The sequence below is a fragment of the Aeromonas diversa CDC 2478-85 genome, from assembly GCF_000819805.1.
Taxonomy (GTDB): Bacteria; Pseudomonadota; Gammaproteobacteria; order Enterobacterales; family Aeromonadaceae; genus Aeromonas; species Aeromonas diversa.
Genome location: NZ_CDCE01000021.1, coordinates 55,868 through 113,538, shown reverse-complemented (window position 1 = coordinate 113,538; position 57,671 = coordinate 55,868). Strand labels below are relative to the sequence as shown.

Below are 57,671 nucleotides of genomic sequence, written 5' to 3'. Positions count from 1 at the left end.
ATCCATATAAATCAGAGTAAGCATGTGCCATTAGCTCGTTAGTTTTTTTTGTCACGGCATACAGCGATACTGGATGGTCTGTATGTTGGCTAACCTTAAACGGCATGATTTCGTTCAATCCATACACTGAGCTGGATGACGCATATATCAAATGTTTGACGCCTATGAGTCGACATGCCTCTATAATAGATAAAAAACCGGATACATTGCTATCTATATATAAAAATGGGTTATCAATTGAGTGCCTTACACCTGCTTGTGCAGCAAGATGAATTACACGCTCCGGCCTAAACTCAGAGAATATTCTTACTATCTCCATATGAGATGAAACATCAACCTTAATAAAGGTAAAGTTATTATAAATTTTTAGCTTGTCAAGCCGAGCCGATTTCAAGTTAACATCATAATAATCATTTAAATTGTCAATGCCAACTATCTGATGCCCAGCTTCGCACAGACATTCACATACTTTAGAACCGATGAATCCCGCCACCCCGGTAATAATATACTTCATCAATACACCTTAAAATGTATGCTGCCATCACTAGACATATAACGAGTCAGCTGATAGCTCAAAAAACAAACAGCATTCATGCCGTGCTTATTTATATAAGCTTAGCAGTTTTATAGAAAAAAACATAATAAAGGAGAGGTAGTAACCTAATTTACTTTTAACAACATTCAGTGTCATGACAAAATACTTTAATGTCAAAAAATTTCTAGCCTCAACTCACTCATTCGTAAACCAATATATTCATTACTCTGTCATTTTAACATACACAAAATTCAAAGATACATAACAGCATAGATGAAATTATATGACAATAAATGATGTATTCCATTAAGTGGTTTCGTTATAACGAAACCACTTAAACATTGAATAAAGGAAAACCAATTAACGATGGAGGCAATCTTCATGAGATACAGATATTTGCACCAAATATCAACCATGCCTATTATTGGGAAAACACCAGTTGGTGAACGCATCGGAAGGCAGTGTTCTCTCAAAATAATCTATATCACTAGGCGAGTCAATTTCTCCCCATATACCTTCATATGGAATGCAATGGATGTCAATTATTTTACATAACCGATCCAATGTGGCGGTCATGTGCATTTGAGACCGTTCCTCCACCGCCATCATACTGCGTATAACTTGGACATTTCTCCATGCCTGGGGAGTGAACTTCAACAACCCCATATATTGACCATCAATATCGGCTAGGTTATGCGGTTTATTACCAATTTCAAGTAACTTACCTTTTTTGTCGATAATAAATGTTTCAGCATCAGACAATGGGTCTACAAAGCGGCCTGACCATTGTGACAGCCACCTGTCATCATAAGTAATTGAAATAATACCATCGCTGTCAAGCAAAGATGTTATTGCATCAGAGTGATAAAAAATATCCGAGTAGCTAACAATAACATCATCTGAATCAAGCCATGATGCAGCACATTCGAGAGATGACACCATGTTGGTTTCATACCACCGATCATTATGGAACTCGACAAGATCAAACGAATTCAACATCTCATGCTTGTAACCACTAACAATGCCGATCTCACTAATCCCTGCACTACGAAAAGCCGATATTTGATAATCAAGCAATAGCTTTCCTCTCAGCATATTGAGACATTTTGGCCTATCAGAAGTTAAATCTCCCATCCGACTTCCTCGTCCTGCAGCTAGAATCAACCCTTTAGTCATCACTCACTCCAAATAATCGATTCAAGACAAAATCAATATCTTCTTTAAGAAAGTTAACTTCACGCTCGGGATGCCACATAATTCCCATTATTGGATGGACTTTGTGGGAAATAGCCTCGACACAACCATCGTCGGTATTTGCCAAACCAACGTAACCAGGTGGAATACAATCTAGAGCATATTGATGGTAGCTATTCACACACCTAGAGATTTCACCTTGTATGATATGCTTGCAACCTGAGTGGGCGGCCACTGCTTTTAGAGATACCCCCTCCGCGACCCCTAACATTTGCATCCCACGGCATATACCTAATAATGGGACGGATCTTTCTTTAGCCAGCTTTATTATATTTAGCTCGAGAGTATCTCTCTCTGGCTTCTCACCAGGAGTATTGCCTCCACTTAAGACTAATAAATGAGGCTTTATTGACTCAACAATCAGTTCTAACTGATAATTCGATATTCCCGTAGTCAGCAAAAGCGGGGTGAAACCAAGCCTTAAAATCCAGTCAGAGAGTCGCTGATCAAGTGAATTTCGACATTCATCTCTAGTTAAGATGTCATCCAATCTACATGTAACAAGTGCAAACTTCAATTGAAGCTCCTCAGCAAATAACTTCAACCCGTTTCCCTGCACAATCAATCTCGAGACATTTAGCCATAGACCACATTGTAAAACGTCTCTCCCCAGCACCGATAATGGCAGGTATACCTAACTCACCTGCTCGTATTGCCATATGAGAGTTAACCCCCCCCCACGCGGTGATCAACCCCGATATGTTATATGAAAAAATCCAATCGAAACCAGGATCCGCGTTTGGGATGCACACAACTCTCCCGTTTAGTCTTTCTTTATCAAGGGTTGGTGCGACCTCAGATATGATATTTTTTTGTGTTATGAAATTTGGAAGTATATCAGGCCACTCGAAACTATATATTTGTTCTACTTCACTGATTAATGGAGGCAGAGATAAACTGCAGGTATCTTTATATCTTTTTTTCCCTCTAGTGATAGCATCAGCTAGTATTTCTAATGGGTCGCATGCAGCAACGTGCAACTCCTGAAGTGCACGAATGTCACAAAATGCTATGTCTTCGCGGCTAAATCCATATTTCATAGCTAATTCATTAGCTAAAGATAATGCATCAGATAAATTTTTCGTAAAATGGAATTTAGACAGTTCTCTAAGCTCGATACCGGCCTGTAAAAAATCGAACAACTCGACCACATTAGGTTTCAATTCATGCTCAGTCAACAGACACCGCAGCGCTCGCATCTGATGTATGGTGAGGCTGAAATGGCGATTTAACTCAATACAATCTTTCCCTTCCGAGTTCCAATCAAAATATAAATCAGGGTCTTCATCATAACGCTTAGATAGAATGTCATAAGTTCCTGGTCTAAGATGACCATATTTTTTTAAAAAATATCCTTTATCAAAATTTTCTCGATCCAATGACAAAGAACTGGTGATAGTCTGTAAACTAGACATGAACGAATCATAATCACCGCTTGTTAATATACCAACATTAACGAGTGATTTTAATATCTGCACAGACATGAAACCTGCCCTGGCAAGCCCCGCAAACGGGAGTGTTCCATATCGCTTTGCATCCTCTAGTAGCCAATAAATCTTCCCCGCGAGATCCAGATTGGAACTCATGATCTCTTCATGGCGTTCCATTAGCGTTTTTAATTTCTTCTCATCCGAGCGCCAAATACCTGTAGACGGGTCAATAACTCTATTAGTTAACCTCTTCAAAGAATCGGATATACTTATTACATCTTCATCAGAGAACCCCTCAGCCTTCAATACTTGTAACCTCTCATTCAGGTCAGGGGTGTAACAAGAAAATACGATCTCAAACTCCACCTTATCATGAAGAGCAGGCTGTGATTGAAGACGTTTTATATAAAAATCAACCAAGCGCCCAGCCAACTCATCATCTAAATCAGCAGGGATGAATGAGTTGAACGATAACCTTACATCTATATAAGGCAAGCCAAATAAATGAGGCATTAATGGAAAGCTTCGTAAATTTCTGTAACCGTAATTATGACGCTGATATGCCCATATTGAATCAGTAACTAGCTCACGATAAAGACTCAATGCCAGGGGCTTGGGCCGAATACCAATTATTTCAGCAGGATTCCAATCAGGCATTACACCAAAAACTGTTCTCTCACCCATTAAGAAAGGATGATGACAAAATCCCTTTTCTAAACGGTCTTCGATAAGTTTCAGTAGATGGCTCTGTCGTTCTTTGTTCTGAGGTGCCTCTCTTAAGACTAACGGTCTGACCTGTAGAAGCCACAGGCTTTCATCTGCCGTCACCGCGAACTCACAGTCAAGCGGCTGTGAAAAAAGCATTTCTAGTTCGAGGAGCAACTTTCGAACTGAAGAAATTTCTTTAGGAATAGTGATGCAATCAGGCATTACGGCTGCTCCTTGCCAGCAACGCCCACCCTGCCCGGATGTTACAAAACTAGTATCCTCACCCTCATCCCAATTAATTAGATGATATGGGGAACAAGTCGTAGGGTCATGTGTGAAGGCAACACCACTACGGATAACTTGATTTAACATTGGCTGGATTAAAATCTGTTCATTACCATTGCCATGATAAGAATCAATAACTGATGTTATCGCTTCTGGTAACTCTTCAGGCCTGACATTCAGCAGAGAAAGGTATGCACCAGCATTAGAAGAGACAGACGTATCTTCGCTACTACAGCTGGAACGTACAATAAAACGACTAACCTTAGGCAATTCATCATTTATCTTATTAAGACAATATGCAGAATCCGCCATCCACTCGTATGACATAATAACTGATATTGGAGCTATCTTGGCTGAACGAACTAGTGGCATTAACGATTTCAAGGTGTCAGCTTTACTGGAGAAAGTGGCTCTCATATTTATCTCTTGTTCTTTGCAACCCAAGCACGAGTCAAATATGTTGCTTCAATAACATCTAGTTCAGATATTTTATCTTCGACATACTTAAGAAAATCTTCAAACAATTGACTCCCAAGTTGAGCCTGAAGATCATTGACTGACCGCCATGCCCCCATATACCTTTCCTTGCTCATACGAATGCAGTGTCGCCCTTCGAGGTATAAAACATCATCGAAATATGGACTCTCGGATAATCTATCTGCGAGTGTATCTGTAATACCAGAACGACCAGATGAGACTCTTTCTATATCATGCTTGAGCTTACAAAGCTGATTTTCAATATCAACAAGAACTGGATTTTTCTCAATAAGACGAGGATTCCACAAGGCAACAAATAGACCGCCATCCCGCAGTACACGATTAAATTCTTTCGTTGCCTTTTCAAAATCAGCCCAATGGAACGAAGAAGCCATAGTCAAAAGGTCTAAACTGTTACTTTCCAAATTTGTTTTTTCTGCACTGCCAACAGCCCATTTAATCTCAGCCAAGCTATCTGCATTTGAAGGATATGCCTGACCAGCAGCTCGCATATCATCGTTTGGTTCAATCGCGTATGCAGAGCGTACACCTTGTCCACAAACCATCCGAGTCCATATCCCGGTACCGGCACCTACATCAGCAAAGTCAATGTTCTCTACCCTTTTTCCCGTGTAAGAAAGAATTGCCTTCAAAACAGAAAGGCTATAATCAGGCCGATATTTAGAATAGTTATCAGCCAAGCCTGTAAAATCGCCCTTCTTTATATTGATACTCATAATGTTATATCCTCATATTTTATTTCAGAATCAAGAATGTATTCTATTATAGTGTCGAAGTATTTATCCACTGTATCACCGGATTGAAAGCTCAAAGTAAGGTTCGGCGATTGAGGCTCTTCAACAGCGACATCAATCCCAGCCACATAGCGCGTATCGCCCGCTTCATAACTAGAGTAAATTCCTTTAGGGTCTCTTCGCTTTAGTTCTTCAATAGGGACCTTCAAATATATTTCTATGTAATTAGGTAAATGCAACCGATTCCATTTATGCACCTTATGGAAAAGAGAGATTGTTGCTATAACAACGGTAATACCCTGCTCAGACAAAAGCTTGCACAACGCACAGTATCTTAGTGCCAATTCGAGTCTTTTCTGAGCACTATGATGACTTCCATTACTATCACTTTGAGCAAATATCGCTCTTAGCTCATCCCCGTCAAGCATGATAACGGCATGTTCTCTGGATTTTAGAAAACTGACGACGCGTCTTGCCAAGGTTGTTTTTCCAGCGCCAGAGAGACCGGTAAGCCAGATGACCTTTCCCTTTTTTGTCAAAGCTCAAGCCCCCATAATGCTTCTATATGAGGAAATCGTTTATAGAATTTATCTAAATGAGGTGAAATTAACTTTTTTATCGTGTCCTTGGCAACTTGTGGCAACTCATCAATCTGCTCCTTTCTGGCTTCTTGATCTTTCTCAAAGAGTCGCTCGGCCCATGCAGATAAGCCCTCCATGATCAGAACCTCATAATTACTCGCAAAAAATTCTTGCACCTCACGGGGTAACGCCATGAGTTGATACGTGTTAATTGATATACACATTTCATCTAGGTGCAATATGTCTGATATTCTAGAGTTAGAAACGTCGATAGAGCAAAGCCGAATGAAATTTTGAGACGCATTGATTGCAGCTGGATGAGAAGGATCAGGTAGTTGATCATATAGCGTTATATAGATTGGCAATCTATGTTTGTTATCAAAATCGAGCCATAGCGCTTCTCGCAAAATGAGGAGATGAATATCATTGTAAGTATGATGTCTATCAGAAGATTGTTTCTTTGCCAAGCCAGGATTTAAGCCAAGCCACCTATACATTTCCAGTCCGGTAGCGTCAATCCGAGCCGGCAGCAATTCAGAAAAGTCTATACATTTAACGTCTTTGAATTGATCATACAGTGGCACGCCGGCAGCAATCGAATTACATCCACTATACGAATCCAGCACATTGAAGAAATTCCCTAACCATGTACGTCGCCCCTCAGCAGGACAACCATATAACCCAATTGCATTACTATACGACGCGGCATTATAGCAGCTACGCAGATTGTCTAACGGATTTCTTACGACATGAAGCATTCGCTCGCCGGTAAAATATGGAAATACTTTATTTAAATTCCACAGTGTTTTTGGGTAATGTATTGAAAATATATTGACATCACGGGATTCTCCCAGCGCAAGTCGATTATGACTTAATAATTGGTCATTAATATCTGACCTTGGTAGATTGATGCTTGGATGGCGATAGAGTATAGCATGAGCAGCAAGCGTTCCTGTCCTTTGTAAAGATAGCAAGCATGTGTCGAAATACATGTCACAGTACCCCAAAATTACTGTACGTTAAAAAAACAGAGTGAGGGAATAGTACAAGCTCAAGCCTGATATAAAGTCGTCGCCTTCTACAAAGCCCATTTGTATTAACTGCTCAGATATCTCTTTATACCAGCTGCTCATAATTAATACAAAATGCTCACCTGGCACAAGATGGAGCGGCGGAATAACCGGAAGACCCGATATCATACTATTATGTAATGCCACATTGTTGTCGGACCACCCGTACTGAACCCCGTCAAATAGGGCACTTTTGTCGAGATGCATACTACCGGCTCCCGTCCCAAACAATATCAACTTTCTATCAGGCTCTTGGTGAAATAGTTTTAGCAATCTAGCCAGACATGGAATAAACTTATTCACATGCCAATCAAAATCGCAAAAATGACGAACAGTACTGTCCATTCCATGGAATAAATTTTCACGATAACCAACCAAACATTCATGACCGGATGTGCCAATCAATTCTTGCTCATGGAAAACCCAAAATATTTGTTGGTAAAGACGCTCTATATTTATAGATACTTTTTGATTGTCTTCATCATGGATCCACAATGTGAGAGGGGATGAATTAATCATCCAGGGATCACGTTCAGCAAGCACGCCGTCAAACATTCCACTCAATAATGCGGCGCGGCACGCTTTCTCGTCGCCACATAATTGCACAAAAGCCCCACCTCGTTGTCTTAACATAGAAAATACTTTTGCCAGAAGCAACGTCACGGAGCGCTCAGGCACGATCTCTTTCACACGGGTAAGTAGTTCATTGTGAGATATTTTTTTATTGATAATCATATGGTGACATCGCTAACAGAATTTTACGTTATCCAACTACCAGTTTTGCAATGCAAAATAATATGCAACTACCATCTTCCTACATCGTGGAACTATAGAACTTATAAACTGCAGCTTGCTCGCATAAGCACTTAGATGCATGTATAAAAAACGAGCTAAGATTATAAGTTATATCTTAGCAGATATAAATAGCACAAAACGGGGCCTATTGGAACTGTGAATGTGAAGTTCGGTTTCCGATCTCTTCGGCGACACAAAGAAAAGTTGTATTTTCGGTTCTAATGAACACACCAGAAACAGCAACAAAGATCACGGTCCCGCTGTCAGCAGGATGAATATAACGCATACCCTGTAAACTCCCCCCCCCCTCCTCCGGATGATTTCCAGCTCGGCGACTGCATGAGTGACGGTATCTAAGGCCAGATTGTGATTGCCTCAAGACGGCGCCCCTCCTTCCATACGGACGAACTGTCCATCCGCCTTTAATGGATATTATCCCTGTTCGCATTAATTGTATGTGCGTGCTTTAATCCGGTAACGGATAAGGCCCCGTGACTGGGACAAGGAATTGATACAGCCTTCTTGGGCTCAACAGGGGCTGATGGCCCTGCTTGTTCTTTCCATGCCACTACTTAAGGCCGACTCCCCCTGGAGATGGTCAAAGAGCGTTACGATATCAGGGCAGTTTACAGTTGCTAACCTTATTTCTTGGCGTTGTATACATGACTCTTGTATGGTTACTCTTGGTAGCCGGGCTACCTAAGTCATCTATCATTCCACGACTAAACGATAAAGCCAATGTAATAGCTTGAACATTTGGATGATTTGCTTAGCCATGGCAGATTAAAAATCTCATCTGGAGTTAAAACCAACCGTTATCGACCAAAGAATGAATTAACAGCATCAATAATATAGCTTTGCTCGGTGTCGGTCAGCCTGGAGTATAGTGGTAAACGCAACAACCTCTTAGATACTACAGTCGTATTTATATCCTCACCATGAAATCGACCATATAAACAACCTGCGGGGCTGGAGTGTAAAGGGACAAAGTGTGAGGTGACCTCTATATTAAGGCCTCGCATATAGTTAAACAGTGCCTGCTGCTCGCTTTCAGAACGTAAAGTTATATGATAGATATGTGCATTATGCTCTACATGCGCAGGAATCACGGGTGCTTTTATAACGCCACGTCTAGTTAAATCGGATAAACCATTATGATATCGTTCCCATTTATCTCTTCTCTTATTCGTTATCTGAAAAGCATTCTCTAGCTGCGCCAGCAAGACAATGGCTTGAACCTCAGACATAACATAACTGGATGACAGCCTCTGCCATGTATACTTGTCAATCTCTCCACGAAGGAATTTAGAGCGGTCAGTTCCTTTTTCTTGAATAACTTCACATACATCGTAAAAACTTTTATCATTAACTAATAACGCCCCCCCCTCGCCACCTGCGTGTATATTCTTTGTGTGATGAAAACTAATACAACCAAAATGCCCAATTGAACCAAGAGGCCGCCCTTTATAGGTCGACATCAAGGCCTGTGCTGCATCTTCAATTAGCAAAAGATTGTGCCTGTTACAGATATCAAGGATGACATCCATTTCGGCCGACACTCCCGCATAATGCACCACCACAATCGCCTTCGTCCTGGGGGTGATCGCATCTTCTATCAATCTCTCGTCGAGATTAAAAGTATCGAGCCTGATATCAACAAAAACCAATCTCGCACCACGCAATGCAAACGCACTAGCAGAGGTTACAAATGTAAAGCTTGGTAAAATGACTTCATCACCTGGCTGTATATTCATGGCCAAAGCAGCCATCTCTAACGATGCACTACAAGATGGTGTTAGCAGTATTTTTTTAACACTACATATTTCCCTCATCAACTTTTCACATTTGTTTCTGTTAACCCCCAGCCCCAATGTAATACCATCTATATCATCTCTGTGACTGATATAAGATGTTGGGCAATTGTATGGTATCATCTTATGGTAAGGTGTCATTTCATAATAACCTTGATATCATCAACAAGATTGGCATAACTCCTCCCCGAATCAGGCCAAGTTGTCAAAAACCAGTCGGGACATTTTCCACAGAAACCATGGCATTTATAATCATTATTTATGTGCGCCTCTCGCAATTTATTCATAAACTCACCTTGCCACGCATCTTTGAGTGTTGTTTTCCTATAATCAATAAAGCTGGATGCATATGCCCAATCGATTGGACAAAAGGACAGTTCACCTTTGGGGTCTAAACTCACTCGCTCCCACGGATAGAGGCAAGGTCTACGCGATATATTATAATTTTTTTTCGCTGTAGCCAACATTCCAACCGCTGAATGTAAATTTCTAATCAACACCTCATCAACACCATTCTCTTTCCAGAATTCGATAAAATCATCGACTTCATCTTCATTGCCAGGTTGGCGGATGAAACTAACAACGATACGAGTCCTATATTTACCATTCCTTATATGCTCTATCATCCTGATGATATTTCTTCGAACTTGTTCGAGTCGCCCACCACGAATTTTCGTGTAGGTTTCATCTCTAAATGCATCAATACTGATATCAATCATGTGCAACCCACTTTGCAGTAGCTGCTTCATTTTTTTTTCATTCAGAATTGTGCCATTGGTAGTGAGAGTCACAAACGTACCACTATGTTCAACTGCATATTGAATCATTTCATGTGCCAATGGATGAAGTAATGGCTCACCACTGCTTGCATAACGTATATACTGACAGTGCCCATTACCATTATCTCTTATATCATCTACGAGCTTTTTATTTATCTCAGGCTCTAATAGCCTTGCCGCATAATGCTCGGACTGTTTAAATTGTGGATGCGCACAATGGACACATCTTAAATTGCATACCTCAGCAATATCCACAATTACTTGCGATGGAAACTCTGATGAGAGTCGATCATAGAAACCATATTTACTCATACCGCCCCCTTCCTTTAACTATTTCACTAATAACAAATTCACTGCCAGCACACAAAAGTGCATCAATTATGCTCATTTTATTGATAAATCCCGGCCACACTTGCTGATATTTCATATAATCAGGATATGTCACCCACTCAACCGCTATACCTTTTTTTTCGAAATAGCTACTGTCTAAATAATACCTTGCCGCTGGTCCGGATAAATACACATCTGCACACGCTCTTTCGGCTATACATGCCAGTCTTTCTGTTGCATCAGTGAACTCATCTCCCTCTAGGTACAAATCATCAAAAACTACTGGTGTTACTATCCCGAGTAAGCAAGCGATTTTTTTTATGAAAAAAAAGTTGATGTCTGAGATACAATCAAACTCTCTTGCCTGACCATACCAAGACTCAATCTCACTAATGTAGCGCTCAAAGTGCGCGGCTTTCTTATATTGCATCTTAACTGTAGACAGATGCTTCGAGGACCATTTACCATCAACAACTTTAGTTGAGGAAATTGTCTGGCTGCGGGCTGTGTGGCACACCGGTATCGTTAACCACACAGGTCCGTTTGGAGTTGAAATTCTATTACGGTTTCGCCAATCTCGATTAGTGTACTGTACCGAGTCAAGAAGTATGAATTCGTCAACTCGGCTAAGCACATCAAAATATCCAATCCAAGGAATGTAGTTTGACTGGATAATGGCTATTTTCTTTCCCTTGCCGCTCACTAATATACCCTTATTATTTTTTCTGGCTTAACCCCCTGAGAAACAAGTTGGCAGTTTATCTCAGGCCAGTAATCAGAGGCGACAAATATTACGTCGACATCACTAGTCACCTCAGAGGAGAACCGTTTTATTTCCCTACCTAAAAATGTTTCGCCATGTTTTTTTTCATTGTTGTCAAAGAAACATTTAACCCTTATGACCTTACCTGATGATAATTTCTCAGCCTCTATTCTGTCATAAAATTTTTCCGCGCCGCTACCAGTCCCAAAGATTGCTATATCAAGAGGGCTTGAATCACCGAAACGATGATAGAACTCATCCGGAAGGTTTCGTTCAAACTTATATGTTGCTTTATCAGAAAATTCGCTCTGCAACATGTATCCTCTTATTTTGGGGAGCAATAAATCTATATTGTGATACCTATTTACATATTCAGAGCAACTGATGGATTTTCTCTGCAAAAAACCATCATCGAAAACCTCAAACAATATATCTAAGATATCTCTCCTCTGAGGGGGTTCTTCACCGATCATCATAAGATAAAGACTTGAACCCTCATCGAATTCATCTGTTGCTTCATCTAGCCACACCCCTTTAACTAGGCGGCGCAATCCCTTGGCACTGGAATCTATGGCTAAAACAGGCAGGCCCATCATTGCAAGATGATACGCGGAAGACCCCATGGCGACTGCGAAATGATACTTTTCAACACCAACACATCCATATATTTCCGTTTCACTCATTTTCCCTAAAAATCTAATATTTAACCTATCCCCCACCTGTTTAGCGTATGACTTAAGCTCGCGTTCATATATCTCAGCCCCATACCCGATCAAGTCAAAACAGATCGTTAAGTTTTTATTTTTATCAAGAAGATCGAGCAGACTATCAATAAACTTAAAAATACTTTCATTCTTAAAAAAATCAAAACGACCTAGCCAAAGCACTCTTAATATATTTTCTGGAGTTGTGACCTGATAATTGATGCTATAAGCCACAGGCTCGACCGGAACCGTCGCTAATGCACGATGTTGAAGACATAGGGAAAAATAATTTTCATTGTATTTCCTAAATATATCATTCGGATACCAAATTGCCTTGTCGTGGTCTAACTTAGAAAGCAAATCGCGCTTGTAGTACCATAGCCTGTCTATTTTCTTTGGTTTAAAGGCACGTGATGCATTAAGCCCCGCTCCGGGCTCCCATAGGCTCCATGCTTCCGGATGCAACATTCCCGTTGATATATGAACTCGTTTATCACCATTAAAAACATGCATTGCCTTATGCAATACCTCGAAATATGATGCTAAGACATATATATTCTCCCCTAGAAAATCATCGATTATTTGCTGGCCAAGTGTAGCAAGAGAAGATTGTTCTCGAGGAGAAACAAAGAAATCATCCATTTCGGGAATAATATACGTTCTAACCTTAATACTCTTCGCATCCAACAGGCCAAAAATTACAGAATCTTGATGACCAACTACAGCAACGGAGTCGCCCAGACCCACAAGATAATCAATGAATCTACAATCAAAGGTTTCAGCCCCCCCTAGGCTTTTACTGAGATCAAATATAACGAAATTCATACCCCCCCCTACAATTTATAGTTGACATCATGCTAGACACGCCCAGTAAACAACATCAAGCCAAGCCATGTTGTTGAAATTTCTATTAACTAATTAAAGCCACCGACTATTACTTATCAGTTTAAAAATACAATTTCTTCTGAATACTTCATTGACAATGTTTGCCTTATTTCTTCTCGATAATAGTCAGATGCTATATAAACAGGGACATTGATGGCTTCTATATCGCTCAATCTCTTGATGTTGTAGTCGTCAGAAAACTTTAAGTTTTCATCTACAACCGTTTTGATTTTCTCTCTGTTTTTAGCGAATCTTAAAATGGCTTGCCCTATATCACCAGCACCATACAGCATAACGTCTGGATAGTTTCCGGTCACGTCATCGAAGTTAAACGTATGATTTAACACTGCATCGGTAAATGTGAATTGTAAAACCTGACTCAATAAATTGATGTCATTGGAACAAAGCGTTGTGATCGCATCAATAGAAATCAAAGGATTGTATATAATTTGCTGCGGAGAAACAAATAGATTTTCCTGGCATTTTTTAGCCACAAGGAAAGCATATTGTTCAGCTGCCTGACACTTAACGATTTCTGACAATGAGCCAAATGTAAAGTCACCATCAGTACCTCTCCAACAAAATACTAACTCAACAACTTCATAGTTGTTTGAAAAACAAAGTGAAATGAAAAAATCAACATTATATGTGAAAAGTCCATGTGGGGAATGCTTCAAAGGCAAGCAATGGATCATTAATCCATTCTTCTTTGTAATGTTATGCATTGACGCGAAAACATTATATTGATTAAAAACATGTTCACTAGTTCCAAGATTAGTTACCACATCGTATTGATGAGATAGCTCGAGCATGTGATTATTAAAATCACAGTATATTGTCCCATCGCAGACATCCACAGAATCATATTTCAAGCCTAGATGCTCATACATGATCTTTGTAAAGTCACCATCCTTAAAACCCTTCAATTCCTCATCAATTAGCTGTGCCGAGTTTAATAAACCAAACTGCTGGCATCCAAGTTCAATAATTGAGTTGAAATTTTCAGGAAGGTGACTCTTTATTTTATTAAACATAGCCGGCGTCATACCCATCTCAGGACTCCCGTAACAAGTAATATGAAGTTAGAAGGAAGTGTTATCAGTTCAAGAATGATTCACACTTAACAAAATGCGCACGAAACTATAATTTCAATTACAGTTACAAAATCCATAAAAGCCGCGTTTTTATTGTACGCCCATAGAATATTTTCATGAATTCCGCCTTGGACATTATAATTGATGTTATTTCAAGTTTTTTAGTCCAATACATTATCTCACGAACTGAACTCATGAGACTGCAACCAGATCTCGAGCACCAACAAACCCCAAACATGATAGAAGGTCATGCCGTCAAACTCGTTATCCAGCAACCCAATTAACCGGTTAGGAGCGATAAACTGATGAAGACAAAGCTGACCAGAAGATGCCTGCTGACGCAGTTGAATAATAGCACTCTGCTTAGCCTTATGATTTAATGGATCTATGCTGAAACCTTTTTTAGGCCTGTCTATCCATGCCGCAGGTAAATACCGCTTTGCCAATTGCCGCAACAAATACTTACCCTGACCACGCATAATCAGCTCTGACTGTGCCAATCCCGCGGCAAACTGAGCTACCTCGGTTGATAAATAAGGCGTACGACACTCCAGGCTATGCAACATGCTCATTCTATCTACCTTAGCCAGCACCAACGGCAGATAATTTGCGACATCGGCCTCACGCAGACGATTAAGATACGGACGGCTGTCCATATCGATACGTCGGCGCCATGCCATCAAGTGATCACCAGTGCCGGACGGAACACGCCCGAACAACTGTTCCAACTGGCGATCGGCATACAACAGGATGCGACCTGAATAGTACTCGCGTCCAAGATGCCAGCTACGCGCCTGCATTTGTTGCTCTCGACCCTCGGCTGAGGCTATTGTTTGAAGGTAGCGACCATAACCACCAAATAACTCATCTCCCCCGTCACCGGTGATCGCGACTGTGACCTGCTGGCGAGCAAGCTGCGAGACCATATAAGTCGGTACACAAGAAGTATCGGCATTAGGTTCATCCATGCACCTTGCCAGATAACCTGCAAGCTCAACAAAAGCTTCGGGTTGCAGCAGCTGTTCTGTATGCTCGGTGCCCAGAAAATCGGCAAAGGCCCGAGCCTCTTTATGCTCGCTTTCCGGCGCCTGTTTAAACCCAATGGAAAAGGTTCGTATCGGCTGTTGCAGACGACGAGAGATCAGAGCCACCGCCGTCGAGGAGTCGACGCCACCAGAGAGAAAAGCCCCCACGGGCACATCGGCGATCAAGCGCCGTGATAGTGAACGCAGCAGGAGCTCCTCAAGCTGGTCAACCTGCTCCTCCAGCGGGCGTGACGGCATATGGTCACCGGCACAGATAAAGTGAAAGTAGCGCTCTGCCTGTGACACTTCTCCAGCTACTGCACGCATAAGGTGCCCCGGCGGCAACTTTTTGGCGTGCTGATATAGGGTTCGCTCCCCGACGGGATGCTGAAATGCAAGATAATGGGCGACGGTATCAACCGTAATGTGGGTGGGGAAACCAGGCACGCGACTTAGTGCCGCCAGCTCGGAAGCAAACACTAACAGACCATCAAACTCGGCGTAATAGAGTGGTTTCTCACCAAATGGATCGCGCGCCAGTAGTAGTTCCCTGCGCTCACGATCATAGTAGGCCAGAGCAAACATCCCCTCTAACCTTGTCAGAAAGTCGACCCCTTCTCGTGCCAAGCCGTTTACCAATACTTCTGTATCGGAATGACCCACAAACGATACGCCAACATCCTGTAAGCGCGTGGACAACGACTGATGGTTATAAATCTCGCCATTAAATACGATGCAGCTCTTTTGCAAACCATCCAGCATCGGCTGGTGCCCTGCCTGTGATACATCAAGAATACTCAGGCGACAATGAGCCAGGGCGCAACGACCATCATCTGCCAGCCAAAGCCCACTATCATCAGGACCACGATAGGCAAAAGCCGTGATCATGGCATCTGCCCACTCTGTTAGCTGTTTTGGTGCATGCCGTCCGTTGAGACTCATAACACCGGCTATACCACACATTGCTTGCCTCCGTTTCTCACATTGAACGCAGTGCCAGTGTCTGTTCAGCCAGTCGTTGCGGTGAATAATGACGCCGCATCTCTTCCTGCAGGCGCAGGGAGAGCCCAACCGGTGGTTGCTGCAACAACGCCAAGATGCGCTCACTCATCTGCCGCCACTGACCATGCGGGATCAAGCATCCTTCCTCGACCAATATCGGTAACAGGGTTTCGCGGTTACCTGGAATATCGGTAGCCACTACAGCACAGCCAACGGACTGAGCCTCAAGAATGATATTGGACATGCCTTCGAAGCAGGAAGTTGACAGCAACAGATCGGACTGTTGTAACCAATTGAAAATGTCATCCTGGACCCCCGGCAACAAGATTCGGTCGGCCATTCCTAACTCGGCGACTTGTTCACCTAACGCCAACTCTAGCGGCCCTTTTCCCAACAGGACGGCGTAGACATCAGGACATTGACGTATTACCTCGCTCGCCACGTGCACAAAAGCTTCAGGCGTTTTTTCAGGGGAAAAACGCATGGCGCCGAGCAACACCCTCGCCGAAGAGGGCAAACCAAGACGCTCGCGAATATTTGTTACAGGCTCTTGCTGCATTGGTGGCATGACTGCATTTCTTACAACAGGAATCGTATCTGTAGCCACTCCCAACCACTGGGCGTAAGACTCTGCCCCTGCCCCACTGTTGTTGAACAGTACGCAGCCGGGTAGTGCCATAAATTGATGGTAATACTCCGCCAGTCGGTGGATATCATAGCCAGTAATTCCCGGAGGAATTAAACCCGGCGCCACATTCCGACCGGCAACCAGGATATGTTCAATGCCACACAGCAACGCCGCCATCGAAGCACAGACATTACCATCGTCGAGGTAACACACCAATATTTTTGGACGAAATTTCTTTAGCACTATGTGGCTGGTGATAATGTAGTGCAAAAAACCACTTTCGAAATAGGGGGCCAACATTACGGCCAACTCCCGCAGCTCCCCTGGCTGCGTCAGTTGCGGCCACATGTCTCGGATCGGAGTAAGAAATACAAGCTCTACCCCCGCCTGTTGCAACTGGCTGACCCAAAAATTGTGCTCGCTATTGATCGAATTACTGCAGATTAGCTGTACCTGCCAACCCAGCTGGGTCAGTCCCAGCGCCAGCAACACCATCTGCCGCTCGGCTCCACCTTTGACCAACGCATGGATCCACAGCGTGATCCTTTGTTGTGACTGATGCACCAGAAACTGGCTACGCCATTGCTGCATCAAAGTAGCTAATTGTTGTGGCCAAATGGAATTTGGCTGCGACAACCGATCGTCTCGTGCGGCGACATAGGGCGTCTGAATGCAAAACTCGCCAAATGTCGCTATTTGTTCACATATTTCCGCACCAAACATTCGATAGTCGGAAAATATAATGATGACAATCTCATCAGGTTCATATTCATCCAGCACCTCTGGACCGAACACAGGCAAACCAGCAAAATCTTTACCGACTAAAGGACCCCGCATACCATCAATTAATCCGGCCAATGGATAGGGCGCTTGTAGCAGGCAGTAATGGATATCACCGGAAATTCCCCAACCAATAGCCTTACGTTGCCCGGAAAGTAATTGCTGATGCCATTCTGGTACAAACGCAATCCTTGTATCTGTCAATATAGGAATGCTGGCTACCAAAGGCCGCGCCTGACTCTGACTCATTTATTGCTCCTATTCATGCAGCAGTCTAACGGTAATTTCTTTCATGATACGCGCTAGATCAAATTGTTCACTCTGTTGTGCCAACGCTGCTTTTTTTCGCAAAGCGGCCAATGCATTCGTGTCCACAATCAGTGCTCGCAACGCAGCTATTAGCGCCTCGAGACAGCCACTGGCAAATAACTGACCAAATCGGCCATCTGCGAGAATATCTTTATTGCCACTACAGTCAGACGCCAATACAGGGAGATCATGTAGCAGTGCTTCACCAAGCACCATTGGATAGCCCTCGGCCACCGACGCTGATACGTAGAGATCCGCACTCCGCAGCCAAACTTCACTGTCGTGGACAAAGCCCGGCATCAACACGTACTTACTCAGTCCCATTGTCATGACTTGCGCCGCCAGCGTTGAATACTTTTCACCCTCACCCAACAGGATCAGGTTGAACGGTAGATTCTCCGAACTGAGCCGGTTCAGGGCCAACAGCAGCAGATCGAAGCGTTTCTGGCCGGTGAAACGCCCTATGCTGATGCAGGTAAAGCCGGAAAATGGTCTAGGCATGCTGGCTGCTGGCATCTTGGCTGGCGGAAATGGGTTATGAATGACACAACCGGACCGTAACGGCAAAGCAGTAAAACGCTTGTAGAACCCCTGCTCGACACTACGAGAGACAAAAATTAACTGGTCAAATGCCAGATAAGCTGTCTGCTCCTGCATCTGGCTAGTGTAGGCATAGCTAGAAGAGTGCCATGCGAATAAATCCAAATGAACCCACGCCACTTTCCGTGCCAGGCGACGAGGCACAACACCGGCGATTAACTTAGTGGGATAGCCCTCGTTGTAGGCGACATATAGATCGTAGTTATCCGGTAATATGGCCGCGGCCAGTACTGACGCCTCACCTAACTTGATGGCATCCAGACCATCGACTATCTGTTGCTCGTTGGCAAAGAGGTAATGACGTTGCACTGTCTCCGGCAATGCTCGTAAAAAAAGGCTCTGCCGGTCCCCAAGCAATAACAAATCGATATGATAATCGGGCAGTTTCAGGTTTTTCAGAATGACAGATAGCGCCCGCTCGACACCAGAATTACCGAGACCACTGGCACAAATCAGCGCACGGCGCGGGGCTCGCCCCTCACTTGTTGAGAGAGCCTCTCGTGTTGCCTCACAGGGCCCCTTCGGATTGAACAGATATGCCAATTGTTGCTCACGCTGCGGTAAATCATCTTTAGACAGTATCCGTTCTGGCGCAATCGACAAGGCCTCGAGTTGCTGACGAATTTCGGCAACATACATACTGGCAATCAGAATAAAATCGCAGGGAATAGCCACTAGCTCGGTTGGCGCGAGGACACGTAAGCCCTCGAAGCATTTTCCCTGCCGCTGTGAATCATTATCGGAAAATGCGATAACATCATAATATTTATGCAGCCACTGTTTGTTATTTTGGTACCAGCCTCCCATACCGAAAATAACGACTCTATCTCGCATCGCACAGACCTCTATAATAGCCTTCCAGCGCCTTAGCATGCACCTCCATGGTCGGTGGGTAATGCATGTCAAGCCAATAATCAATCAGTGCAGTCCGGTCGTTAACCAACTTAGAGATTATCTGGCAGCAGGTGGTAACATCCCCTGCGGGAAACACCAGCCCTGAATTATGTTTACTCAGTTCAGGTGCTCCCCCCATCAGGCTACAGAGTACGGGTACACCATGACAAATAGATTCGATAGCGACCTGAGGTAAGTTATCCTCCCACAGCACGGGAACCAAACTGACATCCGCTGCAGAAAATAACTGTGACAACTGAGAATGGGAATAACCATCATGATATTTGACAGAGTTAAATCTGGTTGCCAACAACATTAATCGATCAAAAGCATGCGAATCCGTGTTTCTGGCGGCCACAACAAGATTGACCTGGCTTGCAATTTGTTTAGGTAAAGATCCGAGTACATCAAGAAAAAAATAGAAGCCTTTCTCCTGCGACATATAACCTAAGTATATCAAAGTCAATGGTTTTTTGTTATCGGGATTATGAGGGGTAACAATATTATTAGCTACCTGAGTCCCGATGTAAGTTACATGTAAGATATCAGAACGTACACCAAACTTCCCAGCAAGTTCCTTGACTCGAGCCGATACAGCAAGAACGGCATCACAATGGAGATTTATTGCCGCCACCATACGTTTTCGTCGTGTATAAAAGAATTCAGAAGACGATGTATGCAGTATGGGTTGTGCCATTTTACGATGATGCCATGCCAGAAGAAGGCACAAGACTCGTGGCAACCAACGAGATGAAAAGATCCAGCGATAGCACGCAGGAGGTACCTCGCGTTTGAACTGACGATAGAGCCACTTCAACGATTTAACAAGCAGCTCACGCCGACGATCAATCTCTGGCTGACATCCAACACAAGCCTGACCATGAGCAAAGTCGTGACAGCTAATGTTGCTACCACGCCATAATTTTACCGTCGGACAAAATGGATAATAATTATGTAGAGAAAATATACTTCGACAGTGGGGCAACACTGACTTGATATCCAAGGCGCTGATCGGCAACCCTTCGACATTATTAAAGTGAACAACATCAGGCTGTATTTTACGCAACAACGAAACCCAAACATCATGGGTACGATGCGATTCAAGAACAGCAGGATCATTCCATGCTAAATGGCCTGGCGCCAGCACTTCTGAATTAACAATTTCAAATATTCTGACATCATCATCAGAGTCTTTTTCTGCCCAATAGACGCTCGATTTAAATGGATTATATGACTCACCACTTGAGATGAAATACAATTCGTGACGCCCGCGCAACTGATTGACAAGGTTGCGTATATAAACCGTCACACCGCCACCGCGAGTTGGATTATTAAAATAATCAACCCAGTTATAAATTATTATTCTCATAAACGTCACCCCACCAAAATATATTTGATATTGACGTATCTGACAAACTAACTCCTTACACTCCTATGATAATTTTCATCATAGACAAAGCTGTAATCGATTGAGCCATATCAAATAAACATCTATCCGCATGATTATCGCTGTGTAAATAAAAACATTTCCCTTTATCTCTCCATGGAGGCATCTGATAAGATCACCTATTAATGACTTACTCATCCACAAAGAGAGTAAAAAATCCACGTGACAGCGTGGTGAACTTATTTTGGTACTTTTTATGACGTTATCAACGATAGCGATAGGATAAAAATATAGTTTCATTGTGAGCAACAGAGACCCAAACAAAAACCAATATCACAACCGACTTAACACATAGGGGTAAGCATTAAAGAACTTGATTATTCCGCGACTTACCAAGCCAAAGGAGATAGAGTCAAAAGAGGTACTCGCTATTATAATCTGAGCATTAACAATATTTTTTACCATGAATTGATCGAGTGACAGCACTGTCAATCCATCATGCATTCCAGATTGAGATGTAGTAATGAAGGCATCAGTTTTTATATGCATTTTATCAAGCGCATATTTGACCAAGCTTCCGCCTTTCCCCGCACCATAGATAAAAACAGGCTTGGTAGAATCCAGTATCGAAAAATCATTATGCTCACGGATGGATATGACCTCCCAATTTATTTTCATCGGGATATCCATCTCTAAAAATATCGATAACCCATCACACTTCTGACGCGAAGAAAATAAATACTCGGTAATTAAATCCCCAGTTTTAGTATGAAGCAACCGCATTCCTTTTCCTTGCAAAAAAGGTACTACTTCATAGATGCGGGTATATTCCATCGGCCAACCACCTAACCAGTCTTTCACATCATGGTAGAAATCCATGCCACGCTTCTTCTTATACTCTCTGACATATTTTAGCAAGTAAGCCAAACGAAATGGGTTGTATTGCAGGAAAAAACGAGCCACATACCAAGCCTCATACATCCTGCGCACTATGGCTGAGGATGCGGTATAGCGTTGCTTAATATCATACCAGAACTCTGGTGATTCTGCTGACCAGTCAGAGTCATACAATGCGATGTACATTAACCCACCCGTCTTGACACAAGTTGATGCCAGATCAATCGCTGACCATACAGCCCCGGTGTGATGTAATACCCCCCACGCATACACTAGATCAAATTGCCCCAGAGACTTCATAAACTCAGGATCCAGCACAGACCCCTGCATGACCAGCCAATTTTCGGGTGACTGGCACATGGCGTGCATTCTTTCTGTCGCCATCACCGATTCAGCATCGTAATCGAAGCTAACTATTTCAGCCGCCCCCGCCTGAAATGCAGCCATACTATGAATACCGCTTCCTGAACCGATATCCAGGATCCGTAACCCCCGCAGATCTTCTCGACCAATGAATGACAATAGATGCTGGCGAGCCTGATCGATCCGCTCAGGAGAGAGATTATGGTCAAGATAGCTTTGCCAATTCGCGCCAAACTCAAAGCGAAGTTCCTTTTTCACATTATTACTCATTCAGCAAACCTCTTCAAAGACGAGAAAACACGGCTTTATTCATTAATAGATGAAAAAATTTCAGAGCATTATTAACCGCATCATCCATATCGAAATAGCGATACTCGGCAAGACGACCCAAGGCGATCACATGGGGAAACTTAGTTAACTCATCACGGCAAGTCTGATAATGCTGTTTGGCCGTATCCGTAAATAGCGGGTAGTAAGGCTCGAGTCCCTGTTCCGGCTGATAGTCACAGGGATACTCGTAAACGATACTAGTGCCGGGATGCACTTGCCTGCTGAAATGCTTGAACTCGGTGATCCGCGTGAAGGCTTCTTCATTCGGATAGTTGACGGTAGTGACCGGTTGAAATTGTTCCTGCACCAAATGGCGATGCTCAAAACGCAGTGAGCGATATGGCAGGTAATTACCCTCTGCCGGCAGCAGATGATCGAGCATACCGGTATAGATAAAGGGGCCGTCAAACTGCGCGCCATCCAGCAGTACCCGCTTCTGCTCCCAGTCCAACCTGACACGCTGTGCCATGGGGGTCGACAGCCTCACGTCAATCAGTGGGTGGGCCAGCATGCGATCAAACATGACGGTATAGCCTGCAGCGGGCACTGCCTGCCAGGGGTCGGTGAAGTAGCGATCGTCGCGGCTCACCACCACGGGCACTCTTGCAGTCACCTCGGGAGAGATCTGCTCGGGCGGCACACCCCACTGCTTGCTGGTGTAGTTCACAAACGCTTTCTGATAGATAAAATCGGCCAGTTCACCGAGCAGGGGGTCGGTTTCTTTACGCAGCTCAAGAATAGGCACCCTGGCCCCATCGCCGAATCGGCAGCGCAGGGCTTCAATCATGGCGGCGGCTTTGTCGGCGGGGAAGCAGAGCTCGATGCTGGTCAGATTGAAGGGGATCGGGACTAACTGGCCATCGATACGCGACAACACACGGTGCTCGTAGGGATACCACTCGGTGAAGGCCGACAAGTAATCCCATACGACCTTGTTGTCGGTGTGAAAAAGATGAGGCCCGTAGCGATGTACCAATATGCCATGCTCGTCATACTCATCGAAACAGTTGCCACCGATGTGGTCGCGCTGCTCCAGCACCAGCACCTTCCAGCCCAACTGGCTGGCCATTCGCTCGGCCATCACGGCGCCGGAAAGCCCGGCGCCGACCACAATAGCTTGGTAATTCATGACGCCTCTCCAAAAAGATGCTGGGCCACCGCCGCGGCCTCGGCACGTTTTTCCCACGCCAGCTGATGACGCGCATCGAAAAACCAGCCATCAACCACAGACTCATTGATGAAGCGCTCGAAACGGCCAATATCACCTTGCTTGAGAAAATAGAGCGCAGTGGCAAATCGATAGTGTGCCTTGCCGGCAGCGATGACTGACTCGGCAATACCAAACGGGCGAGCGTTGTCACAAGCTTTTAGTTGATCTGCGAGGACCTGTTCGCGACGGGTGGGCGAGCGCTTGGTTTGCCCTCCAAAGCTCTGGGAATGGATCCGGTAACGGCCATACACCCCCGGGATGCCATCCACGCTCCCTCCGGCATAGAGGGCATTTAGAATATGCCATGGGTGATCGAGGATAATCTTGCACTCCCCATCCACCGCTTCCTGCAGATGCGGATGGCGTCTGAACGCGATCGCACTGGCGTTGGGAAAACAGCCATAGCGGATCAGATGCTCCACACTGGCTTGCTGGGGAATATACGCCGCGTTGTAATAATCACGGCTGTAATGACCCGTCACCAGACCCGTGTCGCTGTCGAAGACTTCAGCTTCGTGATAACAAAGCGCACACTCGGGATGTTGGTCTAGATAATCGGCAAGCACCTGTAACTTGCCCGGTAAGGCTAAATCATCCCCATCGACGTAGACGATGTACTGCCCCTTGGCTTCACCCAGTAACCGTTTCTGGGTTCTGGCCAGACCCATATTGGCCGGGTTCTGTAATGCTGTTAGCTGTGGCCAGTCTGCCGCCAAGCGCCTCATGATGCTCCAGGAGCCGTCGCTCGAGCCATCGTCGATGGCGATCACCTCGAAATCGAACTGGGTCTGCTGCTCGAGCAGGCTCAGCAGGCACGGCTCGATGAAGCGCTCGAGGTTATAAACCGGCACCAGTACACTGACTTTCATAGGCATATCCGCGGGAAAAACAGACAGAAAGGAGAGGGAGAGGGTAATTTTTGGCAAGGCTACCGCACGGTCCCTGTCAACCCTTCTCCCCTTGTATGATTGTTTTAAGGCAAGAGGCGTGCCAGACCAACGTAATTCTTTGATCTGGCTGTAGTTATGTGATGGGCACCCAATATTGGATATCTAACGAACAGCCCGACTGCAGACCATCGGCAGCTCGATGCCATCCCAGAACCAGTCAAATGCCAAGGCCTGCCCCGGCGCCACCACCCGGTCGATGCGCCCTCGAGCTGCCCCCAGGCGCTCGCGCGCCGTCGACAAGGATTCGCCTAGGTAGACGCAGGTCTGCATCGACCAGGGCTGCGTCTGCACCGCTTCCCAGTTATCGGCCACCCACTCGGCAACTGTACCTCCTCCGATGTGTTGCAACGCAGAGGGCGTCGACTGCGTCAAGACGGTGACGCCTGCCAACCTGGTCAGCGCATCAGTACCACCACCGGCGACATTCATCTGACACTGCACCAGCCGCTCCATGGTCAGCCGCGGATCGTCGGCAAAGGGAGCAAACGTCTCCTCAAGCAGACGCTGGCGCACCGCAGGCGGCGGACTCCCCAACCACACCAGGGTGGTAGGTGAGGCACAGGCGAACTGGTTAAAGCGGGTGCAATCGAGCCGTAGCCCCCGCACGGCGCGCTTCCAGCCGTGCTCGTCCAGCCCGGCCAGCCAGTGGCTGTCGATAAGCGCCAGCGAACGGCGATCCGGAAACACCACTTCCTGGGCGTGAGGCGCAAGGGGGATGGCTCGCACGGCGCGTATGGTCTCATCGCCCCCCCAGATAATGCGAAGGGCGCAGCGCGCGCTCAGCCACCCGGTGATGGTCTCATCATGACCGTAGCGGATAAAGCGGGTACGCTGGGCGATCGCTTGCCAACCGGGTTCGGCAAACAGCTCGGCGAGGATCCGGAGCATGGCTTCTTGCTCGGGGTCCTGCCGTGAAGAGAGACGCACCACGCTGGCGTTGCCCGCGAGCAACGCCATCAGCCAGGAATAGAACGCCACGGTCGGCACGTTGGAAGGCACCAGGTGAAACACCACCCCGAGTGGTGCGCGGCCAGCCATGCGGGCAACCTGTGAGGCCTGATTGCGTTCGCGTAGCCAGAAGCCGAAGGCCGCCAGATCGGGCCAATCGCGCCCGACCTGTTGTAGACGCGCCGAGAGCGCGGCCAGAAACGAGATAATAACGGGTGCGGCACAAGGGAGTGGCACAGGCTCAAACGCCACCCAACTGCTCTCTGGCAGTGCCATGGTGACCTCGGGGGCCTGGGTCCAGTCGTCCCCCACCGCCGCGTCGGTCTGGCCGTCTATGAGAAGGTGTCGCTGCATCCCCGTACCTCGGCGCCACGCTGGCGCCCCAAAACCTCGAAATAGTGCCCCTTGCGACCGCATGGACAGTCATCACGGCCCAGCAGTCGCCCCATGTCCTCGGTCAGCAGGGAGTGACCCGGATAGCTTTGCGGGATCGCCGAAAGCACCTGCAGCAGCCCCGCCTGCCCCATCGGCAGCGGCGCGTGAGTCAGAGGATCGCGCACCAGCAGATCGGCAAACACAGGGGCGTGCAGGTGGCCCGCCTCACACTCGACAAACACTGAACCCACCTGCTCGACCATGCCGTAGAAGTTGTGCACCCGTGACAGCCCCAGCCGCTCGCGGCAGCGCCCCTTGAAGGCGGCGTTGTCCACCGCCAGGTGGGTCAGCTTCTTCCAGCCTCCGCTGTGAAACAGCACGCCCTGCTCAAGGGGCAGTGTGAGCCCCCGCTCACGCAGCGGCTCAAGCAGGCACTGCCACACCATGAAGGTGAAGCCAAACAGCAACACCGGCTGGCCGGCATATTTTTCACAAAACCCCTCGATGGCCGACCAGTTGGGTCGCATCTGCTCATCGAGGGCATAGGTGTGATCGCGCCCGAGAAACGACAGCCCCAGGGCACCGGCGCCACGGGCCGAGAAGCCCGCTCGGCTCTGAATGAGAGCCGGCTGCTCCACCAGCAGCATGGGCAGGCGCTGCTTGCCGACAAACTCTTGCAGGATCTTCACCAGCACCTTGCTCTGCAAGGCGGCAGTTTCCCGATCCAGCACGATCTGCGAGGGGGCCCCCGTGGTGCCCGAGGAGGTGAGCACCTTGAACACCTCTTGGTCCGGCACACTCTGCCAACGCGCCAGTTTAAAGAGGCGCGCCGCCAGATAGGGCAGACTCTCGTCATCTCCGGCTTCCCCCCAGCCATAGGCCGAGAGGATGTTGTCGTAAGGGGCGCAGGCCGCCCTGTGCCGGGCAGTGAGGGCATTGAGGCGCCCGAGCAACAGGGCCGCTTTGTCGGCCTGGGGCAGGCCGAATACGGGAGCGCTCAGCAGCTCGTTCATGGGTGCTCCAACAGGGCCAGCAGGGCCGGATAGTCAATCTTGAGGTTGCTGCGCCGTGGCAAGGCAGCCACCGCCTGCACCCGCACGCTGGCCGGCGTCACCTTGAGCCAGTGAGCGAGCGCCAACTGCAGGGCCTCGACATCGCCCTCCCCCTCCAGAGCCACCAGCAGCCGATCGTCGCGGCCGGTGGCCGCCCCCTGCACCCCCTGGGTGTGCAGCCAGGCCTCTACCTCGGCCAGGCTCACCCGCTTGCCATAGAGCTTCAAGAAGCGGCTCAAGCGACCGGTGAGGTAGAAACGCCCCGCCTCGTCACAGCGGGCCAGATCGCCGGTGGCAAGCTGCCAGGTCTCGCGCCCGCGCGCCAGATCCGTCGCCTCGGTGGCATAACCCAGCATGACGCTCGGCCCCTCGACGAGGAGCTCCCCCTCCCCGTCCGCCAGGCCAGGCTCGGGGCGCAAGAAGAGATGTCCCCCCGGAATGGCACGGCCGATGGCGCCGGGGGCCTCCAGCACCTCCTCGTGGCCAAGCCAGGCGATGCGCGGCCCCGCCTCGGTCTGGCCATACATGACGAAGAAGCGCCGCCCAAGGCTTAACGCCTCGCGGGCGAAGCGCTCGGCCAGGGCCGGCTCGAGCCGGCCCCCCGCCTGGGTCAGGGTGGTGAGGCTGGGGTGGCGCGACCAGTCGAAGCGAAGGCGCGAGAGCATCTGGTAGGTGAAGGGCACCCCGGCCACGCTGGTGACCTGGAGGGCATCGACCCGCTCCCAGAAGCCGCGCTCAAGCGGGCTTGCCTCGCACTGCACTAGCGAGGCGCCGGCGAGCAGGTGGCTGTTGAGCACCGACATGCCAAACGAATAGAAGAGCGGCAGGCTGGTAATGGCCCGCTCGCCCCCGTCGATGGCGAGGTAGGCACAGATGGCCTCGGCGTTGGCCTCGAGGCTCGCCCGTGACAGTCGCACCCACTTGCTCCCCCCCGTGCTGCCCGAGGTGGGCAGCAGCACCGCCAGCTCGGGGTGGAGGGTCGGCGCGGCGCGAAGGCGCCGGCACTCCCCCTCCTCGGTCACCTGCACGCTCACGCCAAAGCGCTGGCACAGGGGCGCCGTCTCCTGGGCCGGATCGGCCAACATGATGGCGTGGCCGTCGCGCAGGGCGAGCAGGTAGTGCAGCAAATGGCGGGTTGAAGTGGCAAAGGGCAGATAGACCAGCTGACGCCCGGCCGGGTAGTTGGCAGCCAGGGCGGCCACCCGCTCGGCCAGATCGCCGTAACTGAGCCAGCCGAGCGCCGGGTCCCACCAGGCGGGGGCCGGGTTGCCGGGGTAGAGATGGGCGAGCAGGGCAGCCATCAGATCACCATTCCCCCATCCACCCCGATCACCTGGCCGGTCACGTAATTGGCCAGGTCGGAGGCGAGGAACAGGGCGACCCCAGCCACCTCGTCGGGGGTGCCGATACGCCCCATGGGGATGCTGGCGAGCCGCTCGGCGAACTTCTCGGGGGGGAGCGAGCGCGCCATGTCGGTGTCGATAAAGCCGGGGGCGATGGCATTGACCCGCACACCGCTGCCTGCCAACTCCTTGGCCAGAGAGTGCGTGATGCCGATCACCGCCGCCTTGCTACCGCCGTAGACCGCTTGCCCGCTGTTTCCGACCCGGCCGATGATGGACGAAAGATTGATAATGCTGCCCCGCCCGGCACGCTGCATCAGCCGCGCAGCATACTGGCTGCAATAGAGCACGCTGTAGGTGTTGGCAGAAAAGGTGCGATCTATCTGGCCCTGACTGACCATGCCCAGCAAGGCATCATCGAGAATTCCGGCATTGTTGACCAACACGTCCAGCTCTCGGGTCAACTTGAAAAGTTGCTGAAACCCGGACTTGACCGACTGGGCATCGCTCACATCAAAACAGATAGGCGTGGCCCCAAGCTGCTCGCAGATCTCGCCAAGGATCCCTTCATCACGTCCATTGAGGTAGAGCGTTGCCCCTTCGGCAGCAAAGCGGCGGGCGGTCGCCAATCCAATTCCTCGGGTCGCCCCGGTAATCAAGACTCGCTTGCCAAGCAGTAAGGCGCCCATTAGGCCGCCACGTCGTACTTGGCCAGGATCTCGCGCGCCTTGGCTACCGAGCTCATATCGATGATGTCATCGGTATCGAGCAGGATGCCGTAGGCGTCTTCCAGCTGGGCGATGAGGCCCATATGGGCAACTGAGTCCCATTGGGGAATAGATTGATAGGTAAGATCTTCTCGAACCTGCTCCTCAGCAATGCCGAGCGCCTGTGCAAAGAGAGTTTCCAGCTTCATGTTCAATACCTTATAAAACGAGTGATCTGTGCACGAGCCGTCAGGTAGGCGTCATGCTCAAGCTGATAGAGGCCAATTCCCTGCTCTCCTGTGGCATAGCGAACATACCCAGAAGCCTGATGGAAACGCACCGAAGCCGTGTTGTCGTCAAAGATCTTGCCCAACAGGCGAGCGAGCCCAAAATGCTCGAAGGCGAGCTCGTTGAGAGCAAAGGCCACACAGAAGGGCACCAGGTTACTGCGGTATTCATCGGCATAGATATACATGCCGGGTTCGCAGCTGCCCTCGTCCTTGTCGATGCACGTCAAGGAGGCAACCCCTATCGGCTTATCCTTAAACCAGCAGAGATAGTAAGCATCGCGCCGTGAAGCCTGCAATCGTTCAAACCAAGCCTGCTGCATCTCGGCTGTGATATGGCGTTGATCCAGCATGAGCGAGGCGATCTTGGGATCATTGCGCCAGCCCCGCACCATTTCGATCTCTTCCTGACGAAGCGGCGTCAGGGTCACCCCATAACGCGCCCAGCGAAAATCGTTCGTCATCATCTCTACCTAACTTGCAGTTTTCACCGATTATCCCGATACAATTCAATGGGTTCAATTTATTTACCGCAATTTATTCCCAAGCGTTACGGCACTGGTTTGCGCTATCATCCCCCTGTATCGGCCGGTAAAGGAGAAAGTTTCGTGGCCATCGCCATCATTCCCGCCCGTGGCGGCAGCAAACGGATACCGCGCAAGAACATCCGGCCCTTCTGTGGCAAGCCCATGCTGGCCTACGCCATCAAGGCGGCCCGTCAGAGCGGCTGCTTCACCCACATAGTGGTCTCAACCGATGACGAAGAGATCGCCGCGTGCGCCCGTGCCCTCGGGGCCGAGGTGCCATTCTTGCGCCCACCGGCGCTGGCCGACGATCACACCGGCACCACCCCCGTCGTCATCGACACCATCGCGCGGCTGCAGGCGCTCGGTATCACAAGCGATCACTACTGCTGCATCTACGCCACCGTCCCCCTGATCGAGGCAGCCGACCTGAGTGCGGCCTATCAGAAGTTGACGGAAGGGGACGTCCCCTTCGTTTATTCGGTGGCGGAATTTGCCTTTCCCATCCAGCGCGCCGTACGCATGGACGCGCGTGGCCACGTCACCCCCTTCTGGCCCGAGATGATGGCCAAGCGCTCCCAGGATCTGGAGAAGGCCTATCAAGATGCAGGCCAGTTCTACTGGGCCACGCGGGAAGCCTGGCTCCATGGCCACACCCAAAGCGCCGGGCACCCGCTGCCCCGCTGGCGGGTGGTCGACATCGACACCGAAGAGGATTGGCACCTGGCCGAACTCCTTTACCGCGCCCTGCACGGGGCCCCTTGATGCGCGTCGCCTTTCGCCTCGACGCCAACCCGGCCATCGGCCTTGGCCACCTGATGCGCTGCCTCGCCCTGGCCGACGCCCTGAGCCGGGCCGGGGCAGAGTGCCACTTCCTGTGCCACGAGCTGCCCGAGGCGCTCACGCCCCGCCTGACGCCACACCGACTGCACTCGCTGGGGAACGCAGGCGATCTGGCGCCGCTGGCTGCGCTTCGCCCCGACTGGTTGGTGGTGGATCACTATGGGTTGGACGCCGATTGGGAGCGCCGCGCCGCGCCTCTGTGTGGCCGGCTGCTGGTCATCGACGATCTCGCCGATCGCCCCCATCAGGCCGACGTGCTGCTCGATCAGGGGCCGCTGCGCCAGGAGTCGGACTACGCCCCCTGGCTCAACCCCGGCTGCCGGCTCCTGCTCGGCACCCGCTTCGCCCTGCTGCGTCCGGCCTTTCGTGCCCTGGCCAGGCAGGGGGCAGCTCCCTGGCGGCGAGGCCTCATCTGCTTTGGCGGCGCCGATCCGGCGGGAGCCTGTCTCACCACCTTGCAGAGTCTGGCCCTCACCCCCTGGATAACGCGCCTGAGCTGGACCCTGGTCGCCGGCGGGGCCAACCCCCATTGGGACGAGATAGCCGCCTGGTGCCAGGCCCATCCCGACATCACCCTGCTGCGCGAGTCGCACCGGATGGCGGTCCTGATGGCCGAGCACGATCTGGCCATCGGCGCCGCCGGCGGCATGACCTGGGAGCGAGCCTGCCTGGGGTTGCCGACCCTGGCGGTGCCCATCGTCGACAACCAGGTGTTCAACGACGAGGTGATTGCCCACTATCGCCTCGCCGAGCGGCTTACATTGTCTGCACTGCGCGAGCCGCGTCTGCTCGACGAGGCGTTGACCCGCCTGCACGCCGATGCCGAGGGTTACCGGCAACGGGCCCAGGCTCTGGTCGACGGCCTCGGGCTGGCTCGCCTGTGCGCCATCATGCTGCAACCGGCAGACTACGGCCTGCACCCGGTGGGGGCGCACTGGGCTTGGCGCAATCCCGGTCAGCCCCCTGTGCCCCTGACCCTGACCGGCAACCGCCTTCACTGCGATGCCCCCGAGCGCCTCGACGTCGCCCAGTGGCGCGAGCTGGCACACGCCTTGCTCGCCTTTTTACCCGACCCAGAGCTGGCACTTGAGACGCCGCCCCCCTGCCCTGCGCCCGCCCCCTGGCGAGCCGACTGGCATCTGGGCCAAGCCTGACACGAGGAACCATTATGCTGATCGACCGGCGCCCCATCGGCCCCGACCACCCGCCCTACGTGATTGCCGAACTGTCGGCCAACCATAACGGCAACCTGGAGCAGGCCAAGGCCATCATGCGCCTGGCCAAAGAGAGCGGCGCCAGCGCCGTCAAGCTGCAGACCTACCGCCCCGACACCATCACGCTTAAGAGCGATCGCCCCGAGTTTCAGATCCACGGCGGCCTGTGGGATGGCCACAGCCTCTATGACCTCTATCAGTGGGCCCACACCCCCTGGGAGTGGCATGCCGAGCTGTTCACCCTCGGTCGCGAGCTCGACATCACCGTCTTTAGCAGCCCGTTCGATCACAGTGCGGTCGACCTGCTCGAATCGCTTGACTGCCCGGCCTACAAGATCGCCTCCTTCGAGCTGGTCGACCTCCCCCTCATCCGCTACGCCGCCCAGACCGGCAAACCGCTCATCATGTCGACCGGCATGGCCGACGAGGCCGAGATCGCCGCCGCGGTCGACACCGCCCTGACCCACGGCAGCGGCCAGCTCGCCCTGCTGCACTGCGTGAGCGGCTATCCGGCGCCGGCGGCCGAGTACAACCTGCGCACCCTCTCCCTGCTGCGCCAGCGCTTCGGGGTCGAGGTGGGACTCTCGGATCACACCCTCGGCAGCGCCACCGCCATTGCGGCTACGGCACTGGGTGCCACCCTCATCGAGAAGCACTTCACCAAGGCTCGGGCCGACGGGGGGCCGGATTGCGCCTTCTCCATGGAGCCGGCCGAGATGCAGGCGATGATAGCGGCCGTCAACACCGCCCACGCAGCCCTCGGCCAGGCCGGCTTCACCCTTACCGAGAGCGAACGGGATAACCGGGCGTTTCGCCGCTCTCTCTATCTGATCAAGCCGATCGGCGCCGGCGAGCGCCTCACTCCCGCCCATATTCAGTCGGTGCGCCCGGCCATGGGGCTCCCCCCGGCCGACTACGACCGCCTGATCGGCAAGCGGGTCACCGCCAGCCAACAGGCAGGTCAACCACTGGACTGGGCATGGATAGAACAAGATGAATGAAGAGCTGCTGCGCCATCATCTGGCATTGATTGAGACACGTTGGCCGGCGCTGGCGGCCACCCTGGCCGAGGCGCAACTCGGGGATCTGCAGGTGGAGCTGTGCGAGGGGCTCGGCAGCACCCTGCTGGTTAACGGCATCCAGCTCACCAGCCGCCACGATCGGGTTTCCGAGGCTGAGCTTCAGGCCGCCAGCCTGCCAGCGGCTCGCACCCTGCATCTCTATGGCACCGGCCTTGGCGATCTGCAGCGCACCCTGCTGACGCGTAGCGAGCTCGACAGGCTGCACGTGCATATCCTCAACCACAGTCTGTTCACCCTGGTGCTGGCCCTGCTCGAGCAGGACGATTGGCTGCAAGACCCCCGGGTCGAGCTGACGTTGGCCAGCGACGAGCAGGAGATTGCACTGCCCTTCTTCGCCCTGCCAAGTGAGCTGGTGCTGGCCGAGGATGAGGCGTTTCGTGTCCGTGGGCGTTTGATGAGCGAGATAGCCGCCGGTTTCGTGCGTCAGCGCTTTGACCCCAACGCCCCTGCTATTCGTCAGCGCCTCATCGAGAATGAGCCTCTGGTTGCACAAGACGGCGACGTCTCTAGCCTGTTTGCCAGCCGACCGGGCTCCATCGCCCTGATCCTGGCCAGCGGCCCGTCACTGGAAAAGCACTTGCCCAGGTTGGCGACCCAGATCCCGCTGCACCCGGAGTGGCTGGTTCTCTGCGTCGATACGGCGCTCAGGTCGCTACGCCAGCACGGCATTCAACCCCACGTGGTGGTCTGCATCGATGATGCGCTCACCCCGGACCGCCTGCCGGGCCAGGGGCTCGAAAAGACCCCCCTTGTCTATGCCCCCATGGTGCCCTCTGCCACCCTGCTCAGCTGGCCCGGGCCCAGATTGGCCTGCTACTCACCAAGCCCTATGTTTGCCGATCTGATGGCACGCCATCCCAAGGGCCTTCTGCATCAGGGAGGCAGTGTGTTACATCCGACCGTCGATCTGGCGGTACAAATGGGTAGCCAGGAACTCATCCTGTTTGGCTGTGATTTCGGCTTTCCTGGCGGGAAGACCCACGCGGGATGGCACGACGGTGCACTGGGCCCGAGCATAGACCAAACATTCAGCTGGGTGCTGGATGGGCATGGACAACGGATCCTCACCAATCCGAACTTTACGACTTACCAGATAGAGCTGGAACGCTATATGGCCGCGCATCCGCAGATACAGTTTTGGAATAGCAGCCGAGATGGCGCCGCGCTGCTCGGCTGCCCCTACCACCCGGAATTTGCATCATGACCACACGAGAGGAGTGCATCGCACTTGCCCACCGTTTTCGCTTGGGGCATAGCGTTGAAAGTTGTGTGGCCTTACCGCCCCTGCTGCAACGGGTGATGGCCGAGCTCCCCGCGTCGCGCCATCACAATGCCGCCACCATCATGAAACAGCTGCTCGATTGCCAGGAGCGTCACGACTGGCTAGGGCTGGCCGATTGGCTGGAAGGAGAGCTGGTGACCCTGCTCGCCCCCTAAACCGGGCGCAGCAGCCCGGCGTCGAGCAAGAGGTCCGCCAGCTGGCGGGCCTGCCAGAACGGGATGTGAATGGTCTCGGCAATCTCGAACAGGGTCAGCGCGCCGTCGCTGTAGGCCAGCAAGTTCATCATGTCCCGTACCTGCCAGCCCGACCAGCGGGTAGAGAGATCCGGATAGAGGCCGCGCTTGCCCATCTGCGGCTCGCACAACACCGTCACCTGGTAGCGGCCATCCTGCTCGATGCACTCGATGGCCCGGCGCACCGCCATGAAGCCGCCGGCAAGCCCGGCCGGCGTCACCAGGGAGAGATCGTCGAGGGAGGTGTGGTACTCGGTGAAGCAGCCGTACTTGGTACGCATCACAGAGGCGATCGGCAGATCGACCCCGGGAGCGCACAGTTGGCGCTCATTGGATCCTCTGTCGAGGAAGGTGAAACGGTGAAAACCCGGGTCTATGTGCTTGAGTGCGTGCAGCGCCGCCCGATCGGCCAGGGTGTCGCCACGACGTGACGGCAGGTAGGAATACCCCCGCTCGTCACCGAGGCAGGAGAGGTTAAAGCCCGCCAGGGTATGCGCCTTGAGGTGCTCAAGATGACGGGCGAGGTAGACGATGGCGCCCAGAGTCTCGGGCACCAGCATCAGGCGATAGCTGTAGCGCCGTCGTGGCAAGCTGGCCAGCCAGGCCATCAGGAAGACCCCGACCAGGGGACCGGAGAGCTCGTTGTTGGCCATGGAGGGGTGGCAGAGGTAACTCGACAGCAGGATCTCCTGGTCGCTCTCTCCGGGCAGGAGCAGGTCCCCGTAGGTGAGCGAGCCCGGCGCCAGGGTAGCGTCGATCACCACCCGGTATTGCCCGGGGGGGAGCTGCTGACGCACCCGGTGCGCCAGACAAAAGCCCCAGCGGCGCCGGTAGTAAGAGGTCACATAGGGGATCGCCTCCGGCAGCTCGGGTAGCGAGTACAGGTGCGGCTGCAACTCTTCCAGCGACAGGGTCATGTCGACTGGCTCCGAATACCCCATCAGGTGCAAGTTGTGATCGCGAAAATCGACCACCCTGCGCCCGTCCGGCCCCACGATATAGGCCTCGCGCACGTTCCATTCGTCCGGCACCTGCCAGTCGAAACACTCTGTGCCGGTCGGCACCTCATTGACCACCAGCTCTGGCAGGCAGTGGCGCAGCAGCGCCAGGCTCTCGCGCACCCCGTCACCGGTAAGGCTGCGGTTGATGGGAAAGAGGCGGGCGGCCAGATCGTGCATTGCCTTGCCGATCTGCGCCGGATCCTGCCAGTCGGCAGGCAGGAAATCAGGGGTATGGGTCATGGTGTGCGCTGTACTAGTTCGACGATGTGCCCAAGCGGGCTGAGAAAAAACTGGACCGGGGCACCGCCGAAGGCAACGGCCGGCTGACTCGGCCCCAGGGGCAGATGGCGCTGGCCACGCAGCTGCTCGGCGCTGCGCGCGATGTCTTCCACCTCGTAGGCCAGATGGTTGAGCAAGTTATGACGGGTGCGCAGCGCCTGGCTTACCGGGCTGTCTTCGGCGGCCGGGGCGATCAGCTCGTAACAGGTGCCCGCCGCATCATAGGCAAAGCGGATGTGAACCCGCTGCAGGGGATCATGCACCGGCTCGCTGAAACGCTCAATGCCGAGGCTCTCGCGGCAATACGTCACCCCGAGATCCAGCTCGGCCACCACCAGCCCGATGTGATGCAACTTCATGCGCCCTCCCGGATCAGTGCGTGGGGGTGAGTCGCCACCAGTCGGCCGGCCACGGCAGCAAAGTCGGCGCAGCGCACCGCCCAGACCGGCACCCGGCCGAGCAGCGTCTCGCGCCACAGTCCCTCGGCCCTGAGGGCCGCGACCAGGCGGGTAAGATCGATTTCGCTCGCCAGATCCAGCCTGCGGACGAAGTAGTCGCAGTGCCAGGGGCGTGTCGCACCCTCCTCGATCACTTCACCCTCGAAGCGCTTCATAAAGCGATAACCAACCCCAAGACACTGTTCGACGTAGTGGGTGAAGGTGATGCGATCCGGGTGACAGGCAAAGCCCGCTATCCAACCATCGTGACCGGCCAGCCAGGCAAATGGGCTGTCGGGCCCGAAGCAGTCGTGGCAAGGGGCTGCAGCCAGCGCATCGCGCCCGGCCCCCCACACCGCCACGCTGAAGATGGGATCGCGGGTGCGCGCCACTTCGGGCAGGGTGCGAAACAGCTCGGTCATCAGACCGACCTGACTCGGGGTGCTGGCGCAGTCGAAGCGCTCCTGGCGGGTGAAGCTGTAGCTGAACGCAGGCACCAGCAAGGTGCCTTGCGGTCCCAGCCACTCCTGCAGGGCGCCCCAGAAGGCACTCATGCCCGCCGTGTTACCCTGACCGGGAAACTGGGCGACCGCCATGGCATCCGAGTGGACCATCAGGGCGCAGCCACGCGCGATGCCCAGCGCCTTGAGCGCCTGCTCCAGCGCCTCAATCACAGGGTGACACCGCGGCGCAGCAGCGCATCGCGAATGTCCTCCAGCCGCTTCATGCTCGCCAGCTCGTCAGACTCGAAACGCACCGAGAAGGCCTGCTCGACCAGCAACAGGAAGTTGAAATGACCGAGCGAATCCCACTCGGGAAAGGCACCCGGGCCCAGCTGGTAGTCGCCACGCGGGACACTGGCGGTGGGAAACTGCTGTTCCAGCAGGGTGAAGAGATCAGTCATGGCGGTAAAACTCCACAAAAGGCAGATTCAGGGTATCCAGCGCGAGCACGTAACAGTGCTCGTGGGGAAAACGGGCCGGATCCGGATTGTCACACGGGGTGAGCGGCAGGCTCTCGAGCCAGGCCAGGGCCGGCGCGTTGCGCTCGGCCCGGCTCGCGCCGATGATCAGCTGGCGCACCCCTGAGGCGCGCAGCGCCTCGGCCACCTTGGCGAGCAGCCAGTACTCCAGGCCGCGGGACAACACCCGGCAGCTCAGGGCAAGGGTATCGAGAAAAGCAAGTTCCGGGCCGACTCGTGCAATCAGCACCAACCCCACCAGGCCATGATCGGCAAAGCGATCCTGAAGTGACACCAGCCACCCCCACCCGGTCGCCGCCAGGGTCTCGATATCGGCCACCTTGTGGCGCCGACAGGCAAGGTTGAACTGGTTGGTCTTTTGGGTGAGCTGCCCGGCCCGGGCCAGGTTGTCCGGCCCCAGCGGTTGCAGGGCGGCTCGCAGCGCCAGGGTGGCTAGGTAGTCCTGCTCGCTGTCCGCAGAGGTGCGCAGCCGCTCCCCGTCGGCCAGGGCCTGGTACGAGGCCTGACGCAGGGTGTCGTCACGGGTCAGAGTACGGGGAAAGCCCCCATAGGCGAGCAGGGCACCGGGCCAAGCCCAGATCTCCGCTGGGGGCTCGATCACCTCCACCTGTGGCAGGGCACTGCGCACCTCGGCACGCTCCAGGGGGGAGTCGTCCCACAGCACCAGCGCATCGAGCCCCAGGTTGAGGCCGTCAGCGATGGATCGCAACCCGTGGGATTTGGCCTCCCAGCCGATGGCCGCTGCGGCGATCTGTTCGCGCCGAAGCCTCATGGCGCCGTGCTGCTCAAACACCAGCCAGACATCCTCGGGGGCATTTTTCGAGCATAGGGCCAGCAGCACGCCGCGTCGCTGCCAGTAGACGGCCGCCTCCTGAAACGCCTGATAGAGTTTGCCCGCGCCGTCCTGGCCGAGCGCCAACCCTGCCAGACCGTCTTCACCGATCACGCCCCCCCACAGGGTGTTATCGCAATCGAGCACCAGCACCTTGCGGGCCGGCGCCTCGGCGCGCTGCCGACACGTCGCAATCCAGTTTGCCAGCGAGGCCAACCCGGCCATGGAGAGGGGGCAGGAAAGCAGGAAGCGGTTACGCTCGTCGGCGCAGTGGCGCCGCCCCTGCTCCGCGAGCCAGCGCCCAAGGCCGAGATTGCGGAGCCGGTAGCGCGCCAGGGCCAGGGTAAAGCGAGCCTCGAGCTGGGGCAGCCAGGGATGAACGGCGCCGGCGGCGCCCTCCTCCTGCAGGGTACAGGCCCCCACGTAGCAGGGCACGGAGCCGCTCAAGGGGGCCAGCAACTGCGCCAGCCAGTCGTCGATTTCCGGGATAAGGGCCGCTTCGTCCAGGAGGTGCCAGTGCAAACAGAGCGTGTCGGGCAGCAGTTGCTCCCAAAACCAGACGATCACATGACCGTCGCTCCCGGTGGGCGGTTGCCACTGCCCCTGCGGGCAGAACTGCAGGCTGGCCTGACTGGTCAAAGGTGCCCAAGCGGCGTTGCCGGGCATGAGAAAGGCAGTGGACGCCAGGGAGAGGGTGACCATAGGAGCACCTGGGTATGAAAGACTTTCTATATCATACTGTTACGTCACTGTGATGAACAGTGCCGGCCGACAAGCCAAGCACCATCATCCTGGGCGCGGTTAGGAGACAGCATTCTGTATTTAGCTCAGTCATTCACTAGCGCGTAAATAACTTTCTATCCCCGTATTATAATCATCGACAAATGTCTCTACTTTTAAGTAACGCTCTTTTGCCTTATCGAAGAAGGCGATGATTTCCGATATTGCCGATTTCATCGATGTAGAAAAAACCTCGTCATCCACGGGGTTATATATCATCAGTGAAATCAGGGAGAACATATAGTTGAGACTGCCGTTAAGGAAGTCATATATGTGGCTCTTGTTGGTATAAAAGATAGAGAAAATGTATTCAAACTGAAGTGCCATCAGTTTCTCGATAGCATCTCTGTCGACTTCGACACTTCGCCAACCTTCCAACATGTTATCAACGACTTCGACAAAGACATCCTTGTCTAAAATGACAATCACATCCTCATGACTGAGAGGAAGGACTTCGGCCTGCTCGGATATCATCCGCTGGATCTCTGCTCTATCCAGATGTTGCATCGGCGCTGTAAGGATATCAACGGGATAGGGTTGGGCGCCTTCAATCAATACACCATCACTCACATTGTTACAACGTACTTCTGGGTGGAGTTTTAATAATCCCTCGAGTGCCTTTGCGGAGCAGAGTAGATCCACACTCGAGCAAGCGACGCCACCGAAATTGGCAGGTACTCGTTTATTGAACACGCCATCCATCCACTGTACCGCAGGCATGCTAGACCCATCGTCGTTATAATAGGCGCTAAGCTTGGAGTGATGGTGATCACTGGCCCTACTACCACAGTCCACCCCCAATAGATAGATATTTTTGAATCCGGCGGCGATGGCCATGCAGAGACCAGCATTACCAACCATTGGATTAACAAAATCGAGTCGAGCAAAACGGCCAGCCAGATCCTTTTGATGCTCGATAAGGGTATACAGTGGCTCGTTCGCTTTAAAGCCTAATATCACGTTTTTAAAAAACTGGTGGCAATCAGGATGTATCACATCAACCGACATACATAAGACATCATCGAAGTAGTTTTTGTCATCGATTAGCTTTAAGAAATCGAAGACAATTTTCATTCTCTCTACGGCAACAAATATGTCTGGCTTTATACCCGCCCTGTGCAAGGCTGATATGGCGGTCCCGCAGGCAATGATGATAACACGGTCTCTCAGCTGCTTGACCTTATCAATGCAGTCATCCAAAGAGGGGCCATTACCAATGACAAATACAGGAATATGTTCTAAGTACGCTTTTAACAAAGGCGATGTCTGTGACTTGAGAAATTTAGTTTTTTTCTTGATATGTTGCAGACCATGGCCTACGGCATAAAGGTTGTCATCGAAGAAACCCCACCCATTGTAAAGAACATGTTCTTTTTCCACAATCGCCTTTTCAATTTCTTGAATAGCCGGAGATTGGTAATGTTTGAATATAATTCTATTGGAGAGAAGATAGGCACCTTTACGTGTCAGATGGAGTAATACATCCTCGATAAGCGTATGCTGATCGGAGCCTAACAGAATATTTATATTTAGTGACTCACGTGACAAGTAATCGAGCAGAGCAAACCAGTCAAAACAATAGAGCGATGCATAGAAAACATCAAGGTCGGGCTCAACAATGATCAGATTTTTTATGGTGGCACGCTCATACATATAACCAATCTGATAACCCAACCCGACTCCCAACATAATGGAGAGAGGGATTTTCTTTATCTCACCTGTATCTTCTTGAGAATGAGCCTTCATGTTCTCATAGAGCATATGAAGCGAATTCATGCACTCTACGTGAATATGTTTGATCGGATCCCAGGTATGGTGGAAAAGTAACTCTCGCACATTGTCCTTATGCAATAAGGCCTCAACCTGAGCCGCACACTCCTGGTAAGGGTCTTCTCCATAAAACGGATTTCTAGCCTCTCCCACTCTGATGTTGGGTATTCCATTATCCGTGCAGAAAAACTCTATTTTTTTATTTGGTTTATAATCTTTATAGAAATGAAAAATCTCAGGAATCATCTCTCTGAATGCCTGCATATTTCTCTCGAAACGAACAGGCAACACTTCGGCCATGGCATGCTCTTGCTCTTTTTGTCGCGCCAAACGAGCCATCAACTCACCCACGTCGTCTCTTTTATCTATCATTTTTATTCTCTTGACACTTTTTCGTATAACAGTGCAGCCTTAGACTTCACACCTATCTTGGCTAACTCACCAGCAATGTCTGACTTATATTTACCCAACACACCTACTGATGCACTATCCATTTCAAGGATACGGGATATAGCGTCACGATAGTGAGAAAGGTTGTCAGAGGCTATTATGATTGGGATAAGCCGATCGCGCTCTTCTTGCAGTGATATAGCTGTATCTATATCGCCATCGTTGATAGCGACATAGAGTTGTTCGGAGCAAGAGAGGAATGCATCAAAGATCGATGATTCATCTGTTTTCTTGGCGCATGGCATAGGCTTTCTCTCTCTCCTCAAGCGGGATAGCATCCCATGCCGATTTTATCACCAACATCATGTCGATGATCTCCTGAACCGGCTCCGGATCCATATCACGGCTAGCATCCAGAAGGCGTTGCTTCATAAACTCGTATGACTCATAGAGCTGCTTCGATATGTCATCATATTTGAAGTCTAACGAGTCCTGCAGTCCCATGATAATAGCCATACTCTTGGAGACCTTATCTGCCTTCTCTTCAAGGTCACGTCGCTCAATAGCCCCCTTGGTCAAGGCCAGTCGCTCTAGCAATCCTTGCATCAACAGTTGAATAATGCGATGAGGATCTGCCACTGATAGCTCGGCCTCAAGAGACTGGGATTTATATGCGTTGATGCTTCTCTTATTGTACATACAGACTCCAGATTACATCCGACTGAGAGCACTTGCCATTGAGCTCGCCGACTGGTTCATCTTGACCATCAAAGAATCAAGCTTGCCGTATTGTTGACGAAGGCTCTCTTCATACTTAACCATATTTGACTCAAAAGAAGCTCTTCTGGATGAAATATCCCTCAGCTCTGAGTTGTATACGTCATTACGCTTGTCGATAACGCCGCCACGTTGAGTATATTTGTCCAGCTCTTTTTTCATTTTACTGGCCAAGCCATTTTCCCCAGTAAAAATAGAGCCGAGCTGTTCAAAATTATTTTTCATGGCATCATCGAATTTCTTAGTATCTATTTCGAGACGCCCTTTTTTCCCAAGGTCGACACCCAACGTAAACAGGGTCATGTTTTTATCATCCGGGGCGCTGGTCCCCGTCAGGGTAGAAAATAAAAAATTCTCAATGGAGCTGATGGATGCATCACCAGCAAGAACACCACCATTATCTTGACGAACACCAGCAACGATAGATGAACGCTTGCCCATCGCATCCATCTTGTCCAACAAGGTGTTATAGGCCGTGACAAAATCCTGCAGGTTCTTTTTCACCCCTTCGACGTCCGTTGAAATGGCCACGTTCGTCGATTTTTTATCTGTCACTGCTGGATCACTGCTCACATTGTCAGACACCTTCAGGACTGTGATGGAGAGGTCCTGAATCGCATTATCAAAGGTGTTGGTATCACTGGTAAATTTGATATCAGAGTTTGCGAACTGGATTTCTGCACTGGACGCACTCTGTTTACTCACCATCTTACTGTTAGGTGCATCAGGCGCTGGTGTGGCGAAGACTTCCAGTTCTGAAGTACTGGCCTTAATGCTCAAGTCTTTGCCGTCCCCCCCAATCTTGGAGTCCAAGACCAGACGGCTCTCGCCATTCATATTGACAATGTTTGCAGTCACACCAAAGTTCTTACTGCTTTCATTGATCTTTTTGCGAACACTGTTCAGACTGTCACCGGCTGCGATATCTACATCAAAGCTTTTATCGCCCACCGCAAAGGTCAATTTGCCATCTGCCGTCGCAACCGTAGTTGAAATGTTGGCAAAGGTGCCGGGGGCACTCTCAAATTTAGAACCTTGGGACAGACGATTAACAACAATGTCATAGTTGCCATTTGAAGCCCCCTCCTTTCCCGTTACTTGTAATACAGGATTATCGGTGGGCTGAGTGACTTTGATTGCTCTCTTGCTGAAGGCATCGCCAGAGGTGAATTTCTCGAGCGCCTTATTAAAATCTGAAAGCGCAGACTTGAGCTGTCCCAAGCCACTCAGGGTCGTCTTGGCAGTGGTTTCACTCCGCACCATCTGCTGCTCAAACTTCGTTCGCTTGGCTTTGAGGGAAGCGGCAATGATCTCTTCCATCTGAATACCGGAACCTGCGCCGGCAGAGGTGATTCCTGCCATGATGTACTCCTGGTCATTAGGCTCTTTCGTCAAACAGCAGGCCTCTGGTGGCTGCTGCACTCTTATCGCCAGGTGACTCTTCGAGCGACCTAAGCTTCTTGGAGATGTTCACCATCTCTTCACTCGGGATTTGCCGGATCAGTTCCTGGGTTTCCGAGTCCATGACGCGAATAATAGTTCGCCCCAGATCCTCATCGATCTGATAGTTAACCGCCCAGCCCTTGCTTTTCAGCAACTCCTGCAATTCCTGTGCCTGTTTCTCCAGCTCGGCTTGGCTCGTCACCGTTTGGGGTGTTTTCACTACCACCAAGGAGCTTTCTGATGCAACAACATCCTGTTGTCTTTGATGCTCAGAATGGGCAGAAGCGGCCCGAGGGCCGCTTTTATCTACCGATATGCCAGAGAAAGGGGCCGTAGGCTCGAAATTTACGTTACTCGCCATACATACCTCCTCACACACCTAACACATTATCTGAGCAGGCTGAGTGCCGACTGGGGTCGCTGGTTAGCCTGGGCCAGCACGCTCGACGCTGCCTGTTGCAGAATGTTCTGCTTGGTCAGGGCCGCCGTCTCTGTCGCAAAGTCAGCATCGCGGACACGCGCACGGGCTGCACTCAAGTTCTCGTAGATGTTGGACTGGTTGCGGATAGTGGACTCAAGACGGTTCTGCTTGGCACCGAGCTCGGCACGCTTCTTGTCAACCTGGTTGATCATGAGCCCAATGTTGGCCAGCGCCAGTTGTGCCTTCGAACCAGTGCTACCAGAGATGTCCTTGATATTATCCCAGTCCAGCTTGGTACTGGTATCTAAGGTCGCCTTAAAGCTCCCATCGCTATTTTGCGTGAGCTTATAGGAGCTAGTATTGGCACCAGCGAGACCTTTGGCCGTGATAGCTGTGGTGATGTTAAAGCCGATGGTTTGGGCGGCATCGGCCCCCACCTGGAACAGCCCTTTGAAATTACCATCGAGCAGCTTCTGTCCGCCGAAAGTGGTGTCAGTAGAGATACGATCGATCTCTGAGGCCAGCTGCCCATATTCCTCATTCAACGCCGTGCGATCAGAGGTGTTATTGGTGCCGTTGGCGGACTGCTCGGCCAGCACCCGCATGCGCTGCAGCATGCTGGTTACTTCTTCCATCGCACCTTCGGCAGTTTGGGCCAACGAAATGGCGTCGTTGGCGTTTCGGTTACCCTGCTCGAGGCCGTTGACCTGCGAGGTCAAGCGGTTCGATATCTGCAAACCGGCCGCATCGTCTTTGGCACTGTTGATACGCAGACCCGAGGCAAGGCGGTTATAAGACGTATCCAGTGCCTTGTTGGTATTCATCAAGTTACGCTGAGAGTTCAGCGAGGACACGTTTGTATTGATAAAGAATGACATGATTGATCTCCCAATCGAAACAGACTGCAGGCCTCGCTAAGTCAGCCCAGTTGCAATCCGGGAGCAAGGGTTGAACAGTCCACTTGCTCTCGACCGGTAGGCTCGCTGAACAGGCTTACCTACCACGGCGCAAAATTTCAGGAGTCCCGAACACCCTATCTTTTGCTTACCCTAGTTAGCGGCAGCCTAAAGAGAAGCTTTAGGCAAATTTTAGCCACCAGCGGCAAAAACTGCCCTAACGACCCAAAAGAGACCAGGCAGAACCAAAGAACGACGGCCGACAGGGCCCACTGACAGCACAGTAGAGAGGGCAGTTCCGCGTTGCGTTTGTCATCACACTGACGGTGTGTATTTCTATCCGTCAAAAAAACGTCGCTTTACTCTTGCGCCGCTAGATAGGGAGCCTGGTGTCTGTCAGCCAAGGTCAAAAAGAGCCTCACATAACCCCCCCTGGCTACTGCGATTCCGACCTGTCGTATCGAATTCCTCACGAGGTGACGTGGCACGGCTTTTGCTTTCCATTACTTAGCAATAAAAAAGGCCGACACTAGGTCGGCCAACGAGCTTTAGCTCAGGAGAATACTTAACGAGTTACCACTGGTTTGAACTGCTTAACTCGCTGAGCCTACTATATTACTACATGTTTTGACGGATCAGAGACATGATTTCCCGAACACCCTCTGATACGTTGTCCGGAAGGCGGCCTGAACAACCGCCTTCTTTTTTTGTTACCTCAGCAGCTGCAGTGCAGCCTGCGGGCGTTGGTTCGCCTGGCTCAGCACAGTACTGGCTGCTTGTTGCAAAATGTTCTGCTTGGTCAGAGCCGCAGTCTCGGTCGCAAAGTCGGCATCACGGACACGGGCACGGGCAGCACTGACGTTTTCCGAGATATTCGACTGGTTGCGGATCGTGGACTCAAGCCGGTTTTGTTTTGCACCCAGTTCGGCCCGTTTACTATCCACGGTCTGAATCAGCAGACTCAGGTTCGCCATTGCCAGCTGAGCCTTGGTCCCTGTGGTACCGGTAATATCCTTAATGTCTGTCCAGCTAAACTTGGTTGCCGCGTCAAAGGTTCTCACAAGATTCCCATTTGCATCCTTTGTGACTTTGAAGCTGCCGTCGTTTGTAGACTCGGTGGTCAGGCCAGTAATGCCAAATGAGAAACTGATCTTGAACGAGATCGTCTGCGCCGCATCGGCCCCTACCTGGAAAGAGCCATCAAACGTGCTGTCGAGCAATTTCTGGCCACCAAAGGTGGTATCGGTTGAGATACGGGTGATCTCTTCAGACAGCTGGGTGTATTCAGCATTCAGCGCCGTGCGGTCGGATGTATTATTGGTACCGTTGGCGGATTGCTCAGCCAGGACCCGCATACGCTGTAACATATTGGTGATCTCTTCCATCGCACCTTCGGCAGTTTGCGCCAGAGAGATCGCATCATTGGCATTTCGGTTACCCTGATCCAGACCGTTGATCTGTGAGGTCAAACGGTTAGAAATTTGCAAACCGGCTGCATCATCCTTCGCACTGTTAATACGAAGACCGGATGCCAGGCGATTATACGTGGTATCGAGAGCCTTATTGGTGTTGTAGAGGTTACGCTGCGAGTTAATACTCGACACGTTGGTATTAACGAACATACTCATGACTATTCTCCTAAGCTAGTAAACATGTTTTTATTTTTATTTTGCACACCTTTTATATCGGTGATTGTTTGGGAAACTTTAGCGTTTTTTCTGTGCCAGTGATGTTTCCCTCACTACTTAGGTTATCGGTTCCGCTGAGAAATCCTTTAGAAAAAAAAACCGCCAAACAGGCGGTTTTTTTAGTGTGAGAGACTTCAACGGATGTAGTCAAACAGAGTTAACTTACTGATTTTACTAAAGGAAAGCTGTGACGCAGTAAGGGCTGCATCCTCCTTCGACAGGTCAGAAATCACCCGATAAAGATCAACTTCAGACACTTTGGCTCGCACATCCTGATTAAATGAATCAAGCGCTGAATTGGATGCCATCGCCTGACTGAGACCGTTCATTCTTGCACCGATGTCGCCCTGTGCACGATCCATCCTTAGCCTAGCGTTTTGAATATGCGATGTCACATCCGCAACCGAGTCACGGAATTGACTCGACGTCAGGTTTGGGTCCTTAAGATCGGTGATATATTGCTCTAGCCCATTTAATATATTGTCATTTTTAGGCGCATCTAACTTGAATGTCTGAGCGGCACCGCCTGCTGGCACACTCAGGGTCAACTCCAACCCCTGAAATGCAACGCTTTCTCCGCTCTTATAATCCCCTGTCTGCAATACAGCGCCACCCGGATCGGTTATGGTATATTTATCCGGCGTTCCCGTCGTTGTGGTCACAGTAAACAGATTGGTCCCTGAGGGTTTATATGAGTTGGCGAAAAAACTGTCATATTGGGACTGCTCTTTGACCATCACAGTCATGTTGGCTGTGGTGGCCGATGCGGTTCTACGCGTGGCAATCGACTCAAAAAGGTCCATTCCGTTGTCGCTGGCTTCAATCATCACGGTGGGTGACACCTGCAGCAGACGTTGTCCCGTATCCCCTTGGAACTGGTAGACGCCCGCGGCATCGCGAGCATAGGGGGGAGTCATGTTCTTATTGCCACCAAAGATATACTCCCCTTGGGAATTCTTGGTATTGATGAGATCGAACATCTGTTTCTGTAATCCCGTCAATTCATTGGCTATCGCCTCGCGCTCCCCTTGCCCCATAGAGGCGTTGTTCGACTTCTGGATTAGCGTGGTGGCACTCATCATGGCATCATTGAGTGCAGTGACTATGGTCTCTTCATGAGCCAAGCTATTCTCCAGCAGGCCACCATTGACCGTGTATTGCTTGAATAGCTCAATCTCATTGGTCAACTCCAGCTTCTGCCCCATCGCAGAGGGGTCCTCACCGGCTGTCTTGAAACGATCCCCCGTCATCAGTTGCTCATATGCAGCGCTAAGACGCTCGTTAGTCGAGGTGAGCGCACTGATGTTACGGTTGTAAATCATATTGGTCGTGATACGCATGGCTTACCTCACCGATGAGAGCAGAGTATCGAAGATCGTCTTTGCCGTGCTCACCACCTGTGCAGAAGCGGCGTAGGCCTGCTGGAAACGGACGAGATTTGCCGCTTCCTCCTCCAGATTGACTCCTGAGGCACTCTCGTGAAGTGCAAAAGTCTGCTCTAATTTACCCGTTGCTGCCTGCACATAGGTCTTGGCCGTGCTGGTCTTGTTACCGACGTCAACCACGATGGCAGTGTAGGCCTCCGACAGTGTCATCTTGTCATCACTGGAGGTGCTGGTCTCTTTACGCACCAGATCCTGGGTCTGCAAGTTAGCCAGGCGCACCCCATTGGTGTTATCGGCAAACCCATCTGTGTTATAGGACAACTTGAAACTGTCTTTGTCCTTCACCGTGCCTATGATGCTGAACTCATAACCAGGAGCTTGAGTCGGGTCTGGATACACCTTGGTTCCAGGCGGGTTCTCAAGATTGGCCAAGATGTTCTCCCCCTTGGTCGCAGCCGGTGCAGTGCCTATTAAGGTGGCACCATCCGCTTGGTATACCTCATAATCGCCAGTACCATTTATCTTGATGACCTGAGGGGCCGTGGCAGACAAGGTGTTGGTACCGAATCCGGAGCCGGTCCCGGTGTTATAAATCCCGGTGAGAGAAATCTTGCCATTGCCTAGATTCTGCGCCGATCGATCGGCTTTGAGGGGAGAAGCCAGCGCCAGATCTTCTGCACGATTGATCAGTTTCTCTAATGCTCCTGCCGCTTGCTTGGTAGGCTGGAAGAGGATCTTGTCACCAGCCACGGGGACACCTGTCAGAGATAATTCGATGCCATGACCGGGGATCGCGGCAACCCCGGGCACTCCACTGCCGGTGAATGCCGAAGTCTCGTTGCCCTCTTCATCGATGGCGAAGACCTCATAGTTGGTCGCGCTACTAAACCGGACCTCATAATCATAGGGGGTGACTTCGCCACCTTTTCCAGGAACAAACGATACTTTCCCCTCGGCACTCCCTGTATTGGTCTTGTAGGCAACTCCATCAGATTGCGGCAAACTGAAGAGATCGCCGCCAATTTGGTTATCCAGATCCAATCCTCTGTGGTTCTGTTGGTTCATGGCGTCCGCCATGGCGACGGCTAACTGGCCCAGCTCTCGTTTTGTCGGCTCCAGATCAGCCCTGGCCTGGAACAGCCCTCCGACCGAGCCACCCATGATGCGGGTATCCAGATAATTGCTATTACTCCCCAGACTCCACTGTAATCGCGTCATTTGGGTTTCAGGATCTCCTGACACGACCGAGATATTGGCGTGGCTGCCGGCTAACACCAGAGATTGACCATTGACCAGATTCACCGCCAAGGCGCCGTTACCCAAATCCACCGTACGAATATCCACCATCTCTGACAGCTGACGAATCGCCTCATCCCGCTGGTCATTGAGCATCAGGTTCTCTTCCTGAGTACCGCGGGTCTTGATGATGGCCTGGTTAAGTTCATGGACACTGCTGATCAACCCATTGAGTCTGACTGCCGCATCATCGATACGGTTATTGATGGCCCCGCTCTGCTTGTCGAGACGGGTAGAGAGGTTATTGTAGCGACTGACCATGGTGTCCATCTCAGTCAGCACCCGTGTACGTGCCGCCAGCTCAGAGGGCGACTCGTTAGCACTATGGATACTGTTGAAGTACGACATGATGGTGACACCTACGCTGTTCGATTTGTCGCTCAACAGGTTATCTGTGTAGTTAAGCTGGTCAAATCGGGCATTGGCATAGCCTAGGGCCGAGGTGTCCCGACGATATTCACCGAGCACATACTGATTGATGACACGTTCTGTGATCGAATCACCGACGCCATATCCCAGTGCATTGGTCGACAACAAGGTACGCTCGCGCACATAGCCCTGACTGTTGACATTGACGACGTTGTTACTGGTCGTTTGTAACAGCTTCTGGTGCGCCAGAACCCCTGAGGTCCCGATACCGAGTAGATCGTAGGGCATGAATCACGACTCCGTTTCCGTGTACTGGGTTATGGCATCACTGCGCAGAACCTGTTTTAACTTGTGAGCATAGTGGGGGTCGGTGGCATAACCGGCCGCCTGCAGTGCCTCAAAGTAGCGCTCCGGGCTATCCGCCTTGGCCAGGGCGCCACGATAGCGGCTTCCCGATGTGAGGAAATCAACATAATCGTTGAAGCTCTCCTCAAACGATTCATAAGAACGAAACGCGGCCTTCTGCCTTGAGGGAGTCCCCTTCTCATATTCCAGCGTACTGACCACCGCCTTGGGGCCTTCCCAACGGGGATCGGCCTTAATACCGAACAGGTTATGCGTCACCTCGCCATCCCCATTGCGGATCACCCGCTTACCCCACCCACTCTCAAGCGCTGCCTGGGCTACCAGCACCGCTGGACTTAAACCCAGTTTTGCCGCAGCTTTTTTCGCCATTGGCATCAGACGGCTGACAAATTCGGCTGGCGAATCGAAACGTGGTGAGCCTGAAGCAACCGCCTTGCCTTCCTCGGTCTTCCCCACAGGAGGGGTGAATCGCAAGGGATGCTCCTTGGCGACATCGCCTTTACCGTCTTTTTCAGCAAAATCTTTGCCAAGTTTTTCCGCCAGCTTTTTTTGCTCTTCAAGATGCACCGCATAAGGCTTATAGATCTGTTCGGTACGCTCCGGCATTCGCAAGGTCCGGCCATCGTTGTGACGAAATGTCTTGGGGGATAGCTGACGCACCACCATGTCGGCAATACCGAGCCCTCCCTTGCTGGCCATGTCGGCCACCCTCTGCTGATCGAGCATCCCCTCATAAAACTGGGTATAGCTGCTGTTCATCGGGTTGTCTTGGGTCAGTGCGGCCCCCGCCTGACGCATTCCTTGAAACAGGGTCTGGCTGAAGATAGCCTCGAACTGCCCGGCGGCGGCACGCAGCGCTTGCTCCTGCCCCTGACTGCTGTTGCTCAGCTGACGCAGCTTGTCCAGGTTCTGTACATCCTGCACCAAACCCAGATTGACCCCTTGGTTATCGATGCCTGCCATGGTATGCCTCACTTCTTGCCGCCGGTGGCAACCGCTTGCCACCCACTCGTTACAGAATCACCAGCTCGCCCTGAATAGCCCCTGCCTGTTGCAGCGCTTCCAGAATGGCCATCAAGTCACCCGGGGCCACACCAACCTGGTTTACCGCCCGCACCAAATCATCCAGGGTCGCCCCCGTGTCGAGCTTGAACATGCGTCCATCTTGCTGCTGCACATTGATGGTGGAGTTATTGGTCACCGTCGTCTGTCCACCTGCCAATGGGTTGGGTTGGGAGACCTGCTGATTTTCGGCAATGGTCACCGTCAGACCACCATGACTGATGGCGGCGGGCTTAAGACGAACCTCTTTACCAATGACGATGGTACCGGTGCGAGAGTTGACAATGATCTTCGCCGCCTCATCGGCAGGGTCCACTTCCAGGTTTTCCAGCGTCGAGAGATAAGAGACTCGCTGCGCCGGATCCCGAGGGGCATAAACCTTCACCGAGGTGGCATCCAAGGGCTGCGCCGTATTGGGACCAACCAACGCATTGATGGCGTCGGAAACTCGACGAGCCGTAGTAAAGTCGGCGCGCATCAGGTTGAAGGTGATGGTGTCACCATGACTGAAGGCGTTGGGGACCTCGCGCTCCACCGTCGCACCATTGGCGATGCGTCCCACGGTCGGCGTATTGATCACCACCTTGGAGCCATCCGCACCTTCTGCGCCCAGGCCGCCAACCACCAAACTCCCCTGTGCGACCGCATAGACGCGTCCATCCAATCCTTTCAGGAAGGTCTGAAGCAGGGTGCCGCCCCGCAGGCTTTTCGCCTCACCGATGGCCGATACCGTGATGTCGATGGTCTGCCCCGGTTTGGCAAACGCGGGCAGATCGGCATGGACCGCTACCGGGGCCACATCCTTGATCTTGGGCTTGAGGTTATCGGGAACCTTGATGCCAAAGTTGTTGAGCATGGTCCGAAAGGTCTGCTCGGTGAAGGCGTTGTTCTTCTCGCCGGTACCGGGCAAACCGACCACTAGGCCATAACCGAGCAACTGGTTGTTACGCACCCCTTCAACCGTAGTGATGTCTTTGATACGAGTGGCCTGGGCACTTAACGGAAGCACCAGCCACAGGCCCAACATGATGAATTGATGTAGACGCATACTGCCTCCTACAGGGGCCACCAGGGGCCATTAAAGAAACTCGTGAGCCAACCCTGCTCCTGGGAATTGGCAAGATCGCCGGTACCGCCGTAATAGATACGAGCATTGGCAACCCGCTGGGAGGAGACCGAGTTATCGGACGTGACATCCTCCGGGCGTATGACGCCAGTGATGCGGATATACTCGTTACCGTTGTTGAGCATGATCCATTTCTCCCCGCGAACCATGAGGTTACCGTTGGGCAGTACCTTGTAGACACTCACCGAGATGTTGCCCTGCAGGCTATTGCTTTGATCCGCCTTTGCCTGCCCCTTGAAGGCGGCATTCTGGCCGGCAGAGGCCGAGAGATCGTAAGCACCGGCAGTAACCGGTAGCCCGCCCAGCTTGAGGGGGTCCAGATTGAACTGGTTATCCTTGCCCGACTGGGTGTTGGCCTTCTTGGAGGCAGAGGTCGACTCGATGAGCTCGATGGTAATGAGATCCCCTACCTTGTGCGCCTTGATGTCCGAGTAAATGCTATTGACCTGATCCGGCTGGAAGATGGCCCCCGTGGGCCGCACGGAAACCGGCTCCCCTTCCGGATAGACGGGGGCAAATCCGGGATCGTCCGGCTTAGGAGTATTGGGGGTTGAGGTACAGCCGGCGAGCAGCAGGCACCCGAGCATCCATACGGCTTTCATGATAGGACTCCCATTACAACCTTTGGGTCAGATAAGACATCATCGAGTCCACAGCGGAGATCACCTTGGAGTTCATCTCATAGACTCGTTGAGCCTGGATCAGGTTGACCAGCTCTTCGGTCACGTTGACGTTGGAACTCTCCAGCATCCCCTGTTTGATGACTCCGAGGCCATCGGCCCCTGCTGTTCCCTGGATGGGCGCACCACTGGCCTGAGTCTCGAGGAAGAGGTTCTCACCCATGGGTTGCAGACCACTGGGGTTGACGAAGTCACTGATGTTGATCTGGCCCACTACCTGACTCTGACCATCCCCGGCCAGCTTCACCGACACCTGGCCATCGCTGCCCACCGTCACGCTCTGGGCATTTTCAGGAACCTGGATCTCGGGCTGCAGGCGATAGCCGTTACCTGGGGTCACTATGGTCCCCTCTTCGTTGAGGGTGAACTGACCGTTACGGGTATAGGCAGAGCTGCCATCGGGCAGTTGTACCTCGAAGTAACCCCGGCCACTGACCATCAGATCCAAGGCGTTGTCGGTCGTCTGCACGTTGCCCTGCCCATGGTTCTTCTGGGTTGCGACGACCTTGGCACCTGCGCCCAGCATCAGGCCTGAAGGCAGGGTAGTGTCGGCCGAGGAGCGCCCCCCCGGTTGGTTGATGTTCTGGTAGAGCAGATCTTCGAAGATGGCTCGTCCCTTCTTGTAACCCACAGTGCTGGCGTTCGCCAGGTTGTTGGAGGTGACGCTGATATTGACCTGCTGAGCATCCAGCCCGGTCTTGCTGATCCAGAGTGCAGGATTCATGGTGTACTCCTTGGTTAACTGACACGCAGCAGCTGGGTTTGCGCTTCGTCGTTCTCTTCTGCCGTCTTCATCATCTTGATCTGGGTCTCGAACTGGCGTTGTAGACGGATCAGGTTGGTCATCTCATCGACCACATTGACGTTGCTCCCCTCAAGCGAACCGGCGATCAACCCGACACTGGCTGAAGCCGGCTCCTTGGCGCCATCTTTGCGACGAAACAGGCCATCCTCTCCTTTCTCAACCGCATCGGTGGCTGGACGCACCAGCTTGATCCGCTGAAAATCCTCAGAGAGGTTGGGCGCGGCACCTTCGGGACGCGCATTGATCGTGCCATCTCGGTTGATCTCGATCTTCTCGAGCGGCAGCGGCAAGACGATGGGATTGCCGGCATCATCGACCACATTGAGTCCGGTAGAGGTCTGCAGATTGCCGGTCGGGCTCAGCTGCAGATTGCCCATGCGGGTGAAGGCCTCACCCCCTTTGGGATCCTGCACAGCCAGCCAACCGGGCCCATCGAGGGCCACGTCGAGATCCCGTCCCGTGGTCATCAGCATGCCATGCTCCAGGTTCTGACCCGGGCGCTCTGTCTTGGCAAAGACCCGTGTCGGCAATCCGTCACCGAAGGCTTGCATGCTGCGCGCCTGCTCGAAGTCGGACTTGAAGCCCACGGTATTGGCGTTGGCCAGGTTGTTGCTTCGCACGGCCAGGCTGTTCATGTTCTCCTTGGCCCCTGACATGGCGATATAGAGCAGATGATCCATGGCACTCCTCACTGGCAGAGATCACTTAGTTACCAACAACCATGCAGAAGTGATGCCAACTAATTTAATTGAATATAAAGCAATGATTTTAAAATAAAAAAAGGGCGCTCTCGCGCCCTTGGTGTCAGTTCTATGACGATCAGCGGATCTGCAGTATGGTCTGCTGCAGGGTACTGTTCACTTCCAGCGCACGGGAGTTGGCCTGGAAGTTACGTTGCGCCGTGATGAGATTCACCAGTTGCGTCGTCAGATCCACGTTGGATTGCTCCAACGCAGCCGAACGGACCGAGCCAAAGGTCCCGGTATTGGGTAAACCGGGCAGCCCTTCACCGGAGAGCAACGACTGCTGCCATGAGGTGTCGCCGATCTGGCTGAGCCCCTGCGAGTTGGCAAACTTGGCCATGGCCACCATAGCCACCTTGACAGTCGTCGCGTTGCTGTAGGTTGCCGAGACAATGCCATCTGGCGTGATTTCTACCTTGGTCAAGCGCCCCACGGTTGAGCCATCTTGCTTCAGGTTATTGACCTCAAAATCCCCCGTGTAGGATGTCATGGTGCCAAATCGGATCTCAACTTGCTGGGTCGTGTCCGCTCCGTTTTGCACGATGCCAGCCCCGTCAGCAGTGCCAGGCGTCGGAGCCGGCGGTGGAGTACCCACAGTCGGGATACCAAACTTTTCCGTCATAATTGTGGTGGGTGTTACCGAAGCTAGATTACCGTTCGGATCAAACTCCAGACGTGCGGACAATGGTGCTTGAGCAAGCGCCGGGGTGGTTGTGGCCATGGTTGTTGCCGCACCACCCACAATATCGATCGGCTGGTCTCCCTCATAGAGGTACATCCGCCACATGGTCGGATTGGCAGGTTTAGTAGTATCAGCAGGATCCGCTTCCTTCATAAAATACTGGGTGATGGTATGGGGAGTCCCTAACGAGTCATACACGGTGATGGATGTGGAGGCTGTGTATGTTTTAGAGTCTTTCGGATTAAATTTCGATGCATCTGCCGCACCGGTTCCGGCGGCGAGTGGCTTGGCATTACCGGGTAAATTGAACCCCTCTTCAATCAAGGTGGTTTTTACCGGTTGACCGGCCTTATCCGGGATTTGAATAGGCTTGGTCGCATTGAGGCTCACGGCCTTGGGCGTGCCATCGTCATTGATTTCATAACCCTGCAGATACTTGCCTTGGTTGTTGACGATGTAGCTGTTGGCATCGAGCTTGAATGCCCCGGCCCTGGTAAAGGTACGATCCAGATTGCTCTGGGAGTCTGACAACACGAAGAAACCGTTCCCCTGAATCGCCAGATCCAGCGAGTTTTCGGTGAACTTCAACGCACCTTGCTGGAACTGCTGTGCCACTGCCCCTGTGGTGACACCATTACCCACCTGGGTTTTGGAGTTCACGAAGATGGAGTTGGCATAAACATCGGCAAACTCGGCCCGCGACTCCTTAAAGCCAATGGTATTGACGTTGGAGATGTTATTCGCGGTTACGTTCAGGTCTTTCTGCGCGGCGTTGACACCACTGAGTGCATTATTAAAGGACATTGTCTCTCTCCTTCAATGAAAGATGATCAAACAGTCACGCGGGGCCCTTGGAAGGGGTGCTGCTGTTGCTATTACTGCCTGCTATCTCGAGGATATCGCTCAGATAGACAGAGCCCACCCCTTTGAGTTTGACCAGGGTCGGTGAGGTCGCCGTCCCTAGTGTCACACTTTCGACATTGGCATAAGCCAAGGCCGGCAGTGCCTGTTTCTGTTCGTTCACTGTGCCAATGGACTTGAAGGTGTACTTGCCGGAGGGAGCCAACTCACCATTGGTCATCTTTCCATCCCAAGTGAACGGTACATTGCCTTTGAGCTCTCCATTGAGCACAAACTCACGGACCAACTCGCCTCGCTCGTTTTCAACCTGTACCTTGATGCCGCTGGCCTTGTCGCCGGCGGCGATGACACCTGAGACTTGCCCCCCTTGCTCAAGCGCGCCAGAGTTACCGGCGGTCAACACACTCTGGCCCACCAGAGCAGATGCTTGCAGCGCCTGGCTTGAGGTCATGATCGAGTTAAGCCCCGTCATCTGTGCCGTCAGCTTGTTAATCCCATCGTTGGTCGACATTGAGGTCATCTGAGCCAGCATCTGGGAGTTGTCGACCGGCTTGAACGGATCCTGATAAGAGAGCTGCATGGTCAGAAGCTTCATAAAATCGGCTTGATCGAGCTCTTTCTTCGCCGTCGTACCATTACTCTTGGTACCAAGCGGGACATTACTGCTGGTCGTAGAAGTCTTGGTGTTGGCAGCGCTGTTGCTGCCCCAATACATATTATTAATGTCAGACATGGTGACCTACCTTAGCCCTTCCCCATGCTTAGGGTCTGCTGCAGCATCTTCTTCGCTGCATCAGCGACCTGCACATTCGTCTGATAGCTGCGTGAGGCGCTGATCATATCGGTCATCTCCTCAACCATGTTGACGTTGGGCTTGTAGATAAAGCCGTCTTTATCTGCCAACGGATGGTTGGGGTTGAACTCCTTGAGCAGAGGCGCATCGCTCTCCACGATTCCCTTGATGTTCACCCCGACCGAGGACTGTTTATCAGACATGGCCTGCTCCAGCTGAGCGGCAAAAATTGGCCGACGGGCCCGGTAAGTTTTGTCGACACTGGAGCTCACGCTGTCTGCGTTGGCCATGTTGCTGGCAACCGTATTGAGGCGCACCGACTGGGCGCTCATGGCAGAGCCAGCGATATCAAAGACTTTGAACAGGCTCATCACTGCTCTCCCTTCAATGCCTTGAGCAGTCCCGTGATCTTGCTGTTCATAAATTCCAGCGAAGTCTGGTACTCAAGGCTGTTTTGCATGTAGTCACTACGCTCCTGCTGCAGATCGACGGTATTTCCATCACCTGTATCAGGTTGCAGAGGCGTACGATATTGAAGCGCAGCGCCGCCGCCCAGCGAGAGCGGGATGTGCCGTTCATTTGTCGTCGAGAGTGCGAAGCCCTGGCCCGACTTGGCCTCTTTGAGCGCCTCGGCAAAGTTGAGATCCCGGGCCTTGAAACCCGGCGTATCCGCATTGGCGATATTGCTGGCAATCACCTCTGCACGGCGGGAACGAACTCCCAGCGTGTATTGATGAACTCCAAATGCCTTGTCGAACGATATGGCCATGACACACCTCCTGCTTGCTCATGAAGCAGCAAGAGGCATGCCAAGATCTACACGAAGGGATTATTTGACTTTATAGACGATACCGGGATTACAGCGCACCATCTCAAAGCGGTCTGTCAAACCAGCCAGGGATTCGGAGGCTCCCAGCATCAGGTAACCGCCAGGATTCAAGCTGGCTGCAAACTGATTGAGGATCTTGGATTTGACCTCAGGAGAGAAGTAGATAAGCACATTTCGGCAAAAGATTATGTCAAACTTACCGAGCAGGCTGTAGCTTTCCAAGAGATTGAGGTAGCGAAAAGATGTCAATTTTCTGACTCGCTCCGCCACTCTCATCTTGTTATCCCCATGGGGCTCGAAGAACATCTTCTTGCGTTCAGGGGAAAGCCCGCGCGCTAGTGCCAGACTGTCATAAATGCCCTCTTTGCACTGATTAAGCATAGAGGCAGAGATATCAGTCCCCACTATCTGCACACCACCAGGCAGGGTGCCCGGTTTTTTCATCTGTTGCTCAATG

The 57,671-nt window shown here is 51.8% G+C and carries 55 protein-coding genes (2 of these 55 running past the window's edge); 5 read left to right on the top strand and 50 right to left on the bottom strand.

What is annotated here, in order from left to right:
• The 26 genes from BN1121_RS07630 to BN1121_RS18995 form a co-directional block, all read right to left on the bottom strand.
• Window positions 1–514, bottom strand: the 5' portion of a protein-coding gene (locus tag BN1121_RS07630; protein ID WP_043597546.1) for an NAD-dependent epimerase. 500 nt of this gene lie to the left of the window's left edge; 514 of the gene's 1,014 nt are visible here — the first part of the coding sequence; its start codon is at window positions 512–514; its stop codon lies beyond the left edge, outside the window.
• A 429-nt stretch (window positions 515–943) separates the two neighbouring features.
• Window positions 944–1,711 (bottom strand): phosphocholine cytidylyltransferase family protein, encoded by a 768-nt coding sequence (locus BN1121_RS07625; protein ID WP_005358970.1) that lies wholly within the window; start codon window positions 1,709–1,711, stop codon window positions 944–946.
• Window positions 1,704–2,333, bottom strand: a complete 630-nt coding sequence (locus BN1121_RS19290; protein WP_161624309.1) for a gamma-glutamyl-gamma-aminobutyrate hydrolase family protein — start codon at window positions 2,331–2,333, stop codon at window positions 1,704–1,706. The genes BN1121_RS07625 and BN1121_RS19290 overlap by 8 nt, the downstream gene beginning before the upstream one ends.
• A complete protein-coding gene (locus BN1121_RS07615) occupies window positions 2,317–4,629 on the bottom strand; it encodes a PEP/pyruvate-binding domain-containing protein (RefSeq protein ID WP_043597542.1) in 2,313 nt (770 codons plus the stop codon). The genes BN1121_RS19290 and BN1121_RS07615 overlap by 17 nt, the downstream gene beginning before the upstream one ends.
• 2 nt (window positions 4,630–4,631) lie before the next feature.
• Window positions 4,632–5,426, bottom strand: a complete 795-nt coding sequence (locus BN1121_RS07610) for a class I SAM-dependent methyltransferase (protein ID WP_005358956.1) — start codon at window positions 5,424–5,426, stop codon at window positions 4,632–4,634.
• Window positions 5,423–5,983, bottom strand: coding sequence for an adenylyl-sulfate kinase (locus BN1121_RS07605; RefSeq protein ID WP_005358953.1), 561 nt, complete (start codon window positions 5,981–5,983; stop codon window positions 5,423–5,425). Before BN1121_RS07605 ends, BN1121_RS07610 begins: the two co-directional genes overlap by 4 nt.
• Window positions 5,980–7,017, bottom strand: a complete 1,038-nt coding sequence (locus tag BN1121_RS19745) for a hypothetical protein (RefSeq protein WP_152424729.1) — start codon at window positions 7,015–7,017, stop codon at window positions 5,980–5,982. Before BN1121_RS19745 ends, BN1121_RS07605 begins: the two co-directional genes overlap by 4 nt.
• A 27-nt stretch (window positions 7,018–7,044) precedes the next feature.
• Window positions 7,045–7,830 (bottom strand): hypothetical protein, encoded by a 786-nt coding sequence (locus tag BN1121_RS19740; protein ID WP_156139395.1) that lies wholly within the window; start codon window positions 7,828–7,830, stop codon window positions 7,045–7,047.
• Between the two features lie 875 nt (window positions 7,831–8,705).
• Window positions 8,706–9,842 (bottom strand): dTDP-4-amino-4,6-dideoxygalactose transaminase, encoded by a 1,137-nt coding sequence (gene rffA, locus BN1121_RS19285; protein WP_152424727.1) that lies wholly within the window; start codon window positions 9,840–9,842, stop codon window positions 8,706–8,708.
• A complete protein-coding gene (locus BN1121_RS19280) occupies window positions 9,839–10,792 on the bottom strand; it encodes a radical SAM/SPASM domain-containing protein (protein ID WP_081606475.1) in 954 nt (317 codons plus the stop codon). The genes rffA and BN1121_RS19280 overlap by 4 nt, the downstream gene beginning before the upstream one ends.
• Complete coding sequence (locus BN1121_RS19275; RefSeq protein ID WP_005358937.1) at window positions 10,785–11,513, bottom strand: WbqC family protein; 729 nt, start codon at window positions 11,511–11,513, stop codon at window positions 10,785–10,787. Before BN1121_RS19275 ends, BN1121_RS19280 begins: the two co-directional genes overlap by 8 nt.
• Window positions 11,513–13,102, bottom strand: a complete 1,590-nt coding sequence (locus BN1121_RS07590; RefSeq protein WP_005358928.1) for a glycosyltransferase family protein — start codon at window positions 13,100–13,102, stop codon at window positions 11,513–11,515. Before BN1121_RS07590 ends, BN1121_RS19275 begins: the two co-directional genes overlap by 1 nt.
• A 116-nt stretch (window positions 13,103–13,218) precedes the next feature.
• Window positions 13,219–14,214, bottom strand: a complete 996-nt coding sequence (locus BN1121_RS07585; RefSeq protein WP_005358926.1) for a class I SAM-dependent methyltransferase — start codon at window positions 14,212–14,214, stop codon at window positions 13,219–13,221.
• Window positions 14,215–14,435: 221 nt separating this feature from the next.
• Window positions 14,436–16,244, bottom strand: coding sequence for an asparagine synthase (glutamine-hydrolyzing) (gene asnB / locus BN1121_RS07580; protein WP_043158042.1), 1,809 nt, complete (start codon window positions 16,242–16,244; stop codon window positions 14,436–14,438).
• A 16-nt stretch (window positions 16,245–16,260) separates the two neighbouring features.
• Window positions 16,261–17,940 carry a glycosyltransferase gene (locus BN1121_RS07575; protein ID WP_082038232.1) on the bottom strand — a complete coding sequence of 560 codons (1,680 nt, stop codon included), beginning with the start codon at window positions 17,938–17,940 and terminating at the stop codon, window positions 16,261–16,263.
• A 9-nt stretch (window positions 17,941–17,949) separates the two neighbouring features.
• On the bottom strand, window positions 17,950–19,473 hold the full coding sequence (locus BN1121_RS07570; protein WP_005364102.1) for a glycosyltransferase: 1,524 nt from the start codon (window positions 19,471–19,473) through the stop codon (window positions 17,950–17,952).
• Entirely contained in the window at window positions 19,424–20,863 is a 1,440-nt protein-coding gene (locus BN1121_RS19270; RefSeq protein ID WP_081606498.1) for a glycosyltransferase, read from the bottom strand. The genes BN1121_RS07570 and BN1121_RS19270 overlap by 50 nt, the downstream gene beginning before the upstream one ends.
• Before the next feature lie 351 nt (window positions 20,864–21,214).
• Window positions 21,215–22,411: a class I SAM-dependent methyltransferase gene (locus BN1121_RS19000; RefSeq protein WP_082038231.1), complete on the bottom strand. Its 1,197-nt coding sequence runs from the start codon at window positions 22,409–22,411 to the stop codon at window positions 21,215–21,217.
• A gap of 13 nt (window positions 22,412–22,424) precedes the next feature.
• Window positions 22,425–23,600, bottom strand: a complete 1,176-nt coding sequence (gene glf, locus BN1121_RS07560; RefSeq protein WP_005353188.1) for a UDP-galactopyranose mutase — start codon at window positions 23,598–23,600, stop codon at window positions 22,425–22,427.
• Window positions 23,597–24,550 (bottom strand): glycosyltransferase family 2 protein, encoded by a 954-nt coding sequence (locus BN1121_RS07555; protein ID WP_005353184.1) that lies wholly within the window; start codon window positions 24,548–24,550, stop codon window positions 23,597–23,599. The genes glf and BN1121_RS07555 overlap by 4 nt, the downstream gene beginning before the upstream one ends.
• Window positions 24,551–24,733: 183 nt before the next feature.
• Complete coding sequence (locus BN1121_RS07550; protein ID WP_005353182.1) at window positions 24,734–25,933, bottom strand: acyl-CoA reductase; 1,200 nt, start codon at window positions 25,931–25,933, stop codon at window positions 24,734–24,736.
• Complete coding sequence (locus BN1121_RS07545; protein WP_005353174.1) at window positions 25,912–26,967, bottom strand: LuxE/PaaK family acyltransferase; 1,056 nt, start codon at window positions 26,965–26,967, stop codon at window positions 25,912–25,914. Before BN1121_RS07545 ends, BN1121_RS07550 begins: the two co-directional genes overlap by 22 nt.
• Entirely contained in the window at window positions 26,964–28,307 is a 1,344-nt protein-coding gene (locus BN1121_RS07540; RefSeq protein ID WP_005353171.1) for an AMP-binding protein, read from the bottom strand. The genes BN1121_RS07545 and BN1121_RS07540 overlap by 4 nt, the downstream gene beginning before the upstream one ends.
• On the bottom strand, window positions 28,307–29,038 hold the full coding sequence (locus BN1121_RS07535) for an SDR family NAD(P)-dependent oxidoreductase (protein ID WP_043597529.1): 732 nt from the start codon (window positions 29,036–29,038) through the stop codon (window positions 28,307–28,309). The genes BN1121_RS07540 and BN1121_RS07535 overlap by 1 nt, the downstream gene beginning before the upstream one ends.
• The gene (locus BN1121_RS07530; RefSeq protein ID WP_152424679.1) at window positions 29,038–29,271 is read right to left on the bottom strand and encodes an acyl carrier protein; all 234 of its coding nucleotides are present in this window, start codon (window positions 29,269–29,271) and stop codon (window positions 29,038–29,040) included. The genes BN1121_RS07535 and BN1121_RS07530 overlap by 1 nt, the downstream gene beginning before the upstream one ends.
• Entirely contained in the window at window positions 29,268–29,810 is a 543-nt protein-coding gene (locus BN1121_RS18995) for a GNAT family N-acetyltransferase (RefSeq protein WP_051067525.1), read from the bottom strand. The genes BN1121_RS07530 and BN1121_RS18995 overlap by 4 nt, the downstream gene beginning before the upstream one ends.
• 141 nt (window positions 29,811–29,951) lie before the next feature.
• Here BN1121_RS18995 and pseF point away from each other — a divergent pair, with 141 nt between their 5' ends.
• The 5 genes from pseF to BN1121_RS07500 are packed head-to-tail and all read left to right on the top strand — an operon-like array spanning window position 29,952 to window position 34,443.
• Window positions 29,952–30,632 carry a pseudaminic acid cytidylyltransferase gene (gene pseF / locus BN1121_RS07520; RefSeq protein WP_005353158.1) on the top strand — a complete coding sequence of 227 codons (681 nt, stop codon included), beginning with the start codon at window positions 29,952–29,954 and terminating at the stop codon, window positions 30,630–30,632.
• A complete protein-coding gene (gene pseG, locus BN1121_RS07515; protein WP_005353156.1) occupies window positions 30,632–31,864 on the top strand; it encodes a UDP-2,4-diacetamido-2,4,6-trideoxy-beta-L-altropyranose hydrolase in 1,233 nt (410 codons plus the stop codon). The genes pseF and pseG overlap by 1 nt, the downstream gene beginning before the upstream one ends.
• Window positions 31,865–31,878: 14 nt before the next feature.
• Complete coding sequence (gene pseI / locus BN1121_RS07510) at window positions 31,879–32,925, top strand: pseudaminic acid synthase (protein WP_005353154.1); 1,047 nt, start codon at window positions 31,879–31,881, stop codon at window positions 32,923–32,925.
• Window positions 32,918–34,210, top strand: coding sequence for a motility associated factor glycosyltransferase family protein (locus BN1121_RS07505; RefSeq protein ID WP_005353152.1), 1,293 nt, complete (start codon window positions 32,918–32,920; stop codon window positions 34,208–34,210). The genes pseI and BN1121_RS07505 overlap by 8 nt, the downstream gene beginning before the upstream one ends.
• Window positions 34,207–34,443 carry a hypothetical protein gene (locus BN1121_RS07500; protein WP_043157545.1) on the top strand — a complete coding sequence of 79 codons (237 nt, stop codon included), beginning with the start codon at window positions 34,207–34,209 and terminating at the stop codon, window positions 34,441–34,443. Before BN1121_RS07505 ends, BN1121_RS07500 begins: the two co-directional genes overlap by 4 nt.
• Here the strand turns inward: BN1121_RS07500 and BN1121_RS07495 are convergent.
• The 24 genes from BN1121_RS07495 to BN1121_RS07385 all read right to left on the bottom strand — a co-directional run.
• Entirely contained in the window at window positions 34,440–35,762 is a 1,323-nt protein-coding gene (locus BN1121_RS07495) for a DUF4910 domain-containing protein (RefSeq protein ID WP_005353148.1), read from the bottom strand. The two genes, BN1121_RS07500 and BN1121_RS07495, sit on opposite strands and share 4 nt — an antisense overlap.
• Window positions 35,759–36,160, bottom strand: coding sequence for a VOC family protein (locus tag BN1121_RS07490; RefSeq protein ID WP_005353144.1), 402 nt, complete (start codon window positions 36,158–36,160; stop codon window positions 35,759–35,761). The genes BN1121_RS07495 and BN1121_RS07490 overlap by 4 nt, the downstream gene beginning before the upstream one ends.
• Window positions 36,157–36,912, bottom strand: coding sequence for an AAC(3) family N-acetyltransferase (locus tag BN1121_RS07485; protein ID WP_005353142.1), 756 nt, complete (start codon window positions 36,910–36,912; stop codon window positions 36,157–36,159). The genes BN1121_RS07490 and BN1121_RS07485 overlap by 4 nt, the downstream gene beginning before the upstream one ends.
• Window positions 36,909–37,142, bottom strand: a complete 234-nt coding sequence (locus BN1121_RS07480; RefSeq protein WP_005353140.1) for an acyl carrier protein — start codon at window positions 37,140–37,142, stop codon at window positions 36,909–36,911. Before BN1121_RS07480 ends, BN1121_RS07485 begins: the two co-directional genes overlap by 4 nt.
• On the bottom strand, window positions 37,135–38,754 hold the full coding sequence (locus BN1121_RS07475; protein WP_005353137.1) for an HAD-IIIC family phosphatase: 1,620 nt from the start codon (window positions 38,752–38,754) through the stop codon (window positions 37,135–37,137). The genes BN1121_RS07480 and BN1121_RS07475 overlap by 8 nt, the downstream gene beginning before the upstream one ends.
• 129 nt (window positions 38,755–38,883) lie before the next feature.
• Window positions 38,884–40,953 (bottom strand): motility associated factor glycosyltransferase family protein, encoded by a 2,070-nt coding sequence (locus tag BN1121_RS07470; protein WP_161624303.1) that lies wholly within the window; start codon window positions 40,951–40,953, stop codon window positions 38,884–38,886.
• A 23-nt stretch (window positions 40,954–40,976) separates the two neighbouring features.
• A complete protein-coding gene (gene fliT / locus BN1121_RS19735) occupies window positions 40,977–41,297 on the bottom strand; it encodes a flagellar protein FliT (RefSeq protein ID WP_152424678.1) in 321 nt (106 codons plus the stop codon).
• A complete protein-coding gene (fliS, locus tag BN1121_RS07465; RefSeq protein WP_005353132.1) occupies window positions 41,272–41,691 on the bottom strand; it encodes a flagellar export chaperone FliS in 420 nt (139 codons plus the stop codon). The genes fliT and fliS overlap by 26 nt, the downstream gene beginning before the upstream one ends.
• 12 nt (window positions 41,692–41,703) lie before the next feature.
• Window positions 41,704–43,131 (bottom strand): flagellar filament capping protein FliD, encoded by a 1,428-nt coding sequence (gene fliD, locus BN1121_RS07460; RefSeq protein ID WP_005353129.1) that lies wholly within the window; start codon window positions 43,129–43,131, stop codon window positions 41,704–41,706.
• A gap of 16 nt (window positions 43,132–43,147) precedes the next feature.
• Window positions 43,148–43,573 (bottom strand): flagellar protein FlaG, encoded by a 426-nt coding sequence (locus BN1121_RS19265; RefSeq protein ID WP_005353126.1) that lies wholly within the window; start codon window positions 43,571–43,573, stop codon window positions 43,148–43,150.
• A gap of 26 nt (window positions 43,574–43,599) precedes the next feature.
• Window positions 43,600–44,511, bottom strand: a complete 912-nt coding sequence (locus BN1121_RS07450; protein ID WP_005353123.1) for a flagellin N-terminal helical domain-containing protein — start codon at window positions 44,509–44,511, stop codon at window positions 43,600–43,602.
• Between the two features lie 728 nt (window positions 44,512–45,239).
• The gene (locus tag BN1121_RS07445) at window positions 45,240–46,157 is read right to left on the bottom strand and encodes a flagellin N-terminal helical domain-containing protein (protein WP_005353121.1); all 918 of its coding nucleotides are present in this window, start codon (window positions 46,155–46,157) and stop codon (window positions 45,240–45,242) included.
• A 194-nt stretch (window positions 46,158–46,351) separates the two neighbouring features.
• A complete protein-coding gene (gene flgL / locus BN1121_RS07440) occupies window positions 46,352–47,557 on the bottom strand; it encodes a flagellar hook-associated protein FlgL (protein ID WP_005353113.1) in 1,206 nt (401 codons plus the stop codon).
• A gap of 3 nt (window positions 47,558–47,560) precedes the next feature.
• Window positions 47,561–49,555 (bottom strand): flagellar hook-associated protein FlgK, encoded by a 1,995-nt coding sequence (flgK, locus tag BN1121_RS07435; protein WP_005353111.1) that lies wholly within the window; start codon window positions 49,553–49,555, stop codon window positions 47,561–47,563.
• 3 nt (window positions 49,556–49,558) lie between these two features.
• On the bottom strand, window positions 49,559–50,596 hold the full coding sequence (gene flgJ, locus BN1121_RS07430) for a flagellar assembly peptidoglycan hydrolase FlgJ (RefSeq protein WP_005353110.1): 1,038 nt from the start codon (window positions 50,594–50,596) through the stop codon (window positions 49,559–49,561).
• A gap of 49 nt (window positions 50,597–50,645) precedes the next feature.
• A complete protein-coding gene (locus BN1121_RS07425) occupies window positions 50,646–51,743 on the bottom strand; it encodes a flagellar basal body P-ring protein FlgI (protein WP_005353107.1) in 1,098 nt (365 codons plus the stop codon).
• 8 nt (window positions 51,744–51,751) lie between these two features.
• On the bottom strand, window positions 51,752–52,423 hold the full coding sequence (gene flgH / locus BN1121_RS07420; protein ID WP_005353105.1) for a flagellar basal body L-ring protein FlgH: 672 nt from the start codon (window positions 52,421–52,423) through the stop codon (window positions 51,752–51,754).
• Window positions 52,424–52,436: 13 nt separating this feature from the next.
• Window positions 52,437–53,225 carry a flagellar basal-body rod protein FlgG gene (flgG, locus tag BN1121_RS07415; RefSeq protein WP_005353104.1) on the bottom strand — a complete coding sequence of 263 codons (789 nt, stop codon included), beginning with the start codon at window positions 53,223–53,225 and terminating at the stop codon, window positions 52,437–52,439.
• A 14-nt stretch (window positions 53,226–53,239) separates the two neighbouring features.
• Window positions 53,240–53,986 (bottom strand): flagellar basal body rod protein FlgF, encoded by a 747-nt coding sequence (locus BN1121_RS07410; protein ID WP_005353101.1) that lies wholly within the window; start codon window positions 53,984–53,986, stop codon window positions 53,240–53,242.
• A 139-nt stretch (window positions 53,987–54,125) separates the two neighbouring features.
• The gene (flgE, locus tag BN1121_RS07405) at window positions 54,126–55,535 is read right to left on the bottom strand and encodes a flagellar hook protein FlgE (protein WP_005353098.1); all 1,410 of its coding nucleotides are present in this window, start codon (window positions 55,533–55,535) and stop codon (window positions 54,126–54,128) included.
• A 34-nt stretch (window positions 55,536–55,569) separates the two neighbouring features.
• Window positions 55,570–56,325 (bottom strand): flagellar hook assembly protein FlgD, encoded by a 756-nt coding sequence (locus BN1121_RS07400; RefSeq protein WP_043157544.1) that lies wholly within the window; start codon window positions 56,323–56,325, stop codon window positions 55,570–55,572.
• Window positions 56,326–56,336: 11 nt separating this feature from the next.
• Window positions 56,337–56,756, bottom strand: a complete 420-nt coding sequence (gene flgC, locus BN1121_RS07395) for a flagellar basal body rod protein FlgC (RefSeq protein WP_005353094.1) — start codon at window positions 56,754–56,756, stop codon at window positions 56,337–56,339.
• Window positions 56,756–57,154: a flagellar basal body rod protein FlgB gene (flgB, locus tag BN1121_RS07390; protein WP_005353089.1), complete on the bottom strand. Its 399-nt coding sequence runs from the start codon at window positions 57,152–57,154 to the stop codon at window positions 56,756–56,758. The genes flgC and flgB overlap by 1 nt, the downstream gene beginning before the upstream one ends.
• Before the next feature lie 60 nt (window positions 57,155–57,214).
• A protein-coding gene (locus BN1121_RS07385; protein WP_043597525.1) for a CheR family methyltransferase crosses the window boundary here: on the bottom strand, window positions 57,215–57,671 show its 3' portion. 368 nt of this gene lie beyond the right edge of the window; only the last 457 of its 825 coding nucleotides appear in the window; the start codon falls outside the window, past its right edge; the stop codon is at window positions 57,215–57,217.

Bases quoted from the DNA above. Each gene is read 5' to 3' on its own strand.
- BN1121_RS07625 (WP_005358970.1), bottom strand. From the start codon at position 1,711: ATGACTAAAGGGTTGATTCTAGCTGCAGGACGAGGAAGTCGGATGGGA.
- BN1121_RS07615 (WP_043597542.1), bottom strand. From the start codon at position 4,629: ATGAGAGCCACTTTCTCCAGTAAAGCTGACACCTTGAAATCGTTAATG.
- BN1121_RS07610 (WP_005358956.1), bottom strand. From the start codon at position 5,426: ATGAGTATCAATATAAAGAAGGGCGATTTTACAGGCTTGGCTGATAAC.
- BN1121_RS19745 (WP_152424729.1), bottom strand. From the start codon at position 7,017: ATGTATTTCGACACATGCTTGCTATCTTTACAAAGGACAGGAACGCTT.
- BN1121_RS19740 (WP_156139395.1), bottom strand. From the start codon at position 7,830: ATGATTATCAATAAAAAAATATCTCACAATGAACTACTTACCCGTGTG.
- rffA (WP_152424727.1), bottom strand. From the start codon at position 9,842: ATGACACCTTACCATAAGATGATACCATACAATTGCCCAACATCTTAT.
- BN1121_RS19280 (WP_081606475.1), bottom strand. From the start codon at position 10,792: ATGAGTAAATATGGTTTCTATGATCGACTCTCATCAGAGTTTCCATCG.
- BN1121_RS07590 (WP_005358928.1), bottom strand. From the start codon at position 13,102: ATGAATTTCGTTATATTTGATCTCAGTAAAAGCCTAGGGGGGGCTGAA.
- BN1121_RS07585 (WP_005358926.1), bottom strand. From the start codon at position 14,214: ATGGGTATGACGCCGGCTATGTTTAATAAAATAAAGAGTCACCTTCCT.
- asnB (WP_043158042.1), bottom strand. From the start codon at position 16,244: ATGTGTGGTATAGCCGGTGTTATGAGTCTCAACGGACGGCATGCACCA.
- BN1121_RS07575 (WP_082038232.1), bottom strand. From the start codon at position 17,940: ATGAGTCAGAGTCAGGCGCGGCCTTTGGTAGCCAGCATTCCTATATTG.
- BN1121_RS07570 (WP_005364102.1), bottom strand. From the start codon at position 19,473: ATGCTAAGGCGCTGGAAGGCTATTATAGAGGTCTGTGCGATGCGAGAT.
- BN1121_RS19270 (WP_081606498.1), bottom strand. From the start codon at position 20,863: ATGAGAATAATAATTTATAACTGGGTTGATTATTTTAATAATCCAACT.
- BN1121_RS19000 (WP_082038231.1), bottom strand. From the start codon at position 22,411: ATGAGTAATAATGTGAAAAAGGAACTTCGCTTTGAGTTTGGCGCGAAT.
- glf (WP_005353188.1), bottom strand. From the start codon at position 23,600: ATGAATTACCAAGCTATTGTGGTCGGCGCCGGGCTTTCCGGCGCCGTG.
- BN1121_RS07555 (WP_005353184.1), bottom strand. From the start codon at position 24,550: ATGAAAGTCAGTGTACTGGTGCCGGTTTATAACCTCGAGCGCTTCATC.
- BN1121_RS07550 (WP_005353182.1), bottom strand. From the start codon at position 25,933: ATGCAGCGACACCTTCTCATAGACGGCCAGACCGACGCGGCGGTGGGG.
- BN1121_RS07545 (WP_005353174.1), bottom strand. From the start codon at position 26,967: ATGAACGAGCTGCTGAGCGCTCCCGTATTCGGCCTGCCCCAGGCCGAC.
- BN1121_RS07540 (WP_005353171.1), bottom strand. From the start codon at position 28,307: ATGGCTGCCCTGCTCGCCCATCTCTACCCCGGCAACCCGGCCCCCGCC.
- BN1121_RS07535 (WP_043597529.1), bottom strand. From the start codon at position 29,038: ATGGGCGCCTTACTGCTTGGCAAGCGAGTCTTGATTACCGGGGCGACC.
- BN1121_RS18995 (WP_051067525.1), bottom strand. From the start codon at position 29,810: ATGATGACGAACGATTTTCGCTGGGCGCGTTATGGGGTGACCCTGACG.
- pseG (WP_005353156.1), top strand. From the start codon at position 30,632: ATGCGCGTCGCCTTTCGCCTCGACGCCAACCCGGCCATCGGCCTTGGC.
- pseI (WP_005353154.1), top strand. From the start codon at position 31,879: ATGCTGATCGACCGGCGCCCCATCGGCCCCGACCACCCGCCCTACGTG.
- BN1121_RS07505 (WP_005353152.1), top strand. From the start codon at position 32,918: ATGAATGAAGAGCTGCTGCGCCATCATCTGGCATTGATTGAGACACGT.
- BN1121_RS07500 (WP_043157545.1), top strand. From the start codon at position 34,207: ATGACCACACGAGAGGAGTGCATCGCACTTGCCCACCGTTTTCGCTTG.
- BN1121_RS07495 (WP_005353148.1), bottom strand. From the start codon at position 35,762: ATGACCCATACCCCTGATTTCCTGCCTGCCGACTGGCAGGATCCGGCG.
- BN1121_RS07490 (WP_005353144.1), bottom strand. From the start codon at position 36,160: ATGAAGTTGCATCACATCGGGCTGGTGGTGGCCGAGCTGGATCTCGGG.
- BN1121_RS07480 (WP_005353140.1), bottom strand. From the start codon at position 37,142: ATGACTGATCTCTTCACCCTGCTGGAACAGCAGTTTCCCACCGCCAGT.
- BN1121_RS07475 (WP_005353137.1), bottom strand. From the start codon at position 38,754: ATGGTCACCCTCTCCCTGGCGTCCACTGCCTTTCTCATGCCCGGCAAC.
- fliT (WP_152424678.1), bottom strand. From the start codon at position 41,297: ATGCCATGCGCCAAGAAAACAGATGAATCATCGATCTTTGATGCATTC.
- fliS (WP_005353132.1), bottom strand. From the start codon at position 41,691: ATGTACAATAAGAGAAGCATCAACGCATATAAATCCCAGTCTCTTGAG.
- fliD (WP_005353129.1), bottom strand. From the start codon at position 43,131: ATGGCAGGAATCACCTCTGCCGGCGCAGGTTCCGGTATTCAGATGGAA.
- BN1121_RS19265 (WP_005353126.1), bottom strand. From the start codon at position 43,573: ATGGCGAGTAACGTAAATTTCGAGCCTACGGCCCCTTTCTCTGGCATA.
- BN1121_RS07450 (WP_005353123.1), bottom strand. From the start codon at position 44,511: ATGTCATTCTTTATCAATACAAACGTGTCCTCGCTGAACTCTCAGCGT.
- BN1121_RS07445 (WP_005353121.1), bottom strand. From the start codon at position 46,157: ATGAGTATGTTCGTTAATACCAACGTGTCGAGTATTAACTCGCAGCGT.
- flgL (WP_005353113.1), bottom strand. From the start codon at position 47,557: ATGCGTATCACGACCAATATGATTTACAACCGTAACATCAGTGCGCTC.
- flgK (WP_005353111.1), bottom strand. From the start codon at position 49,555: ATGCCCTACGATCTACTCGGTATCGGGACCTCAGGGGTTCTGGCGCAC.
- flgJ (WP_005353110.1), bottom strand. From the start codon at position 50,596: ATGGCAGGCATCGATAACCAAGGGGTCAATCTGGGTTTGGTGCAGGAT.
- BN1121_RS07425 (WP_005353107.1), bottom strand. From the start codon at position 51,743: ATGCGTCTACATCAATTCATCATGTTGGGCCTGTGGCTGGTGCTTCCG.
- flgH (WP_005353105.1), bottom strand. From the start codon at position 52,423: ATGAAAGCCGTATGGATGCTCGGGTGCCTGCTGCTCGCCGGCTGTACC.
- flgG (WP_005353104.1), bottom strand. From the start codon at position 53,225: ATGAATCCTGCACTCTGGATCAGCAAGACCGGGCTGGATGCTCAGCAG.
- BN1121_RS07410 (WP_005353101.1), bottom strand. From the start codon at position 53,986: ATGGATCATCTGCTCTATATCGCCATGTCAGGGGCCAAGGAGAACATG.
- flgE (WP_005353098.1), bottom strand. From the start codon at position 55,535: ATGTCCTTTAATAATGCACTCAGTGGTGTCAACGCCGCGCAGAAAGAC.
- BN1121_RS07400 (WP_043157544.1), bottom strand. From the start codon at position 56,325: ATGTCTGACATTAATAATATGTATTGGGGCAGCAACAGCGCTGCCAAC.
- flgC (WP_005353094.1), bottom strand. From the start codon at position 56,756: ATGAGCCTGTTCAAAGTCTTTGATATCGCTGGCTCTGCCATGAGCGCC.
- flgB (WP_005353089.1), bottom strand. From the start codon at position 57,154: ATGGCCATATCGTTCGACAAGGCATTTGGAGTTCATCAATACACGCTG.